This window comes from Paraburkholderia sp. BR13444, assembly GCF_040948755.1.
In the GTDB taxonomy this organism is placed as follows: domain Bacteria; phylum Pseudomonadota; class Gammaproteobacteria; order Burkholderiales; family Burkholderiaceae; genus Paraburkholderia; species Paraburkholderia youngii.
In genome coordinates this window covers 1-56,893 of the sequence record NZ_JBFPKM010000018.1, presented here as the reverse complement: position 1 = coordinate 56,893, position 56,893 = coordinate 1, and the positions used below count along the sequence as shown (strand labels likewise).

The window sequence follows — 56,893 nt, the reverse complement described above, 5'->3', positions numbered from 1 at the left end:
CGTTCATCGACATCGGCCTCGAACGCGCTGCGTTCCTTCACGTCGCCGACATCTGGCATCCGCGCATTGCCGGCGAAGCGCAACATCAAGCACCGCATCAGCCGATCGAAAAAATCGTCTTCGAAGGTCAGACGCTGATGGTGCAGGTCGTCAAGGACCCGATCGGCACGAAGGGCGCGCGGCTGTCCACGCAAGTGAGCATCGCCGGGCGCACGCTCGTTTATCTGCCGCAGGAACCGCACATCGGCATCTCGCAGAAGATCGAGAGCGAGGCCGAGCGCGAGGCCGTGCGCGCGCGACTGACCGCCGTGCTGCCCGCCGACGAGAAAGGCGGCTACATCGTGCGCACGATCGCCGAGGATGCGACGAGCGAAGAGCTCGCCGCCGATGTCGCGTATCTGCGCAAAACGTGGGCGACGATTCTGTCGCAGGCGCAGCGCATGCCGCCCACCAGCCTGCTCTACCAGGATCTGAATCTCGCGCAGCGCGTGCTGCGCGATTTCGTCAACGATGAAACGTCGCGCATCCAGGTCGATTCACGCGAGACGCATCAGATGCTCGCCGATTTCGCGGCCGAGTTCACGCCGGCGGTATCGTCGAAGCTGCATCACTACACCGGCGAGCGGCCGCTATTCGATCTGTACAACATCGAGGCCGAGATTCAGCGCGCGCTGTCGCGTCGCGTGGACCTGAAGTCGGGCGGCTACCTCGTGATCGACCAGACCGAGGCGATGACGACGATCGATGTGAACACAGGCGGTTACGTCGGCGCGCGCAACTTCGACGACACGATCTTCAAGACCAACCTCGAGGCCGCGCATACCATCGCGCGGCAATTGCGGCTGCGCAATCTGGGCGGCGTGATCATCATCGATTTCATCGATATGGAAAACGCCGAGCATCGCGACCAGGTGCTAGGGGAATTGAAGAAGGCGTTGTCGCGCGATCGCACGCGGGTGACCGTCAACGGCTTCTCGCAGCTCGGGCTCGTCGAGATGACACGCAAGCGTACGCGTGAGTCGCTCGCGCATGTGCTATGCGAACCGTGCCCGGTTTGCCAGGGCAAGGGGCAGGTGAAGACCGCGCGCACGGTGTGCTATGACGTGTTGCGCGAGATTCTGCGCGAGTCACGGCAGTTCAATCCGCGCGAGTTTCGCGTGGTCGCTTCGCAGCAGGTGATCGATCTGTTTCTCGAGGAAGAGTCGCAGCATCTGGCGATGCTGATCGATTTCATCGGCAAGCCGGTGTCGTTGCAGGTGGAGTCGAATTTGAGTCAGGAGCAGTACGATATTGTGCTGATGTAGGCATTGCCCCGGATCAGGCCGGATCATTCATACCGGTCCGGGCGCAGTGCCCGCATCAGCTTTTCGATGTTCTTGTCAGCACTCGATTCAGATTCTCGCCTTTAGCGAAAGTGATTCGCAAAGCACGGCCATTTCAGCACCACACGACGGCTCGAGAACAAATAACAGGCGAGCTCCAGCCCTCAGTTTCTGGACGTACTCATCACCCTTCTGCTCGCTGAGCGTGGCCCCCTTCGAGTCGTCGCGACTATCGATCCACTGGATCCACATCCGAATCTCCGCGAGCGAAAACGCGTACCGCGGCGAGATCAAAAGCCTGGACACGACATTCTGCCCGGCGAAATCAATCATGCGTTGCCCGATCACGCCAGAAAATCTTAGCTCTTCGACTTCACCGCCAACCCGGCGAAAGCGAAGTTCCAAGGCACGTGCGAGGGGATCATGGTCAATCCCAACTAGCTCCGCGTCGTGAAAGCTTGGAAAGTCCGTAACGTTCCGAATATCGGTGTATGTACCCGTGTCCATATAAGCTCCCATAAAACTCACGGCAACAGGGAAAAAGGTAGGCCTGGGCCTCGTACTCCGCGATCCCAATTGTGCGCGTGAGGGATGCCTTGACCATGGTCATGGTCAAAATCAAAATCGACACCCGCCTTCCCATCGTCCCCGTACAGACGCATCTGCCCGCTGCCCGCATTCGTGTACCACGTGCCCGGCTCGCCATTGTTTGGAGTCTTGGCGATCTCGAAGGAAACGCCCGCCGGCATATCCGGCTGATAGTCGAACGCCTGCGCATCGCCAAGCGGCGTTGATACCGGCGTAGCAATCGTTCCATCGGGCAACATGTCGCCCGGGCGGGCGAACCAGATCGCGAGGCCATCGTCAGCCGCCAGTCTCGGCAATTTCGGCCGCTGTAGCGAGCGCCCGACACTCTCAACGGGCACCGCCCGCCGGAATAGCTGCGACGGCGTGACGGTCGCATAGTACGGCCGGATTTCCTGTTCGCCAGGAGCGCCGTTCGCGCCCGAAGCTTGCCGCTTTGACACGACTGCGATCACATCGCCGCTTTCGACGGCGGACTGTAGCGCACGGATCAACTGCTCCGGCGCGGGACCGCTCGCGGACCCGCGGACACGTACGCTTCGCATGAAGCCGGTGAGCTGCGCTAGCTGGCGTGCGTCGCGCGTCAGCTCCCACGAGCGTGCCGAAAGAATGATCTGACGGCCGGCGCGCGCCTCGTCGCTCCTCGTGTTGCCACGATATTCGTGGCGCGTGTAAAGCTTGCAGTTTCGGTTGGCCCCAGCTTTGAAGTCAATCGCCATCGGTCTGCAACCCCATCAACATGCGTCAGCCCGCCAGATCGATTTGAAACGGGTATATGTAGCATAAGGCTGGAGACAGCGCGATAGAACCGAAACAATCGATGACACTCTTTAGTTTGCTGGTCGACCACGCGGAACCAATAAAGCATCGCCATGCGCGCGTCGAAGCGCGCTGGAGTCCAGACAGATTGTGGCATGAGCCGGCCCCACCCCAATGGAACAAGACCCCGGCGATTGAGTTTGGAAATGCCTGTTGTAACGAGTCGAACGTATAAACTCAGCGCAACTTCCAGAGGGAGACATCTAATGCAGCTTCTCGATCACGTATCGATCGGCGTTCCCGACATCGAGGCAGCCCGCCCTTTCTACGACGCCATCATGTCAGCTCTCGGCACGAGCAAAGTCTTCGACCGTCCCACCGCCTTAGGCTACGGCGAGCGTTGCACGATCGACGACACCTCATCGACCTATCTGGCCGTGTATCTCGATCCAAATGAAATAACAGAAAACAAACGTCACTGGTGCTTCAAAGCGCAGTCCCGCGACCACGTCGATGCATTCTTCAAAGCGGGACTCTCGACCGGCGGCAAATCCGACGGCCAACCTGGCTTGAGGCCCCACTATCACCCCGGCTACTACGCCGCATTTCTGATCGACCCGGCCGGCAATCGCATCGAGGCCGTATGCCATGCCGCGAAACCCTAAACCCGAACCTCTCGAGGCCTAAGCCGCCACCTCACACCCCGCCTGCTCCAGCACAGACTGCGCCCTCTGTTGCAGATCGCCGCCAGCCAACGACGCGTCCGGCGACCTGACCCACGCGGCGATCCTTAACGTCGCGCCGCCATCCGCCGGATAATCCGCAACCGACACCACCGGTGCAAGCGTCGAACCGCTCAGCACACGCGGCTCGTCGGCCACGAGCTTCTGCAGTTGCCCGATCGCCGCATCCACGTCCTTGCGCTGCGCGAGTTCCACGTCGACCTCGATGCGCTGCGTGCCGCCACAACTGTAGTTGATCACCGGATTGCTCCAGATCTGGCTATTCGGCACGAACACGATGTTGCCGTCGCCGCGTTCGATCCGCGTCGTGAAGAGCCCCACCTCGCGGACGATGCCAGCCGCGGCGCCGCTGCCTTCGATCACGTCGCCGACGCGAAACGGTCGGAGCAACAGCAGCATCATGCCGGCCGCGATGTTCTGCAACGTGCCTTGCAGCGCGAGGCCGATCGCGAGGCCAGCCGCGCCTAGCACGGCTAATACGCTCGCGGTCGCGATGCCGACTTCACCGAGCGCCGCGATGAAGGCGAGCACGCGCATGGCCCACGTGCCCATCGCGGCGAGCATCGGCGCGAGGGTCGGGTCCGCGTGCGTGCGCGCGAGCGCCTTCGCGAACATCGCGCCAACGCGGTTCGACAACCACCAGCCGACCCCGATGATCAGCACGGCAATCGCGATATGAACGACGTCGTGTGTCAGCGTGACGAGCAGTGACGGCTGAAGATGAAAGAAACGGTAGAGGGAGTCGTTCATCGTCGGCTTGATCCGCTTGATCGATACCGATGCAGAGCAAGCACGACCCGTTCCTGTCCCTCCGTCGCAAGATGCGGTACGCGACTTGCTATCCGGACGTCGCTCTCGACGGCATCAAGAAGATGCGCTGGAGCGTCTCAAAAATTGAGATGGACGATCTGCGCTTCAATGCTGCGCGCCGTGCTCGGCGCGATTCGCGACGTTACACGCCGCGCGGCAGCGCTGCCTCGATGAACACCGCGCACAACGCTTCCATGCCCTTCGCGTCCTCCGCGTCGAAGCGCGCGATGATCGGGCTGTCGACGTCCCATACGCCGATTAGCGTACCGTCGGGCGCGACGAGCGGCACGACGATTTCCGATTGCGACGCCGAATCACACGCGATGTGACCGGGAAACTCGCGCACGTCGCGCACGACATGGGTCTGACGGGTTTGCGCGGCCGTACCGCAGACGCCCTTGCCGAGTGCAATGCGCACGCACGCGGGCTTGCCCTGGAACGGGCCGACCACCAGTTCGCGGCCGTCGTGAAAGTAAAAGCCGGCCCAGTTCAGATCGCTCAACGAATGAAAGACCAACGACGAGAAGTTCGCGGCGTTGGCGATCCAGTCCGTTTCGCCGGCCAGGAGCGCGCGCGCCTGCGCAACCAGTTCTTCATATTGCGCGGCTTTCGGCAGATGCGAGTTGGAGGAGACTTCGAACATGACGGTGTCCGTGAGCAGAGCGGGATGGTGAACGGCAAAGTTTAAAGCAAGCGCAATCCCCGCGCGCGGATGCCGTCAATATTCATTGCGCATTGAATTAAACCAATCGGCTTTTTTCGCCTCCGTTTTTGCTACATTACCCACTTCATTCGATTTCTTTTTTAAGATATTCGAGAACACACGCGACGCGCCAAGTCCCGTAAATACCGAAGACATGACAGCCGTCGCAGAAAAAATGATGCTCAATGTGATGATTACCCCGCGCGATCGCAATGGCCGAAAGATCGGTCCTGCGAAGAGAAGCCGGGGACTAACGAGCCGCCGCCAACGAGAATCCGCGCCCTTCCGGCAGTCCGCACAATGACAGGCCACAAGATTTTTGCATACGTGGCTCTCACACTGACCGCCTCGGCGAGCGTGTGCGCGGCACAAACACCACACGCGACAATCAATGATTTCGTCGGCAATTGGGTCGTGACCGATGTAGTTGACTACGCCGATATTTCTGGTGGCATCCCCGAAGCAAAAAGGATTCTCGGCATGACGATGACGATTACGCCGCAATCCATGAGCTTCGACAGGGAAACCTGCCAGCCGAACACAGGTTTTACCGTCAAACGAATCGACACACTTTCGGCGTTGAAGAATCAGTTCGGGCTTCGCGTAAATGAAACCGGATTGCCCGCTACAACTGTTGTCGTAGATAGCGACAATTGTTTTGCGGTTTTCCGGATGGACGCTCGCAGGATTGTGTTTGGATGGGACGGCATCATCGTTCGCGCGCTACGAGATCAGTGAGAGCTCGCTGAGTACCGTCCCAGAGGCCTGGGCCTGCTACTGATCGATTCCAATAATCACGCTCGACGCCTTGAAAATCGCCGTCGCCGTCTTGCCGCTCGCGAGGCCAAGACGCTCCACGCTGTCGTTCGTGATGATCGCCGCGATCTGTGCGCCACCTGCACTGATCGTCACTTCCGAATTGACCGCGCCCTTCGTCACGGCCGCGACGGTCCCTTCGACGCAGTTGCGCGCCGACACCTGGTGCTTCGCGACATCGACCATCACGATCACTGACGATGCCTTCACGAGCGCAAACGCCTGCTTGCCAGCCGCGAGCCCGAGCGATTTCGCGCTGCCGTGCGTGATGATCGCGACGATCTCGAGACCGTCCGACGTGCGCAGCGTGACTTCGTCGTTGACGGCACCGTGCCTGACGTCAGTGATTTCACCGCTGAACTGATTGCGTGCGCTGGTTTTCATAGCGTGCTCCCTGTCGATTGAAGCGCGTGGCAACGCGCGGGTGGACGGACAAAGCGAGTGTAGCGGATGCCGCGCGCGCCACCGCCAAACATCCAATGCGCCGCAGGTATCGCCGACACCGTATCATCGTGGCCTTGCACGTCACACGCCGAATCCTTATGTCAGTCGCCGTTCTCTCCCGCCGTGCCTGCCGCACCGCCATGCTATGCGCCGCCGTCCCGATGCTCGTCGCGTGCGGCACGCCAACGCCGCCGCATGGTACGCACGCTTTCGTCGACAACGTCACGCTGTTTCCGCTCGCCCATTACGACCAGAACGTCGATAACTGGCTCGATCCGAACAGCCCCGACTACGATAGGCCGTTTCTCAGCGCCGCCGAGCAGCACGCACATTTCGACGCGCTGTTCGCGCGCTACTTCGGCACGGGCGAGAACGCGCCGTCGCCATGGAACCCCGCCTGGGTGAGCGCACGCGTGTATGGCGAACAGGGCGAGGACATTGCCGCACTGCAACAGCGCCGCATCGACAAGTTCGACAACACCGGCAAGCATGGCGGCGTCATCGGTTACGGCGAAAACTTCCGGCCGCACGACAAGGCGTGGATCGACGCGATCGCCCGCAACATCAACGTCGCTCAGTTCACGCAAGCGCCGGTGTATCAGCCCGAGCGGCGCGCGATCGCGACCGGCAACCTGATGGTGCGCGAACTGCCAACCACCGATCCGTCGTTCTACGACCGTCACCTGGCCGGCGAAGGCTATCCGTTCGACAACCTGCAGATTTCGGCGGTGCGGCCGGGTACGCCGCTCTATGTGCTCGGCGGCAGCGTCGACGGTGCATGGCATTACGTGCAGACGCCCGACGTGCAGGGCTGGGTGCGCAGCGACGGCGTGGCGTTCGCCGACGATCGTTTCATCGATCAATGGCGCACGGCGGCCGGCAAGTCGCTGGGCGCGGTGATCGCCGCGTCGGCGGCGGTCAACGACAGCCGCGACGTATTCCGCTTCAACGCGCCGGCCGGGACGATGCTGCCGCTGCTGACGGGTGGCTCGGCATCGCCAGCCGCGACCAGCACCAACGCAGGCGCGCTCCAGCTACTCGTTCCCGCGCGCGACGTCGACGGCCGCGCGCTGATCCGCACCGCGTCGCTCAACACCACGCAGATCACGCCGATGCCGCTCACCGCGACACTGCGCCATCTCGCGATGCTGTTGAAGGCGCTGATCGGCCGGCCGTACGGCTGGGGAAACAGCGGCCTCTACAACGATTGTTCGTCGGAACTGCAAAGCATCTTCGCGGCGTTCGGCGTGTGGCTGCCGCGCCATTCGTCGACGCAGATGAGCGCCGGCCGCATGATCGATCTGTCGGACTCGACGCCCGCCGAGCGGCTCGACTATCTGGCGCGGCATGGCGTGCCGCTGCGCACGCTGATCTACATCGGCGGCCACGTGATGCTGTACCTCGGCAACACGACGCGCAACGGCGCCACGGTCCCGGTCGTCTATCAGGACGTGTGGGGCCTGCGTCCGGCAGACAACAGCCGGCGCGCGGTGATCGGTGGCTCGGTAATCCTGCCGCTCGACGAGCGCATCGCCGAGGACGCGACGCTGCAGTCGCTCGCCGCGACGCGGACGTTCCAGATCAGCATCCTCGGCGCACCGGCCGGCAGTGTGGCGCCGTCGTCCGCGCCGCCTGCGGACGAGGACAATCCGGCGGGGTGAATGACAACGGCGACTTACCCTCGCCCGGGCCCGAAAATATTTTTCCCGGAGTGTCGATCCAACGGTCACGAACTCGTCGTAACGTTGAAGACCCAGCTCACGCAGCCGGTCTTTCCACTGAGGAACCGTTACTTCAAGGAGTCACCGTCATGTCCAGCGCCGCAGTCAAACCGATCCCGGAAGGGATGCACTCACTCACGCCGTACCTGATCTGCAAGAACGCCGCCGAAGCGATCGCGTTCTACACAAAAGCCTTCAACGCCGTCGAACAGGTCCGTCTGCCGGGCCCCGACGGCAAGGTGATGCACGCGACCCTGAAAATCGGCGACTCGATGCTGATGCTGACCGACGAATGGCCCGAGCACCAAAGCTTCGGCCCGAACACGCTGAAGGGCACGCCGGTCACGATTCACCACTACGTACCGGACGTCGACGCAAGTTTCAAACAGGCGGTCGACGCAGGTGCGACCGTCACGATGCCCGTCACCGATATGTTCTGGGGCGACCGCTATGGCCAGGTCAAAGACCCGTTCGGCCACAGCTGGTCGCTCGCGACGCACAAGCGCGACCTTAGCACCGAGGAAATCCAGAAGGCGATGGCCGCGATGGATTGTTCGTCCCAAGAGAAGAAGTGAGCTGAAGGTGGGCGTCGGGCGAACGCACGCCCGGCCCCACCGACACCCGTCCCGAAGGAGCAACGCCATGCAGAAAATCGCGCCGTGCCTGTGGTTCGACGGCAATGCGGAAGAAGCCGCGGAGTTCTACACGTCGGTGTTTCCGGCTTCGCGCATCGCCACCACGCTGCACTCCACGGACGCCGGCCCCGGACCGGCGGGCGAGGTCGTCGCCGTCACCTTCGAAATCGAAGGCCAGGAGTTCATGGTGCTGAACGGTGGCCCGCAATATAAATTCACGCCGGCCATCTCGCTGATGGTTCACTGCGACTCGCAGGAAGAAGTCGACCGCTACTGGTCGAAGCTGCTCGACGGCGGCGAGCCGGTGGCCTGCGGCTGGCTGCGGGACCGCTTCGGCGTGTCGTGGCAGATCACGCCGAACGTGCTGCTGCAGATGTTGCGCGATCCGGATCGCGCGAAGGCAAGCCGCGTGATGGCGCAGATGATGAAGATGGTCAAGCTCGATATCGCGCCGCTGGAACAGGCGTATCGCGGCGAGTAGGACCGCCTCGGCAGCGAGCGCCCCGCCTTCCCTCGCTTGCGCGATCTTTTGATAGGATCGGACTGACCCCAAACACGACGAGACAACCACGGTGCGCGTCAACCATCAGGCGTTCTTCTGCTCGCTGTTCATCGCGCGTCTCGCCGATCAGATCCTGCTCTTTCTGGTGCCGCTCGTCGTCTATCAAACGACGCGCCAGGTCTCGTGGTCGGGCCTCGCGTTCTTCATCGAGACGCTGCCGCGCTACCTCGTGTTCCCATTCTTCGGCGCGCTCTGCGACCGCTTCCCGCCGCTGCGTCTGATGCGGCTGAGCCAGGCAGTGCGCGCACTCGCGTGCTTCGGTGGCATCGCCGCGTATGCGCTGTTCGGCGGCATCGGCTGGCTGATCGCGCTGTCGGCCGCGTGCGGCGTGCTGACGAGCCAGGGGCTCGTCGCGCGCGAGGTGATGCTGCCGCAGATCTTCAGCACGCAGCAGATCCAGAAAGTGCTCGCTTATTCGCAACTGGCCGACCAGCTCGGTTTTGTGCTCGGGCCGATGCTCGCCGCGCTGCTGCTCGGTGTGTGGCGTTGGGAATGGGTGGTCGCCGCGACCGGCGTGCTGTTTCTGTGCGCCGACGCGGCGCTGTTGGTCTGGCAGCGACTGAGCGGTTTTCGCGCGCGCTCGCCCGGGTCCGCTCAATCGCTCGCGCGCGCCGCTCGCTGGAGCACGCCGCTGCGCATCGCGCTCAAGCACGTGTGGACGCTGCCGGGCCTGAAAAAGGTCATCATGCTCGCGGCCGCGGAGAACCTCGTCATCGGTGTCACGCTCGCGACATCGGCGGCGATGGTGACGGGCTTGCATGCGCAATCCAATCGCTACTACGCAGCTTTGCAAACGGCCGGCGCAGTCGCCACGGTGCTGGTGCTGCTGACTGTGGCGCGCGCCGGCTGGCCCGCGCGCGTGCTCGGTCTCGTCGCGTTCGTGACGATCTGCGCGGGCGGCGTGATCGCGGGCGCGAGCGCGTCGCCGTGGGGCTATGCGCTCGGCTTTCTGCTGATCGTCGGCTTCGACAAGATGTTCAACGTGTACATCCGCAGCGCGCGTTTGCAGATCATTCCGCCCGAGGATTACGGCAAGACGATCGGCGTCGCGATTTTGCTGAACAATCTGACGCAGCCGCTCGCCGGCCTGCTGGTCGGCGTGTTCTCCGCTCGTACGCAAACGGGCCCACTGATCGTCGCGCTGTCGCTGACGATGGGCGGCATCGGCGCCGCGGTATCGATCGGCTCGGCGCTGCTGCGCCGCAAGCGCGCGTGGGCGCTCGAAGACTGACCGCGCTTCGACGCACGACGACACGCGCAAAGTTACCCACAGTTTTTGTTGGCAAATCTGTGCATAACTTCCCGGGAAAAGCCGCAAGCCTTTGATACGGCTGTCGTTTTTTCGTCTGCATCGAAGGTGCGGCAGCGCACGGAGTTTTACCGGGGTTGATGCTCGAACGGAAGTCATGATGCATGACAGGTTGCAGCGCAACCGGGAACTCGCCCGCGCGCAGGACGGCGATGATCCGCGTGGCCCAGCGAATAGTTTCAGCCGGCTTCACACACCGGTCAGCCAAACCCGGCACACTGTAATTCATGACGAAAAGGCTACGTTCGCTTGCGGCGCAATTGGCCGTATTTCACGGCTAAACATTCATGAAAAAGTAAAGTCACACGCATGGCGCAGTTTTTTTGTATCGGTGACAATGTGTCTGCCTGATCTGAAATTACCGGGTATGCGTGCGCAACCCCGATGTGAACTCAGGTTCACATTCAACCTGAAATAGTCAATTCAATAGGCATGAATTGTTAAATGTGATTTGCAAAATTCAATTGATAAATCACATCTGTCAATTGCGTTCAGAATGCAGCACATTTAATCAAAATGCTTTGCGAGCCGAATACGGAAAGACAGGCCAATCATGAATTGCGGCGCGAAGCCGGCACCGCGCTACGCGAAGACGCGGGGGTTGTCGGCGTATCGGCGGGACGGCGACGCGCGCTGAAGGCGCTGTCGTGGCTCGCCATCGCCGCGCCCGCGGGCTGGCTCGCGAGCCGCCCGCCATGGCGCACATGGACCGCCGACTTCCGCACCGCGACCGGCGAACTGCACGACATACTGCTCGCGGATGGCTCCCAGATCACGCTGGGCAGCGCGAGCGCGATCGACGTCGCGTTCGAAGCGAACGTTCGGCGCGTTCATCTGCTTGAAGGGGAAATCATGGTGCGGCCCGTGAGCGATGTCCGCGGCACCGCTGGCACCCGAACGACTCATGCGCCTTTACTCGTGCAAACGGCCGAAGGCGTCGTCGAAGCGCGTGGCGCGCAGTTCAGTGTGCAGCAACGGGATGGTTTCACGCGCGTGGCTGCGTTTCGCGGCGACGCGTTGGCGACGCCGGCAGCGACCGCGGCGCTGATGCTGACGCAGGGCCAATGGTGCAGGTTCACGCGCGACGGCATCGCGGCGCCGCTCACGCTCGACCCGCGCGAGGCGATGTGGACGCGTGGCCTGCTCTACGCGAACGACATGCGTATCGCGGACCTCGTCGATGAACTCGCGCGCTATCACGCCGGCGTGTTGCGCTGTGCCGCCGACGTCGCCGATCTGCGCGTGTCGGGCATCTATCAGCTCACCGATAGCGACGCGACGCTCGCGTTGCTGCAGCGGATCTACCCGATCCGTCTGCGCTCGATCACGCCTTACTGGACCCTCGTCGAAGCGCTCGACAGCACGAGAATCTGACGCTCAAGCCGCCACGGCCTGCGGCAACGCGAACCCTTGCTCGCCCTGCTCGCCGCCGAGTGCATCGATCAGATCGCGCAGCATGCGGTCGAGTTCGGCCGTCATCAGCGCGACGTCGGAATCGAAGCGTTCGTCGTCGTTCTGCGCGGTCGGATCGCTCGCTTCCTTGAGCACGTCGAGCGGCGCGATGCGCTTGATCGTCAGCGACGGCGTCAGCACGAACGACACGCGATCGTTCCACGTCATCGCCAGCCGCATGCATTGCTTACCTGCCTCGATGTGGCGGCGCATGTCTTCGGCGTCCAGCGCATGTCCGACATAGCGGACCGTCGCGTTGCCCCCGGCGGGCGAACGCAGCTCGGTGTCCTGATCGAGCGTGAAACCCGCCGGCGCGTCGCCGTCGAGCAGCCAGCCGGTCATCGCCGCGACCGGCGACTGCGCGACGCGCACCGTCATCAGCGGCAACCGGTCGATCGACTTGACGAGCAGACCGCGCACATCGTCGGCGAGCGCCTGCGACGCCGCGTCGATCACGAGCCAGCCATTCGTGCAATCGATCCACACGCGCGTATCGCGGCGGATGCTGAATGCGCGCGGGCGCAACTCGTCGGTGACCTGCTCCTTCAGGTCGCGCATCTGCTTGCGGCCCGGCTTGAAGCCCTGCTGCTCCTCGAGCTCGGCCGCGCGCTCGCGCGTGATCTGGGTGACCACCGACGCGGGCAGCAGCTTCTTCTCGGCACGGAAGGTCAGCAGCATCTGACCGTTCATCGCGTAGACGAGCGAGTCGCCGTCGCGCGGCGGCGCCCACCCCTGGGCCTGCATCTCGACGCTCTGGCCGGGCGCGAACGCGTACGGCGCGAGCCACTTCTGCATCTGTTCAGGGGTGACGGACCACGGAGCGGGCAGACGGTGCAGCTGAAGGTTTTTGAACCACATGAGCGAAGTCGGATTTAGGCAAAGCGCAGCATTTTATCCGACGAGAACCAGCCGGGGCGTTCTGGCCGACGCGATCGTGGATACTCCCGATTTTCGGAAACAAAGCAAAAATCTTCCGACTACAGGCCCGCGCAGCCGCGCGTTTTGGCGGCAAATCACCTAGACTTTTGGACAGGACAGACCTAGACGGAGGCGGTCATGGCCGACCAAACCGCAAGTTGGCAAACGGTGCAATACGAGGGCTTCGAGATACACGTGTCACCTGTTCCGAAAGACCCGCCGGACCCGGCGCATGCCGCCGACGCGGCCACGCAAAAGAGTCGCTACACGTATCTAGGCTACGTCTGTCATCCGGGCGCCAATCCCCAGCTTCCCGGTCATGCGGTGCCGTTTCACGCGGATGGCGAGGAGAGCTTCGCGAGTGTCGACGACGCGCTCTACGAAGCGGTGCACGTGGGACGCAGCATCGTCGACGGCACGCATCCGGACTTGACGGTGCTGCCGCTCGTGACGGGCGGCGTTTGACACCCGAAGCGACACCCGCAGCGACACCCGCAGCGACACCCGCAGCGCGTCGAGCCGCCGTTTTCGGTTCGGCGCCAGTCAGCCCAACGCGCGCTTGATGCGCGACTTCAGCAGCGCCCGGCGCAGCCGACCGGTGCGCTCCGGCTCGCTGACCGCGAGCGCACCGTCGATGGCGGTGCCGCGGCGCAGGTAATAGCGGTCGAACGTCGCCTGGGTCATCCCCCACTTGTTGAGAAACTGGCGACGGCCGTCGTTCTTCACGATCTTGCCGGTGCTCTTCTGCTGGAAGTGATAGACGAGACTATCGCCGACGCCGACGAACACGCGGCAGCCCGCGTCCCACAGCTTCATCGAGAAATCGTTGTCGCTGCTCATGCCGGGGCTCAGCTCGCTGCTGTAGCCGCCCACCTTGAACCACCAGTCGCGATGCACGAGCGTCGGCGGCCACGTCGCGCCGCGCCAGTCGGCACGCACGAGACTGGGCGCGGCAGCGACCAGCTCGTCGGCGCGAAACACCTGGGCATCGCGGCCGAAGTCGCGTACGACCACGCATGGATTGCCCGAATCGACCGGCTCGATCATCGTGCCCGACAACATGAACAGCCTGTCGGCCGGCATCTGCGCGAGACGCTTGACGAGCGCTTCATCCCATCCCGGGCAGCAGTACATGTCGTCGTTCATGTAGACGATGTAGTCCTGCGTCGCGCGCGCCGCCGCGATATTGACCGCGTGGCAGATGCCGATATTGCCCGGCGACGCCGTATGCTCGATGCCCTCGTCGCGCACCCACGCGAGCGTGCCGTCCGAACCGTCGTTGACGTGCACGATGATCTGGTGCGGATACGTCGAATGACGGCGCAGGCTTTTGATCACGAGGCGCAGATAAGGCAGGTTGTTCCAGGTCGGGATGATGATTGAGAACATCGAGTCGGTCCGTTGAGCTGGGCGCGGGGCGCGGCATGCGCCGCGCGCAGGCCATGAATGTCGCGCGATTGTACCGCCCCCCGCCTGCGCGCACGACAGGCGCCGCGTGCCGCCGCCACGCCGAATACCGGGGGCCGACGGTACCTTACCGCGTGCGGCAGCAAGCATTCCGCAAGGTAGCGCATGGTTATAATCCGGATCGCTCTGCCGTCTTGAAAACCTCAAATGGTCCGGCGTCCCCTGCAATTTCACCACCGGAACGGTAGTGTGCTCATCGATAACGTAGACCTATGATTTTTGCTTCCAGTCTGGTCTGGCTCACGTCGGCCCTGCTGTTTCTCGCGCCCGCGGTCAATCTGATGTGGCGCGGCGGCACCGGCTACTGTTTTTTCGTACTCGTCGCGCTCGCGCTCGGCGCGGCCATCGTCAACCGGCGCATGCCGGGCTATTTCTCCGCGTTGCGCACCTATCGCTGGTTCACGATCGGCATGCTCGCGTTCGTCGTCGGGATCGGCGCGCAGCAGCTGGCGCTCGGCTACTGGCTGCCACGCGAACTCGACTCGGTCGCGCGCTTCGTGTTCGCGCTGCTGGTGTTCCTGCTGCTGCGCCAATTGCCGTCGCGCAATCTGCGCATGATCGGCTGGGGCTGTGCGGCCGGCGCGCTCGCGGTCGGCGCATGGGCGATCATCAATCAGCCGCCCGGCGGCTGGACCGATGCGAACCGTCTGAACAACTCGTACACTAACGCGATACCGTTCGGCGATACCGCGCTGCTGCTCGCGTTCCTGTCGGTATTCACGCTCGGCTGGGACAATCCGCGCGACTGGCGCGTGCTCGTGCCGCGCGTGCTCGCGCTGGTGTCGGGCGGCTATGCGTCGTTTCTGTCGGGCTCGCGCGGCGGCTGGCTCGCGGTGCCGGTGTTCGTCGTGCTGCTCGGCATGCAGTACCACTGGTTCACCCGGAAAAAGCGCCTGCTGGTCGCGACGCTCGTGATCGTGATCGGCGCGGGGGGGCTGTTGTCGACCGAACGGGTCCAGAAGCGCTTCGCCGAAGTGCCGAACGATGTATCGATGATGCACAAGGGCGAAGACTTCACGGCCACCGGTCTGCGCCTGCAACTGTGGAACGCATCGCGGATGATCGTCGAGCGGCATCCGCTGTGGGGCGTCGGCAAGGGCCATCTGGTCAACGAACTCGGCGCGATGGCCAAGCGCGGCGAGGTGAAGGCCGAGATCGTCAACGAACGCGCGCATAGCGACTTCTTCTCGACACTGGCCGAGATGGGCGCGGTCGGCGTGATCTGCCTGCTGCTGTTCTACTACGGCATGACGGTGTATTTCTGGCGACACCGGCATGCGAGCGACCCGGTGATTCGCGCCGCGTCGTATTCGGGTCTGGCGGTCGCGTCGAGCACGGTGATCTTCGGGCTCACTATCGACGTGCTGGTGCCGGTCATGGTGACGGTACTGCTCGCGCTGCTGGTAGCGACACTGCTGGCGATGATCGATGCACGCAAGCGCGAGTTGCGCAGCGAAGCGCCGGCCGCGCCGACGCCCGCCGCGCTCGTGCGCGAAACGCAGCCGCGCGATTGATTCCGATTCGACAAGAAGCGGCTGCCCGAGCGCGGAGCGCCGCCCTCATCCTCGCGTGAACACCTCGTAAAGCGCCGCGACGTGCGCGTCGACGCTCGGGTCGTACACGAGGCTGTCGCGCGGTGCAGTGATGCGCGCGGCGCCGCTCTTCACGCGCTCGACCGCCTGCCCGATCGCGCGCTCGAAACTGCCCTCGGACTGCCGCGAAAACTCGATCTTCGCGGCGCCGGTCACGGTCTCCGCCGAGCCGACGTTGTCGGCGATCACGAGCGGCGTGCCGCACATCACCGACTCGACACCGACGAGCCCGAACGGCTCGTACACCGACGCGACGACCGTGAAATCGGCGGCCGCGAACAGCTTTTCGATCTCTTTGCTGTAACCCGCGTAACGAATTGTGTCGCCAGTTTTGGGCACCGGGCGGCCCGCGACGACGAGACAGACCGGTAGCGTCGTGCCCGAGAAAAACGCTTCGAGCAACGGATAGCCCTTGCGCTCGTGGCTCGTCGACGAGAACACGAACATCACGCGATCGTCGGGCACGCCGAGCTGGCGGCGCACGGCCGCGCGCGCGGCGGCGTCGAGCGGCTTGAAGCGGGCGGTGTCGACGGGCGGATAGAGCACGTCGATGCGCGCTGCCGGCACGTGATAGAAACGCTGCAACTCGCGGCTCATCAATTGCGAATGCGCGACGATCGCGCGCGCCCGCGTGTAGACGCGCCGCTCGAGCTCGATTTGCCATTCGTCGCTGCGGCGCGCGGTGCGGCCCGCGGCTTCGAGCGAACCCGGATGCGTTCCGCCGCACAATGCGACGTCGGCATGCGTCGAGTGATTGATCGAGAACACGCACGCCGGACGATGCCGCTTCAAACGCTGCTTCAGACGCCAGTCGAACGCGAGGTTGCGCAGCTTGCGCGGCGCCCAGCGCACGTTGAGCGGCTGGGCATCGATCCACGCGGCCTCGGGAAGCGCCTCGTCGATCTCGCGCGCGAACAGCGTCGGGCGCAGACCGAGCCGATGCAGGCCGGCGATCACGTCGCGCGTGTAGCGCTCGGCGCCGCCGCTGTTCTTCAGCGCCTGGGCGGTCAGCGCGATGTCGGTGAGGGGCCGCTGGTTCGGGTCGAGGGTCGGCTCTGACAAGGATCGGTCTCGGTGAGGCGCACGCGCGGACGAGTCCTTGGGTGCGCAGTTTCGGGGCAGCGGCAATTGTAAAGGATGGATTTCGCCGGGTTCGGCTCGCGGGGGCTCGGGTTTGCCGTGCGCGTCGCGCGGCGCGGCCGTCAGCGGCTAGAATCTAGGCCAATCGCTTTCTCCCCGACTCCATGACCGATAGCCTGGCGCACCTCGCACCCCCTCCAACCGCCGACACCGCCCGCCCCCTCGTCTCGATGCTCGTGATCGCCTACAACCAGGCAGAGCAGATCGGCGACGCCGTGCGCAGCGCGCTCGCGCAAACCTACGAGCCGCTCGAAATCATCGTCTCCGACGACGCGTCCCGCGACGCGACCTACGCCGCGATCGAAGCGGCGCTCGCCGGCTACAGCGGGCCGCATCGCGTGATCGCGCGGCGCAATATGGTGAACCAGGGCATCAGCGCGCACCTGTCGCAACTCGCGCAGTTGGCGCAGGGCGAGTTGCTGTTCATCGCAGCCGGCGACGACATGTCGGCGCCCGAGCGCTGCGAGCGCGTCGTCGACTGCTGGCTCGCGCATGGGCGCCGCCCCGACCTGATCGCGACCGATCTCGCCGACATGGACGAAACGGGTCACGTGCACGAGCGCGTGAGCCCGACCGAGCTCGACCGCTATCGCAGCTTCGACGACTGGCTCGTCGAGCGTCCGTGGCTGATCGGCGCCGCGCATACGTGGTCGCGACGCCTGATCGAGCGCTTCGGGCCGATGCTGCCGGGCGCCGCGGCCGAGGATCAGATCATGGTGCTGCGCGCGATCCTGTCGGGCGGCGCGATCAGTCTGCGCGAGCCGCTGGTGCGCTACCGGCGCGGCGGACTCTCGCGCAAGCGTCGCTACCAGTCGGTCGACGAGCTGATCGCGCGGATGCGGCAGAGCAATCGCTACGGACTCGCGGAACTTGCGCAGCTGCAGCGCGACGCTCAGATCGCCGGCGTCGGCGAACGCATGCGCGCGGCGATGGCGCCGAAGCTCGCGCGCGAGCAGTTCATCCATGCGATGTTCGAAGCGCGCAGCCTGGGCGAACGCATCGGCCTCGTGACGCGCAGCGCCGGCGTGAAGCTCGGGCTGCGGATTCGGATGTTTCTGTATGCGAGTTGCCCGGTGGTCTATGCACCGGGCATCTGGCTCAAGCGGGTCGTGCGGAGCAGAAAGGCCTGAAGACGTCGGTGAGTTCTGACCGCGCTTGGCGACTCGACGCGACGCGGCTCACGAAACTCGGCGCGACGCGCCCCGCCGCTGCCGCAAGCGTCGCGCGAGACTCGGCCTTCGCAGTTCGACGCCGAAGCTCAGCACACTCGCGCGCAAGCGCCGCAGCATCTTCACCGAGCGCACGAAGGTCTCGCCGGTGTGACTGATCATCACGAACTCGAACGCGCCGCGCCAACTCGCGACACCACGCGAAAACGCGTACATGTCGTGACGCGCATCGACGGGCAGCTCGCCGCCGAAGCGGCGCGTGAACACCCGCACCTGATCCGCGATGGCTTCGATCTGCCGCCGCCGGCTCGCGCCGCGCCGCCGTGCCGCCTCGGCGCCGCATTCATCACGCACCGCGCGCTCGTTGGTCGCGCTCGCGCCGACCGCGTTGCCGTCATGCTGCCGATACTTCAGATGCGGCGCCGCGACGTGGCGAATCTCGCCGAACGACGCAACCACCATCGCGAGCCACCAGTCGTGCATCACGATGCCGGGCGGGAACGGCAGCGCGCGATCGAGCGCCGCGCGGTTGACGAGCATCGCGCAGCCGGGCACATGGTTGCTCAGCAAAAAATCGCGCAAGCGCGTCGCGCAGCGCGACTTCGCGGTGATATCGAACAGCGAGCGCGACAGACGGCACAGCGTCGAGTCGACGAGCTCGATGTCGCAGAACGCGAGCGCCGGCGTGGCGGCGCCGTCGCCCGCGCTTTCCGCGCGCCGCACCTCCCGCATCAGATCGGCGACTTTCTCGGGCGCCCAGACGTCGTCCTGGTCGGCAAGCGCGATGTAGTCGCCGCGGCAGCCGGCGAGCGCGCGCTCGAAATTGCCGACGATGCCCGCCCGCGTGCCATCGCCGACGAGCCGCACCGGCACGCGTCCCGTATATGACGCGAGCAGTTCGCGGGTGCCGTCGCAGGATGCGTCGTCGGATACCACGACTTCGAGATGCGGCCAGCTCTGCGCTTCGAGCGAAGCCAGCAGCTCGGGCAGATAAGTGCGGCCGTTGTACGTCGCGAGCGCGATGGAGACGAGCGGCTTGCTCGGATCGTCGTCAAACATAGGCAGTCGATTTCCGCCAGGCGGACCGTGATTGCCCGCCAGCATGCGATGAGCGCCGAAAAAGCGCAATAAATTGAGACTTAAACACAACACCGGCCCAGATAATGGGCCGGATAGGCGAATCAGCGGTCGGGGCCGCAATGTGCCGGATCAAACCGGGCTTTGCTGGAACTGGATCCGATGCAGATGCGCGTACAGGCCGTCGTGCTCGAGCAGCTCGCGATGGCTGCCACGCTCGACGATCCGGCCCGCTTCCATCACGAGGATGCGGTCGGCGCGCTCGATGGTCGACAGCCGGTGCGCGATCACGAGCGTCGTGCGGCCCTTCATCAGCGTTTCGAGCGCCGCCTGCACGTGGCGCTCGGACTCGGAATCGAGCGCCGACGTCGCTTCGTCGAGAATCAGAATCGGCGCGTCCTTGTAGATCGCGCGCGCGATCGCGAGACGCTGGCGCTGGCCGCCCGACAGCATCATGCCGTTGTCGCCGACGAGCGTCTCGATGCCCTGCGGCATCGCCTGCACGGTGTCCCACAGGTTCGCCGCACGCAACGCCGCCTTGACCTTCTCCGCATCGACCTCCTGACCGTACGCGACGTTGTGCGCGATCGTGTCGTTGAACAGCACGACGTCCTGGCTCACCATCGCGATCTGGCTGCGCAGCGCGTGCAGGTCGTACTCGGGCAGCGCGACGCCGTCGACCAGGATCGCGCCGCCGGTCGGATCGAAGAAGCGCGGCAGCAGGTTCACGAGTGTGGTCTTGCCGCTGCCCGACGGACCCGCAAGCGCGACCATCTCGCCCGGGGCGACCTTGAACGACACCTGGTCGAGCGTGTGACGGTTGTGCGTGGAGCTGGTGCCGTAGTTGAACGACACGTCGCGGAACTCGACCTCGCCGCGCGCGCGGGCAAGGGGCCTGCCGCCGCCCTTCGGCTCGGCGGGCTCGTCGATCAGACCGAAGATCAGCTCGGCCGCGGTCATACCACGCTGCAACGGCTGGTTCACGTCCATCAGATGCTTGAGCGGCGAGATGATCAGCAGCATCGACGTGACGAACGCGACGAAACCGCCGACCGTCGTTTGATCCGATGACGACTGCACCACCGCGATCGTGATCACGACCGCGAGCGCGATCGACGCGAGGAACTGCGTCAACGGCTGCGCGAGGCCGCCGGACACTGTCATGCGCATCGCGTAGCCGCGCAGGCGCCGGCTCATCGAGTTGAAGCGGTCCATCTCGTACTGCTCGCCGTTATGCACCTTGACGACCTTGTAGCCGCCCACCGTCTCCTCGACGATGTACGACAGCTCGTTGGTGAGCAGCTGATGCTCGCGGTTCAGGCGCCGCAACCGGCGATTAATCTTACCGACCAGCCAGCCGATGCCCGGCAGCAGCACCGCGACGATCAACGTCAGGCGCCAGTTCAGATAGAACAGATAGCCGAGCAGGAAGATCACCGTCAGCGAGTCGCGCACGAGCGTGACCATCACGCTCAGCAGCACGTTCAGAATCTGGTTGACCTCGAAGACGATCGCGTTGATGACCGTGCTCGCGGTTTCGCGCTGGAAGAACGCGACGCTCGTGTGGATCATGCGGTCGAACATCTTCAGACGCAGCTCGAGCAGGATCTTGTTCGACACGTACGCGAGCAGATAACCGGACGCATACTGCGACACGCCGCGAATCAGCGCGAGGCCGATCACCGCGATCGGCACGAGCCACTTGGTCTTGTCGACCGCGTGCGAGCCGAAGCCCTTGTCGAGCAGTGGCTTGAGCAGCGCGGGAATGGCGGCGTCGGTGCCGGCGCTCACTGCCATCGCGACAATCGCGCCGAGCACGACCCACAGCAGCGGCTTGATGAATGGCCACAGGCGCCGCAGGACGACGGCCGGCGACGACGCATCGCCTGAACCCATGGGTTTGCTTAACGTTGGCTTCGCGCTCAAGGAATCCTCTGGAAATGCGGAACGGCGAGCACGCGGCGCAGGGTTGGGTGGCCGCGTGGAATATCAAAAAAGAGCATTGTAATCGGTTGCAGATGACGGCCGGCGCTCGGCGCGCGACGGCATGCACGCAACACCTTGGCCGATACACGCTGTGGTGCAGGGCCGGATCGGATGTGTATACTCGCTGCTCGATTGCCGGGTCGCGGGGCCCCGCTCCGTCACTTCGTCCTCCACGCAACTCAGGTATGCAAGAAACCACTCTTGGCGTTGCCATCATCACCCGGAACGCGGCGGCGCGGCTCGCCGAATGCCTGCAGGCCGTGGCCTTCGCCGACCAGATCGTCGTGATCGACGGCGGCAGCACCGACGGCACCGCCGACATCGCCCGCGCGCACGGCGCGCGTGTCATCGAGCAAACGGACTGGCCGGGCTTCGGCCCGCAAAAGAACCGTGCGGTCGATGCACTGACCACCAGCTGGGTCCTGTCGCTCGACGCCGACGAAATCGTCACGCCGGAACTTGCCGCATCGATTCGCGCGGCGCTCGCCGCGCCCGCCGCCGACGTCTACGCGGTGGACCGTCTGTCGAGCTTCTGCGGCCAATGGGTTCATCACAGCGGCTGGTATCCGGACTGGATTCCGCGCCTTTTCAAACGCGGCACCGCGCGTTTCTCCGACGATCTCGTGCACGAGCGCCTCGTGTTCGATACGCCCGCGCAACGCCTGACCGGCAAGCTGATGCACTACTCGTACGAGGACTTCGAGGGCGTGCTGCGCAAGCTCGACGCGTATTCAACGGCGGGCGCGCGGCAGCGTTACGAGGCCGGGCAGAAAGGCAGCATTCGTCTTGCGATCGGGCGCGGCCTGTGGGCGTTCGTACGGACTTATCTGCTGCGGCGCGGTTTTCTGGATGGCCGCGCCGGGCTGATGATCGCGCTGTTCAATGCGGAGACGGTGTACTACCGGTTTCTGAAGCTGGCGCGGCTGGAAAAAACGGGCGGGCGATAAGCTGAGCTCAGATTAGCCGGTACACGCGGCACCGGCCGATCCACACTGCCTACCTCGCTCAATACACGATCTCGATCGAGCTTCCCGCAAACTCGCCGCGCAGCGCGGCGAGCAGTTCGTCGGTCGGCTTCACGCGCCACGCGTCGCCCAGACGCATTTCGCCTTGCGCATGCTCGCTGCGATAAACCACCTGCACCGCGAGTCCATTCGGAATCTGCACCGCCTGACGCTGACGACCGCCATCGCCGCCGAAGCCGCCACGCCCGCCGCCGTTGCCACCGCCGTTGCCTCGAGTGGCGGCCGCCGACGTGGCTGCCCCGGCCGGCTCTTCCTTGCCGGCGGTGTGCGCTTCGAGCACCCGGCGCAATGCCTGCGCGTTAGCGTTGCCGTTCATCTGCACCTTCAGCGAGTCCGCGTAGCGGCAGCGCGCGCGGCCGAGATCCATCACCGTTTCGACGGTGAAGCGGATGCCGCCCGTGAACGCGTCGTTACGCGCCTGGCCCTGCACGATCAGCAGCTCGTCTTCCTTGAACAGCTGCTTGTGTTCTTCGAAGACCTCGTTGAAGACCGTCACTTCGCACTGGCCGGTGCCGTCGTCGAGCAGCGCGATCAGCATCTTGCCGCGCTGGGTCATCTGCGTGCGCAGCGACACGATCACGCCCGCAACCAGCTTGTCGCGCCCTTCCTTCAGCTCGCCGATCTTCTGGCGCACGAACCGGCGCACTTCGTCCTTGTATGCATCGAACAGATGGCCCGACAGGTAGAAACCGAGCGCGGCCTTTTCTTCCTGCAGCTTGCGCTTTTCCGGCCACTCCGGTTCGTCGACGAGTTCGTGGCCTTGCGACGGGGCGTCGCCCATGTCGAACAGACCCGCCTGCAGCGCATTGGCCGCCGCCTGCTCGGCCGCTTCCATCGCGAGCGACACCGATGCGATCAGCTGCGCGCGGTTCGCGTGCAGCGTGTCGAACGCGCCGGCGCGAATCAGCGCTTCGATCGTGCGTCGATTGACGATGCGCCGATCGACGCGATTGCAGAAATCGAAGATGTCGATGAAGCGGCCGTCCTCGCGCGCGCGCAGGATTTCTTCGATCGCGTTCTGGCCGCTGCCCTTGATTGCGCCGAGACCATAACGGATCGTGCGCGAGCGCTTGCCGTCGGCTTCGGCGACCGGCTCGAAGCGATACGCCGACAGGTTCACGTCCGGCGGCAACACGACCATCTTGTTCGCGAGGCAGTCTTCGAACAGGATCTTGACCTTGTCCGTGTCGTCCATCGCGAGCGACATGTTGGCCGCCATGAATTCGGCCGGATGGTGCGCCTTCAGCCACGCGGTGTAGTAGGCGAGCAGCGCATACGCAGCCGCGTGCGACTTGTTGAAGCCGTAGCCCGCGAACTTCTCCATCAGGTCGAAGATTTCGTCGGACTTCTCGCGCGTGAGGCCGTTCCTGGCCGCGCCTTCCGCGAAAATCTCGCGGTGCTGGGCCATCTCCTCGGGCTTTTTCTTACCCATCGCGCGACGCAGCAGGTCGGCGCCGCCCAGCGAGTAGCCGCCGATGATCTGCGCCATCTGCATCACCTGCTCCTGGTAGACCATGATGCCGTAGGTCTCTTTCAGAACAGGTTCGACGCGCGGGTCCGGATATTCCACCACCTCGCGGCCGTGCTTACGTGCGCAGAAGCTCGGGATCAGGTCCATCGGACCCGGGCGGTACAACGCGACGAGCGCGATGATGTCCTCGAAGCGATCGGGCTGCGCATCCTTCAGCATGCCCTGCATGCCGCGGCTTTCCAGCTGGAACACGGCGACCGTGTTCGCTTTCTTCAGGATCGAGAACGACGCGGGGTCGTCGAGCGGCACCTGGCTTAGCGACCAGTCCTGCTTCGACGGATCGAGGCGGCGGATGTAGCGCTCGGCCCAATCCAGAATGGTCAGCGTGGTCAGGCCCAGAAAGTCGAACTTCACGAGGCCGACCGCCTCGACGTCGTCCTTGTCGTACTGGCTGACGACGCCGCTGTCGTCGCCCTGCGTATAGAGCGGGCAGAAATCGGTCAGCTTGCCGGGCGCGATCAGCACGCCGCCCGCGTGCATACCGACGTTACGTGTCAAGCCCTCTACGCGCTGCGCGAGTTCGAGCAGCTGGTGCACTTCGTCTTCGTTGTCGAAGCGCTCCTGCAATAGCGGCTCTTCCTTCATCGCGTCGGCGATGGTCACGTGCTTGCCCGGCTTGAACGGGATCAGCTTCGCGACGCCGTCCGTGAACATGTAGCCGAGATCGAGCACGCGGCCGATGTCTCGCACCGCCGCCTTGGCCGCCATCGTGCCGAATGTCGCGATCTGCGACACCGCGTTCGCGCCGTACTTTTCCTTCACGTACTGGATCACGCGATCGCGGCCGTGCTGGCAGAAGTCGATATCGAAGTCGGGCATCGACACCCGCTCCGGATTCAGGAAACGTTCGAACAGCAGGTTGTAGCGCAGCGGATCGAGATCGGTCACGCCGAGCGCATAGGCGACCAGCGAACCCGCGCCCGAACCGCGGCCAGGACCGACCGGCACGCCGTTGTTCTTCGCCCAGTTGATGAAGTCCGCAACGATCAGGAAGTAGCCCGGAAAGCCCATCTTGATGATCGTGCCGCACTCGAATTCGAGGCGCTGGTGGTAGGTCGGGCGTTGCGCGTCGCGCTCGGCCTCGTCTGGATACAGCTGTTCGAGCCGCTTTTCGAGGCCTTCTTTCGACAGCTGCACCAGGTAGTCGTCGAGCGACATGCCGTCGGGCGTCGGAAAGAGCGGCAGCTTCGGCTTGCCGAGTTCGAGCTTCAGATTGCAGCGCTTGGCGATCTGCACCGTGTTCGCGAGCGCCGACGGAATGTCCGCGAACAGCGTGGCCATTTCCTGTTGCGTGCGGAAATACTGCTCGGACGTGAAGCGCTTCTGGCGACGCGGATTCGCGAGAATATCGCCTTCGGAAATACACACGCGCGCTTCGTGCGCGGTGAAGTCGTCCGGCGTCATGAACTGCATCGGGTGCGTCGCGACGACCGGCAGTTTCAGCGATGCCGCGAGCGCGACCGCCTGCAGCACGTACTGCTCGCCGCCAGGCTGACCGTAGCGCTGCAGCTCGATATAAAAGCCGCCCGGAAACACCTTCGCCCAATGCCGTGCATTGCGCTTCGCCGCCTCTTCATTGCCCGCCGCCAACGCAAGACCGATGTCGCCCTGCTGCGCGCCCGACAGCGCGAGCAGTCCTTCGCCCAAACCGGTTTCGAGCCAGCCGGCTTCGATTTCCGCGCGGCCGCGATACTGGTTCGTGAGCGAGGCCTTGCTGAGCAATTCGCAAAGGTTGAGGTAACCGCGGCGGTCCTTGACCAGCAGCAGCAGGCGGGAAGGCTTGTCGCGGTCGTCTGGATTGGTGATCCAGACGTCGCAGCCGGCAATGGGTTTGACTCCTTTGCCACGCGCTTCCTTGTAGAAACGGACGAGGCCGAACGCGTTGCCGAGGTCGGTGAGCGCAAGCGCGCCCTGACCGTCTTTGGCCGCCGCCGCGACGATGTCGTCGAGACGCACGATGCCGTCGGCAATCGAGAATTCGGAGTGAACGCGGAGATGGACGAAGCGGGGATCTGACATGGGCGACATTGTAACCCCACCCTTCCGCAGATTTCAGGTCTGAACGGCGCGTTGCCCATCCGGCCAGGACGAGGTCGGCGACAGGGCTGCTTGCGCTAGCGCAAACCGTTAGCCATTCGGCCAGGCCGGGAAAAATCCGCGGTTGAGGGATAATAGAGGTTTCGCCTGTTTCGGCCTGGCCATTGAACTGGCAAATGCGCGGCAAATGCGCGGCAAACGCGCGCGAAACCGCGCGCCAAACCCCGGGTCTTATCGGGGGCGCAACAGCGTCGGCACGGCCCGCCGCCCTTTGCCACGCCGGCCATCTTTACCGCAGAACACACATGAGTATCGTCAATCTCGCCGCGTATCAATTCGCGACCATCGAAGACACCGCCGCCTGGCGCCCATTCGTCACCGAACGCTGCCATGCGCTCGGCCTGCGCGGCACTATCCTGCTCGCGCCGGAAGGCATCAACCTGTTCATCGCCGGCACGCGCGAGAACACCGACGCGTTCATCGACTACATCCGCCACGACGCGCTGTTCGAAGGCAAGTTCGCGAATCTGCAGTTCAAGGAAAGCCTGTCGGACAAGCAGCCGTTCACGCGCATGCTGGTCAAGCTCAAGCGCGAAATCATCACGATGAAAAAGCCGGCGATCCGCCCCGAGCTCGGCCGCGCACCGTTCGTCGACGCGCCCACGCTGAAGACCTGGCTCGACCGCGGTCACGACGACGAAGGCCGTCCGGTCGTGATGCTCGACACGCGCAACGCGTTCGAAGTCGACGTCGGCACGTTCGACAACGCGCTCGACTATCGCATCACGAAGTTCAGCGAATTCCCCGAGGTGATCGAGAACAACCGCGCCGATCTCGAAGGCAAGACGGTGGTGTCGTTCTGCACGGGCGGCATCCGCTGCGAGAAGGCCGCGATCCATATGAAAGACGTCGGCATCGAGAACGTGTACCAGCTCGAAGGCGGCATCCTCAAATACTTCGAGGAAGTGGGCGGCGCGCATTATCACGGCGACTGCTTCGTGTTCGACTATCGCACCGCGCTGAATCCGCAACTCGAACCGACCGCGACCGCGCAATGCTTCGGCTGCCGCGCAGTGGTCACGCCCGAGCAACAGCAATCGCCGATGTACGTCGCGGGCAAGACCTGCCCGGCGTGCCATCCGGACAGCAAGGCCGCGTGCGCCGCGTAATGACAGCCGGGGTGCCTCGCGGCGCGGGCGCCTCGCCTGACCTCCCCACACCATGACCTATCGCGGACGCTTCGCACCGTCGCCAACCGGCCCGCTGCATTTCGGCTCGCTGGTCAGCGCGCTCGCGAGCTGGCTCGACGCGCGCGCGCAGCGCGGCGCGTGGCTCGTGCGCGTCGAAGATATCGACGGACCGCGCACGGTGCCCGGTGCCGCCGAGGACATCCTCGCGACCCTCGAACGCTTCGGCATGCGCGCCGACGAAACGCCGGTCTGGCAAAGCCAGCGCATCGCGCACTATCAGCAGGCGCTGGAGCGGTTGAAATCGACCGGTCTCGTCTATCCGTGCGGCTGCACGCGCAAGGAAATCGCCGATTCGCTATTGCACGCGCACGCGCGCAACACCACGCTCGCCTACCCCGGCACCTGCCGCACCGGTCTGCACGGCAAGCCCGCGCGCGCGTGGCGCCTGCGTGTGCCCGACGGCGACTCGGCCGTGATCACGTTCAACGACCGCTGGCAGGGTCCGCAGACGCAAAACCTCGCGACCGAGGTCGGCGATTTCGTGCTGCGCCGCGCGGACGATCAATGGGCGTATCAGCTGGCGGTCGTGGTGGACGATGCGGACGCGGGCATTACGCACATCGTGCGCGGCGCGGATCTGATGGATTCGACGGCGCGGCAGATTTATCTGCAACGTTGTCTAGGCGTGGCGACGCCCGAATATCTGCATGTGCCGGTCGTGACGAACGAGCACGGCGAGAAGCTGAGCAAACAGAACGGCGCGACCGCGCTCGATAGCGACAAGCCGCTCGAAGCATTAGGCGCGGCGGCACGGCATCTGGGACTGGAGCTGGGAAGCGAGCCGCCTGCGACGCTCGAGCAGTTCTACAGCGCCGCGACAACGGCCTGGGCAAAACGGATGAACATTCGCGCATCCAGATGATGCGCATGCGGGGAGCTTGCTGCGCTTTCCGGAACATCGAATCGCGCGGCCCCACCGCCTTTACCCTCGGGGCGTTGCACCCCGAGCTCCGAACCCGACAGCCCGTCTTACGACGACGAAGGCGTCTTCCTCGGCATTCCGAAGCCACCGAGCAACGCGGCCAGTTGCCGCTTCGGCGCTGCCTTTTGCGGCGCGGCCGTCTCCTCGACCTTGTGCACCGATGCCGGCGACGGCTCGTACGGCTTCAGGAAGAAATCGTCGATCGGTTGCGCGCGATGATGATGCGGACGGTCATACGAACCCGACGCCCCGCCCGTGCGACGGCGGCTGCGCTCGTCGCGCGATTCACTGCGCTCACGGCGCAGCGAACGATCATCGTGATGATGGCGCACGGGCGCCTCGACGGTCAGGCGCTGCAACTCGAGCGGACGCTTGATCAGCTTCTCGATGTCGGCCAGTTGCTTGCGCTCGTTCGGGCTGCACAGCGACAGCGCGTCGCCCGATGCGCCCGCGCGGCCCGTCCGGCCGATCCGGTGTACGTAGTCTTCGGCGTTGAACGGCAGGTCGAAGTTGATCACCGCCGGCAGTTCTGCGATATCGAGACCGCGCGCGGCGACGTCCGTCGCCACCAGCGCCTCGACCTCGCCGCGCTTGAACGCGTCGAGCGCCTGCATGCGCTCGCTTTGCGAGCGGTCGCCGTGAATCGCGGTCGCGACCACGCCGTCGCGTTCGAGGCTGCGCGCGAGCCGGCTCGCGCCGATCTTGCTGTTGCAGAACACGATCACCTGCTTCAGGCCGCGCTCGCGGATCAGTTGCACGACCGCGCCGGTCTTGTCGCCCTCGGCGACCTCGTAGACGACCTGCGTGACATTGGTAGCCGTCGAATTGCTGCGAGCGACTTCGATGGTCTGCGGGTTGCGCAGATAGGTCGCGGCGAGCTTCTTGATTTCGCCCGAGAACGTCGCGGAGAAGAGCAGCGTTTGGCGCTCTTTCGGCAGCAGGTTCAGGATGCGCTGCAGGTCGGGCAGAAAGCCCATGTCGAGCATGCGGTCGGCTTCGTCGAGCACGAGCATCTGCACCTGGCCCAGGTTGGCGGTTTTCTGCTGCACGTGATCGAGCAGACGGCCCGGCGTCGCGATCAGGATTTCGACGCCGCGGCGCAGCTGCTCCGACTGCGGATTCATATCGACGCCGCCGAACACGACCGCGCTGCGCAGCGCCGTGTGCTTCGCGTAGGCCTGCACGTTCGCGGCCACCTGGTCGGCGAGTTCGCGGGTCGGCGTGAGGATCAGCGCGCGCACCGGATGGCGAGCCGGCGACGCGCTCGTATTGGCTTGCGGCAGCAGACGCTGGATGATCGGCAGCGAGAAGCTCGCGGTCTTGCCGGTACCGGTCTGCGCGGCGCCCATCACGTCACGGCCAGCCAGCACGACCGGGATCGCCTTCGCCTGGATCGGCGTGGGCGACGTGTAGCCCGATTCCTTGATGGCCTTCAGGATGTCGGGCGCGAGGCCGAATTGGTCAAAAGTCTCGGTGCTGGGCGTGACGGCTGTGTCGGACATGGTGGCTTTCGCTAAAAAGGCGCGTGGCGCGGATGCGCGCGGCAGCGGTCGGGGCCGCGGAGGGCATCAGGATGAAGGCGGAGCCACGTCGTTCCGCGCGAGACCCGTGTGAGTTCGGTTAATGCGGCCGGCTCCGGTTGGCGGAAACACCCGCCGAAAGCCCAGTATTGTAGCACTTCAGCAAAAACGCTCACGACGGCCGGCTGGCCGGCCGCTCGCGGCCGTTGCTTCGGTCGCAGCGTAGTGCGCACAGACGACAGTGGCATGACAGCCGGGCGCCTGGGCGGGCGGCGCGCGGCGTTCGTCAGCCGTCCCGCGCGCGCCCTGCCCGCGTCAGAGCGCCCACTCACCACGTCTCGCGCATCACCATCAGCCGCAGCTCGGTCATATCCTCGATCGCGTAGCGCACGCCCTCGCGCCCCAGCCCCGAATCCTTGACGCCGCCATACGGCATGTTGTCGACGCGAAACGACGGCACGTCGTTGATCACGACGCCGCCCACTTCGAGCGCATCCCAGGCGCGATGCGCATGCGCGAGCGAATCGGTGAACACGCCGGCCTGCAGGCCGAAGTCGCTGTCGTTGACCTGCGCGAGCGCCGCCTCGAAATCGTTGAAGCGCTCGAGGATCGCGACCGGCCCGAACGCCTCCTTGCGATACAGATCGGTGTCGCGCTTCACGCCTTCGAGCAGCGTCGCCTCGAACATCGCGCCGTCGACCTTGCCCCCCGCGACGATCTGCGCGCCCGCCTGTACCGCCCCCTCCATCCAGCCGGCGAGCCGCTTCGCCTCCGATTCGGAGATCATCGGCCCGACGAAGGTCTTCTCGTTCTTCGGATCGCCCATCACCAGCGACTTCGTCTTCGCGATCAGCTTCTCGCGCAGCGCGTCGTAGACGCTCGCGTGCGCAAGAATCCGCTGCACGCCGATGCAGCTCTGCCCCGACTGATAGAACGCGCCGAACGCGAGCCGCTCGACCACGTAGTCGAGCTTGCCGCCCTGATCGCCGTCGACGATCGCCGCCGCGTTGCCGCCCAGTTCCAGAATCACCTTCTTCTTGCCGGCTTTGCGTTTCAGCTCCCAGCCGACCGCCGGCGACCCGGTGAACGACAGCAGCTTGAAGCGCTCGTCGGTCGTAAACAGGTCGGCGCCGTCGCGGTGCGCGGGCAAAATCGAAAACGCGCCCTTCGGCAGATCGGTTTCCGCAAGAATTTCGCCCATGATCAGCGCGCCGACCGGCGTGCGGCTCGCCGGCTTCAGCACGAACGGCACGCCCGCCGCGATCGCCGGCGCGACCTTGTGCGCAGTGAGGTTCAACGGAAAATTGAACGGCGAGATGAACGAGCACGGCCCGATCGGCACGCGCTTCACGTACGCGTGGTAACCGTTCGCGCGCGGCGAAATCTGCAGATTGATGATCTCGCCGTCGATTCGCACGCTCTCCTCGGCGGCGACTTTGAACGTATCGATCAGGCGCGTGACCTCGCCCTTCGAATCGTTGATCGGCTTGCCCGCCTCGATGCACAGCGCGAGCGCAAGCTCGTCGTAGCGCTCGCGAAAGCGCTTCACGCAGTGTTCGAGCACCGCCTGGCGCTTGAACGGCGGGTAGGCGCGCAGTGCGGGCATCGCCTCGACCGCGAGCCCGATCGCCTTGTCGATCGCGGCCGCGTCGGCCATCGCGACGCGGGTGGCGACTTCGCCACTGAATTTGTCGGTGACTTCGAGATCGGTGTTGGCGGCCACCGGCTCATTCGCGAGGTAGTACGGATAGGTTTTCTGCAACATGTCGCGTTCTCCTTGAATCGAATCAAAGCGTCGATGCACAGAGGCTCAAAGCCGCGCGGACAGCCGCTTGATCTCGCGATTGAGCACGCGCTCGTTGTCCGAATAGTCGATCGGCACGTCGATCACGTGCACGCCGGGCGTCACGAAGCACTCGCGCAACAGCGGCGCGAATTGTTCGGCGGCCTCGACCCGATGCCCCTGAGCTCCATAGCTCTGCGCATAGGCGACGAAATCCGGGTTCGCAAGCGTCATGCCGTAGTCCGGGAAGTTCATGTTCTCCTGCTTCCAGCGGATCATGCCGAACGCGTCGTCGCGCAGGATCAGGATCACCAGGTCGAGCTTCAGGCGCACCGCCGTTTCGAGCTCCTGCGAGTTCATCATGAAGCCGCCATCGCCGCACACGGCGATCACTTTGCGCTCCGGATGCACGATCTTGCTCGCGATCGCCGACGGCAGCCCCGCGCCCATCGACGCCAGCGCGTTGTCGAGCAACAGCGAATTCGGCTCGTGCGCGCGGTAGTAGCGCGCGAACCAGATCTTGTACATGCCGTTATCCAGACACACGATGCCGTCGACCGGCGTGGTCTCGTACACGTCGTTGACGATCCGCACCGGGTACATCGGGAAGCGGTCGTCGTGCTGACCCTTCACCAGATGCGCCTCGAAGTGCTCCTTGATCTCCTTGAAGCGCGTGAAGTCCCAATGCTCCTGGCGCGTCTTCAGGCTCTCCTTGAGCTGCCACACCGCATTCGCGATGTCGCCGACCACTTCGATCTGCGGGAAATACACCGGATCGACTTCGGCGCCGAGGAAGTTCACGTGGATCACGGTCTTCTCGCCCGCCTCGCCGCTGCGCATGAAAAACGGCGGCTTTTCGATCACGTCGTGACCGACGTTGATGATGCAATCCGCGTGCTCGATCGCGCGGTGCACGAAGTCGCCGTCGGAGAGCGTCGCGTTGCCGAGCCACATCGGATGCGATTCGTCGATCACGCCCTTGCCCATCTGCGTCGTGAAAAACGGAATGCCGATCTGATCGACGAACTCGCGCAGCGTCTTCGTCGTGGTCTTGCGGTTGCCGCCTGCGCCGATCATCAGGAGCGGATGCTTCGCGGCGGTGATCGCCTCGACCGCGCGCGCGACCGCCTTCTCCTCGGCGACCGGACGGCGGCTGTAGCTCTTCGGAATCGGCTTGCCGTCGCCCTCCTCGTGCGCGACGTCCTCGGGCAATTCGAGGTGCGCGGCGCCCGGGCGCTCCTCCTCGGCGCGGCGCACCGCCTCGCGCACCGCCGCCGGAATATTGCCGATCGACACGATCTGCCGCGTGTACTTGGTGAGCGGCTCCATCATCCGCACCACGTCGACGATCTGGAAGTGCCCCTGCTTGCTCGACTTGATCGGCTTCTGGCCGGTGACCATCAGCATCGGCATGCCGCCCAGTTGCGCGTAGGCGGCCGCAGTCACGAAGTTGGTCGCGCCGGGGCCGAGCGTCGCCAGACATACTCCCGTGCGGCCGGTGAGCCGCCCGTAGGTGGCAGCCATGAAGCCGGCCGCCTGCTCGTGGCGCGTGAGGATCAGACGGATTTTCGAGCGACGCAGCGACTCGAGCAGATCGAGATTTTCTTCACCGGGGATGCCGAACACGTACTCGACACCTTCGGCTTCCAGCGATTTGACGAACAGGTCCGATGCTTTCATTGAGGGTCTCGCTTGATGACTCGGGGGACGGACAATCGAAGACGACAACGACGGCTGCGCGCGAAACACCGCATCGCGCGCGCGGCATGGCAAACGGCATGGCGAACACCATGCTGGACAGCTTACTACTCGAATGGAAACGATGCGCGCGAGCGGCAGGAAGCCGGGCGCGAGAGGAAGCAGGCGGCGCCAGAGGATGAAGCCGCCGCATGACGTGCAGGTGTGCGCCGATCAATGAATCAGCGAGTCACCGTTACGCAGTCGGAGAGAATCGGCGGCGCGTTCTCGCCGCTCGTCAGGTCATAAAGATTGGCGCGCGGTCCCTTGGTCCACCACGTATAGCTGCCGGCCTGGTACTTCACGCCGGACGCCGAGACCGTGTTGACGAACAGCATCGAGGTGCCTTTCACCGGCAGCACGGCGAAGCTCTGGCCGTTCTGCGCGTTCCAGTAGGTAACCTGCAGGATCTTGCCGGTCGCGCACGTGTATTTGCGCGTCTGGTGGTTCTTGCCCTCGATGTGCTTGAACTGCAACGGCGCGGCCGAGGCGCCGCCGGAAGATGCCGCCAGCGAGGCCACCATCGATGCTGCCGTGAGGAATGCAACACGCCATGTCTTCATCGAACACCTCGATTGTTGCGGGGGGTCAGGCAGGGAAGGCATACCGGCCGCCACGCCGGTCACAGACGGGTCACAGGCGGGTTACAGGAAGCTCGTGGGCAATTCACGGACAGTTCGACGACGTTTCAAGGATCGATTACCTCGGCACACGCATCGGTCGGCGCGGCGGCGACGTGCCCGACGACCGGCACGATCTTCAGTCCCGCCGAAGCGACCCGGCACGGCGCCGCCGCGAGCCCGCAGCCGCTGATGCCGGCACACAGCGCGAACGCCACGCCGAGTGCACCGACCCGGCGAAGCGCGCCACGCCACGGATTGCTGCGCGATTCAAGCGCCATACGATCCCCTACTCCGATCTCTTTGCTGCGATAAACCAGCAACGATAAGCCAGCAACGATTGCGGCCCACGCCGCGCGTCGCCGCCTGCCCCTGCCCGTTACTTCGCCGACACCGGCCGAACCGCCGCCGCGGCCTGCTTCGCACGCGAGCGCGCTTCGTCGATGTTCTCGCCGGTCGCGAGCGCGACGCCCATGCGGCGTTTGACGAAGCTCTCCGGTTTGCCGAACAGGCGCAGGTCCGAGTTGGGCACCGCGAGTGCCGCCGCGACGCCTTCGAACGCGATGCCGGCCTCGTCGCGTCCACCGTAGATCACCGCCGACGCACCCGGCGCACGCAGCGACGTGTCGACCGGCAAGCCGAGGATCGCGCGCGCATGCAGTTCGAACTCCGAGAAGCGCTGCGAGCACAGCGTGACGAGCCCCGTGTCGTGCGGACGCGGGCTGACTTCCGAAAACCATACGTCGTCGCCGCGCGCGAAAAGTTCCACGCCAAAGAGGCCGCGGCCGCCGAGCGCCGCCGTGACCTTGTGCGCGATCTCGCGCGAACGCTCGAGCGCGAGCGGGCTCATCGGCTGCGGCTGCCACGATTCGACATAGTCGCCCGCGACCTGCACGTGGCCGATCGGGTCGCAGAAATACGTGCTGACCGCGCCGCTCGCCGGGTCGATCGCGCGCACGGTGAGCTGCGTGATTTCATATTCGAAGTCGATGAAACCCTCGACGATCACGCGCCCGAAATTCACGCGGCCGCCCGCCATCGCGTACTGCCACGCGGGTTCGACGTCGGCGTCGCGGCGCAATACGGACTGCCCCTTGCCCGACGACGACATCACCGGCTTCACGACGCACGGATAGCCAACCTTCGCGATGCCCGCGCGCAGCTCGTCGAGCGAATCGGCGAATGCGTACGGCGAGGTCGCGAGGCCGAGCTCCTCGGCGGCGAGGCGGCGGATGCCTTCGCGGTTCATCGTCAGCTGGGTGGCGCGGGCGGTCGGGATCACCTCGGCGAGCGCCTCGGTTTCGATCGCGGCGAGCTCGTCGGTGGCGATCGCCTCGATTTCGGGGACGATCAGATGCGGGCGCTCCTGCTCGACCAGCGCGCGCAGCGCGGCGCGGTCGGTCATGTCGATCACGTGCGCGCGATGCGCGACCTGATGGCCCGGCGCGTTCGGGTAACGGTCGACGGCGATCACTTCGACGCCCAGCCGTTGCAGCGCGATGATCACTTCCTTGCCGAGCTCGCCGGCGCCGAGCAGCATCACGCGCGTCGCGGATTCAGAAAGGGGGGTGCCGATCCGTTGGCCGATCTGCATGGGAACTCCAGATAAAAAGTCGGGATGAGGGTGGGATTGGATAGACCGCGATGTTAACATGCGGCCCCCTCGCCGCGCGGCGCTCAGGGTGCGTTCGGGGTGCGCTCTGAGTCCGCTCGCGAGGCCGTGGCGGTCGGGCGCAAGCGTGCCGCCGCGTCGACGTTCGCAGCCGCGACCGCGCCACCGCGCGCATCGCTCGCGCACGACAAGCTTAGTACGTTACCCTTACGCCTTCGCCAGTTTGAACAGGAACGACGCCATGCTCATCCGCTCCCGCCCGCGACGTCTTGCGCGCATCACTCCGTGCCTGCGCACGGCCGTCGCCGCGTTGAGCATCGCCGCGCTGCTCGGTGCCTGCGCGATCCCGAAGCATCCGGATTCGTCGGCGCCGCCGCCCGATCCATTCAATCCCGCCGCCGTGCAACTGCTCGACGACAGCAGCTGGGTGCTGAGCTCGTGGAAGAACGCCGACGGCACGGCGCGCGCGGTGCCGTCGAAGGACCAGGAGCCGCTCACGCTCACGTTGTCGACCGAAGGCGGCCGACGCCATGCGAGCGGCTTTTCCGGCTGCAACCGCTTCATGGGTTCGTACATGCTGAAGGACGGCAAGCTCAGCTTCGGCACCCTCGCCGGCACGCGCAAGGCGTGCGTGTCGCCGGGCGGCGACATCGAAAAGCCGTTCCTCGAAGCGCTCGAACGCATCGCTCGCACCGGCGTGCAGATGCGCGCGCCACAGCAGATGCAGCTGATCCTCGACAACGGCGACACGCTGATGTTCGATCGCAGCGACAAGTGATGCAAGTTTGCGCCGCGTTCGGGACTCGCGCCGGCCTTCGAAGCCGCGCGCTGCGCCGTTTAAACTCGACGGATTGCGCTTCTCGCGCGCTCCGTCATTCGTAGATGTCTGGTATGCACACGGTAGTTTTCGGCTGGTTCGGCGGGTCGGCCGTCTGGTTCATTCCTCTTTTGTGGCGCCTCGTGAAGTCGATGCTGCCCGGCGGCGCGGGTCTGCGCGGCCCCGGCACGATCCGGCTGTGGCTCGGCTTCGTCTGCGTGCTGATCGCGAGTTGCACGCTCGAGGGCTCGCTGATCGGCATTGCCGGCGTCAATGGTTTCGGTCATGCGCTGGCCGCTGGGCTTGGGCATCTGCTCGGCCATATCGGCACGCCGCTCGCGGCGCTCGCGCTGCTCCTGATCAGCCTGCCCTGGCTCATCGACTTCCGCTGGAGCGAGGTCGCCGCCTGGGCCGACGGCGCGTTCGGCCTCGGCTTGTCGCGCGGACTCGCGAAGCGAGACGAGGATGCGCGCCGCCACCGCACCGTCGACGACGGCGCGCCGTCGCACGTTTCGCCTGCCACCAACACGATGGCGCCGCGCAACAGCAAGGGTCGCTACGCGCGGCCGACGGTGTGGCGTCCGCCCGCGAGCGGGCGCGGCGTGGGCGCCGCCGCTGCGGGCGGTGCCGCGGCTGGCGTCGCGGGTAGCAAGGAGGCTGCCGCCCGTGGCGCCGGTGCAAACTGGCGCGCCGATGCGGCCGCTGGCACGGCGCGTGGGCCGGCCAGGCAGATCGAGCCGGTGTTGCGCACGGGGTCGAGCGCGCCGCTGCGTCCGGCAGCGTCGATGGCAACGCAGGCGCCGCCGGTGGACAAAGCTCCGGACAGGTCCACGGCACCATTCGTGCCGACCGAGCCGGTCGCGCCGGCGGGTTGGCTGCGCACGACGGAGCCGCGCGCGGCGACGGCGGCGGGATCGCCGGGTGCATCGGCTTCATCGGGCATGTCGGTTCATGATAGCGCTGCGCAGGCCGGTCGGCGCTCGGTCGGCGAACAGCGCGTGGCCGCGCCGTTCGGCTCCAGCGCCGCATTGGCGGCGACGGCCGCCAATGCGTCCGGCGTGTCGGCGCGAGCGGCACAGGCCATGACGGGCCGGTCCGCCACGTCGGGCGCCGGGATCGGCATGACGGCGGGATCGATGAATGCCGCGGGCCGCGGCAGCCGTCCGTCGCCGCTGCCGCGGCCAGCAGACGGCAGCGCGCCGCTCAATCGCGGCGCGACTCCGCGTCAGCCGTTCCCGGCGGCTCAGCGCGCCAACGGTGTCACATTGCCGTCGACCGTGCGCCGCCCTACACCGGACTTCACGCGAACGATGGCGAACGCGTCGACGGTCGCGCCGCCGGCGAGCGTCGAGGAAACGCTGCGCAGCATCGCGGAAAACACCGCGCGCTGGACCGACATGGCCGGCGTGAGCCTCGCGCGCAGCCGTGGCGGCGATGGCGCAAAGATTGGCGACGTGGAACATATGTTGACAACGTTCGACGTGCCGCCGGCGCTGCCGGACGTGCTGCCCGTCGAAAACGGCGAGACGGTGTCGCCGGCGCAGTCGCAGCAAGAAGCGTCACCTGTGGAGTTGCCGGCTGAGCATGAGGTGGTCGAGTCCGACACGTCGGTCGAGAGCGCCAACGAAGCGGTTGCGCAATGGCCGACCGAACCGCCGGTCATTCATCCGCCGCTCACGGCCGCGCCGCTGACGACGGCTGCGATCGAGCCGGTGGCCGGCGTGGCGGCTGCGGCTGCGGCTGTCGAATCCGCGATTGCAGAGCCCGCGTCTGTCGCAGAGACGCCGGCCGATCCCGTGTGCGCGGACGCTGTCACCGGCACGCCCGCAGTTGTCGAGCCGTCGGCATCCGCTGCGGCTGGGCCTGCCGCCGCGGAACCTGCTGCAAGCGCGCCGCAACACGAGGCGGCGACGGCGACGCCGTTCCAGCGCTTTGCAGCCAGCTTGCAGGACGACGCTACGCACGAAGACGTACCGGCGGTCGAAGACCGGACGACGACAAACCCCAGCGTCCCGTCATCGCAGGGGGAAGAATCCGCGCGAACCGTCGAACCTGCGACCGCCGACACCGCGACACCGAAGCAAGAGCCGGCCCCTGTCGCCGAAATCGTCATCGACAAAACGCTCGTGCCTTGGGAGAGCAAACTCGGCCCGACCGCGAACGAAGGCGCGCGGCCAGGTGAGCCAGCAACGCCGCCGACGCATGCGACGTCGCTCGCCCCTGCCCTGCCCGCTGCGACCGAGCCCGCGACCGACCCCACGAACGCCTCGCCGTCGTCGACTTCAACGAGCGCGGCGAACCTGGCTACACCGGCAACCGCCCCAGCCGTCGTCTCGAACGTGGTCCGTTTCCCTGGCGTTGCCGCGCCGGCGACCAGCATCGAGCCTTCGGTCGACGCAAACGCGACGTCTGTCACGAACACACCGGCAGCCGAACCGTCACTCACTCCGTCGCCTGCTTCCGCGCCCGCACCGCAACCGCTGACCCAACCCGCCAACGAGCCCGCCGCCCGCGCGCCGCTGCGCGGCCACGCGCCGGTCAACGGCTTCGAGTTCCATGCGCCGGCCGCATCGATGGTCGAACTGCCGACGCTCGATCTGCTCGCCCCCGCCGACGCCGACGTCGAACCGATCTCGGACGAAAAGCTCCGCGAAACCGGCCAGCTGATCGAGCAGCGCCTGCAGGAATTCAAGGTGCCGGTGACGGTAGTCGGCGCATCGGCGGGTCCGGTCATCACGCGCTTCGAAGTCGAACCGGCGCTCGGCGTGCGCGGCAGCCAGATCGTCGGTCTGATGAAGGACCTGTCGCGCGGTCTCGGTCTCACGTCGATCCGCGTGGTCGAAACGATTCCGGGCAAGACCTGCATGGGCCTCGAACTGCCGAACGCGAAGCGGCAGACGATCCGGCTCTCCGAAATCCTCGAAGCGAGCGTCTACCAGAACTCGCACTCGCAACTGACGCTCGCGATGGGCAAGGACATCACCGGCCATCCGGTCGTCGCCGATCTCGCGAAGGCGCCGCACATGCTGGTGGCCGGCACGACCGGTTCGGGCAAGTCGGTCGCGATCAACGCGATGATCTGCTCGCTGCTGTTCAAGGCGACGCCCGAGGAAGTACGTCTGATCATGATCGACCCGAAGATGCTCGAGCTTTCGGTCTACGAAGGGATTCCGCATCTGCTCGCGCCGGTCGTCACCGACATGAAGCTCGCGGCCAATGCGCTGAACTGGTGCGTCGGCGAAATGGAGAAGCGCTACCGGCTGATGTCGGCGGTCGGCGTGCGCAATCTCGCGGGCTTCAACCAGAAGATCCGCGACACCGAGGCGAAGGGCAAGAAGCTCGGCAATCCGTTCTCGCTCACGCCCGATGCACCCGAGCCGCTCGCGCCGCTACCGCTGATCGTCGTCGTCATCGACGAGCTCGCCGACCTGATGATGGTCGCCGGCAAGAAGATCGAGGAGCTGATTGCGCGGCTCGCGCAGAAGGCGCGCGCGGCCGGCATCCACCTGATCCTCGCGACGCAGCGGCCGTCCGTCGACGTGATCACCGGTCTCATCAAGGCGAACATTCCGACCCGCGTCGCGTTCCAGGTGTCGTCGAAGATCGACTCGCGCACGATTCTCGACCAGATGGGCGCCGAGTCGCTGCTCGGCCAGGGTGACATGCTGTTCCTGCCGCCGGGCACGGGCTACCCGCAGCGCGTGCACGGCGCGTTCGTCGCCGACGAGGAAGTGCATGCGATCGTCGAGTATCTGAAGCAGTTCGGCGAGCCGCAATACGAAGAAGGCATTCTCGACGGCCCGGCCACCGATGGCGGCGCGGCCCAGGACCTGTTCGGCGAAGCGCCGGATGCGGAAGCCGATCCGCTGTACGACGAAGCGGTCGCGTTCGTCGTGCGCACGCGGCGCGCGTCGATCTCGTCGGTGCAGAGGCAATTGCGCATCGGCTATAACCGCGCGGCGCGGCTCGTCGAACAGATGGAGACGGCCGGGCTCGTGTCGGCGATGAGCATCAACGGCAGCCGCGAGGTGCTGGCGCCGGGGCCGGCGGAATGAACGCGCGGTGAACCGCAATGAAAAAACGGACAGCCTCACGATGTGATCTGTCCGTTTTTCTTTGCCCGCGCGTGCCGTGCGTTACGACGGTGATACCAGCTTGAAATCCACCGGCGCGCCGAGCTCGAAATGCTGCCTCGGATTCGGATCGAGCAGCCCCGTCTGCTGATCGCGCTTGAACACGTAGACCGTGTCGCTCAATTGATTGCCGACGATCAGCCAGTTGCCGGTCGGATCGATGGTGAACTCGCGCGGCGCTTTGCCGAGGCTCGACTGCCGGCCGATCTGCTTCAGATGCCCATTGGCGGGATCGACCGAGAAAATCACGATCTCGTTCGCGTCGCCGCGATTGGACGCATACACGAAGCGTCCGTCCGGCGACATGTGGATCGCCGCCGCGGCCACTTGCCCCTTGAAGCCGGGCTCGCTCAATGGCAACGTCTGTACGAGCTTCAGTCTGCCGTCCTCGTAGTCGAACGTGCTGACGGTCGCCGCGAGTTCGCTCGCCAGATACGCGTGCCTGCCGTTGGCGCTGAAGATCAGATGGCGTGGACCCGTGCCGGCTTTCTGCTGCGCGTAGCCCCAGTCCGTCACGACGAACGGGCCCGCGCCGGCGCTGCTCTGCGGCGCGTAACGGTACGAGTACAGCTTGTCGGCGCCGAGATCCTGCGCGAACAGATAGTGGCCGTCAGGCGAGAACACGGTCGAATGCACGTGCGAGTTGTCCTGCCGGCCTTTCACCGGCCCGCCGCCCTCGTGATGCACGGTCTGCACCGACGCGCCCACCTGGCCGTTCGCCTGCAGCGGAAACACCGCGAAGCTGCCGCCCGGGTCGGGCGCGACCGAATAGTTCGCGCTCAGCAGATACTTGCCGTCCGGCGAGATGCTCAGATAGCACGGGTCATTGCCATCGGACGACACCTTGTTCAGAAACGTCAGTTGGCCGCGCGCGGCGTCGAAGCCGAACGCGCTGATGTTGCCGCGCTGCGTGGCCGGGCCATTGTCGCCGGGCAGTTCGTTGACCGAATAGACGAAGCGGCGGTCGCGGCTCACGACCAGAAACGACGGATTGACCGTCTGCGCGACCGACACCTGGGTCGCCGCGCCGGTCTTCGTGTCGAAGCGAAACACGTAGATGCCCTCGCTCTTGCCGCTGGTATAAGTGCCGACCAGCATCGTATAGACGCCGTCCGCGGGGACCGGGCCAGAATCTTGCGCGTACGCGTGCGAAGCAAGCATCGAAACCATGAGCACGAAACCTTTTATCATCGAACGGGCGACGCGGTCCGCGCCACGCGGACCGCAACCCTGTACGGCAACACTGGCAAGAACAGAAGTAAAAGCGGAAGCCGGAACTGGGCGCGCGGCAACACACCCGGCGGTACGGCGACGGTGAAGCATGAGACCTCCTCGACATCGGTTGTCTGTACGGGCTCGCGTATGAGCCGGGGTACGAGCGGTTATAACGGTGTCTGGTCTGCCGCGCCGCGAATCGAGCGTCGTTCCGCGTTGTCGTTGTCGAAGTCAGTATAAGAGCGTTAGGTCGGATCATGCAGTGAATCCACCGCTGACGTGCGGGCTGCGCCAGCGGCTTTGCTCCCGCAAGCCGGGGCGGTTTTTCAAGAGTTTTCACAATCGCGCATCACGCGTGTCAACCACGGAGTCTCCATGAACGTCACTCTCAGCCTGGGCCCGCTCGTTTCGCTGATCGCCGGCATCCTGATCCTGATCATGCCGCGCCTGTTGAACTACATCGTCGCGCTTTACCTGATCATCATCGGCATCATCGGAATCTTCGGCGTGGGCTCGTCGCATCTGTAAGCGACAGGCGACGCGATACCGGGCGCGGTATTTGCGCCCGGCGTCGGGATCAATTTGCGAACAAGGACGGTTCGCGCGGTGCCAGCGGCACTCGCACGCATGAAAGCGCGGACTGCGTCACGCGGTGAGATAGGCGGAAAGCGGGCATCGCGCCACGCGAACAATCGACGTGACGTGGCGCGAAGATGCGGATACGCGAGCAGCCCGCGCTACGAACGCTCGGTGCGGCCGCTCAACCGTTTGCCAGTTGTTCGAGGCGCAAGCGCCCCTGCAACGACAGCGCGCCGACCGCATAATGATCGGCATTCTGCTGATAGCGCCGGAAGCAGTCCCGCTCGACCAGGAAGGACGCGGCAGCCAGCATGCCGTTGCGGCTCAATCCGAGCCGGCCATGATCGAGTGGCAGCATGGAGTCGCCGGCAAGCTGGCTGGCGGCCGAGAGAATCGTGATGCAATCGGATTTCGAAGGGTTCAGCATGGCTTTCGTCCTCGGAAACGGCGTCTGCATGCGCCATGAGCAAGGCCGATTCGCAGTCCGGCAGGTCACCGGACATCGGCATGAAATCTGATTTTATGCATGGATTTGACAATTTTCCAACCCGCGTTTTGCCGCACTATGCGGTGAACCAAACACTGCCGATCGTGGTCCGGTAATTAACACCCACTCGAAGCGCGGCTGCTGTCGCCGTCCGTAATAACGACTCGTTTTTCGACACGCTTTCCATGCCTGCACACCTCGAAGACTACGCACTCGTCGGCGACGGCCATACCGCCGCGCTCATCTCCCGCGAGGGTTCCGTCGACTGGCTCTGCTGGCCGCGCTTCGACTCGGGCGCCTGCTTCGCCGCGCTGCTCGGCACGCCCGACAACGGTCGCTGGCAGATCGCCCCCGCCACCCAGGGCGAGCACGGCGCGCCGACCATCACGCGGCGCTATCGCGGTGAAACGCTGATCCTCGAAACCGACTTCGAAACGCCCGACGGCGCCGTCACGCTGATCGATTTCATGCCGCCAGGCAACGGCTGGTCGGAGCTGATCCGCATCGTCGTCGGCAAGCGCGGCACCGTGCGCATGAAGATGGAACTCGTGCTGCGCTTCGACTACGGCTTCTCGATCCCATGGGTCGACAAGCTCAAACACGACAGCGGCATCAAGGCGATCGTCGGCCCCGACAACGCGGTGTTGCGCACGCCGGTCGAACTGCACGGCGAAGATATGAAGACCGTCGCGGAATTCACGGTGACCGCGGGCGAGCGCGTGCCGTTCTCGCTTGCGTATGCGGCGTCGCATCTGCGCATTCCGCCCGCTCGCGACCCGCACACGTCACTCGCGCGCACCGAGAACCATTGGCTCGAATGGGCGGCGCGCGGGACTGTCGAAGGACGCTGGGCCGAGCCGATCCGCCGTTCGCTTATCACACTGCGCGCGCTCGCCTACGAGCCGACCGGCGGCATCGTCGCGGCGCCTACCACGTCGCTGCCGGAGAAGCTCGGCGGCACGCGCAACTGGGACTACCGATACTGCTGGCTGCGCGACGCGACCATCACGCTGCTCGCGATGATGCGCGGCGGCTACTACGACGAAGCGCGCGCCTGGCGCAGCTGGCTCGGCCGCGTGATGGCGGGCGCGCCGGACCAGTTGCAGATCATGTACGGCATCGGCGGCGAGCGACGCCTGCCCGAATTCGAAATCGACTGGCTGCCCGGCTACGAGGGCGCGAAACCGGTGCGCATCGGCAACAACGCGGTCGGGCAGCTTCAGCTCGACGTCTACGGCGAAGTGATGAATGCGCTGCATCTCGCGCGCGTGGGCGGCCTGCAGGCGGACGTCACCGCGTGGAGCGTGCAGCGCGCGATGCTCGCGCATCTGACCACGATCTGGCGCGAACCCGACGAAGGCATCTGGGAGACGCGCGGCGGCCGCCAGCATTTCACGTTCTCGAAGGTGATGGCGTGGGTCGCGTTCGACCGCGCGATCCGCTCGGCCGAAATGTTCAAGCTCGACGGCCCGCTCGACGAATGGCGCGCGACGCGCGACACGATCCACGCCGAGGTCTGCGAGAAGGCGTGGAATCCGAAGCTGAACGCGTTCTCGCAGTACTACGGCAGCGACCAGCTCGACGCGAGCGTGCTGCTGATGCCGCTGGTCGCCTTCCTGCCGCCGCAGGACCCGCGCATCAAGGGCACGGTCGAGGCGATCGAGCGGGACCTGATGCACGGCGGCTTCGTGATGCGCTACCGCACGACCGAATACGATGACGGCCTGCCGCCGGGAGAAGGCACCTTTCTTGCGTGTTCGTTCTGGATGGTGGATAACCTCGCGCTGCAGGGGCGCGTGCAGGAAGCGATCGAGATGTACGAGCGGCTGCTCGCGCTGTGCAACGACGTCGGCCTGCTGTCCGAGGAGTACGATCCGGTCGAAAAACGTCTGGTCGGCAATTTTCCACAGGCGTTCTCGCACGTGGCGCTCGTGCACACCGGACTGAACCTGATGAAGCATGAGCAGGAAATGGCGCAGGCGACCGGCCATCCGGCGCATAACGGCATGCGCTCCACAGAGCTTGAGGTTCAGGCAAGCCCTTATAGCGGCGGAGCAGCATCGCCACTAGCATGACGCCGTGACAGTTTGCGTACACTGAATGCGAAAATTGTTGCATTGCACAAGATTGCTTTGTTCGATATTATCGATCCGACTGTCGGCCAACAACAATGTGCCCACAACCACAATGGCCCGCCGCAACGCTTCACGCGTGTTTGCGAAGCCCAATGCGAACCGCTTAAAACGGAGCAAACATGCTCTATCAACTGCACGAATTCAGCCGGGCGATATTGAGCCCCCTCACCGCCTGGGCCCAGGCCGCATCGAAATCATTTGCGAATCCGGCCAGTCCGTTAGCCTATGTGCCGGGCGCCACACGCCTGTCCGCCGGCTACGAACTGCTTTACCGGCTCGGCAAGGATTACGAAAAGCCCGAGTTCAACATTCATCAGATTGTTAAAGACGGACATAACATTCCGATCGTCGAGCAGACGATCATCGAAAAGCCGTTCTGCCGTCTGATGCGCTTCAAGCGCTTCGCGGACGACAGCGAAGCTGTTAGCCAACTGAAAGACGAGCCGGTCGTACTGGTCTGCGCACCGTTGTCAGGACACCACGCCACGCTGCTGCGCGACACCGTGCGCACGTTGCTGCAAGACCACAAGGTCTACATCACCGACTGGATCGACGCGCGCATGGTGCCGCTCGAGGCCGGCTGGTTCGGTCTGAACGACTACATCGCGTATATCCAGGAATTCATTCGCCATATCGGCGCGAAGAATCTGCACGTGATCTCGGTGTGCCAGCCGACCGTGCCGGTGCTCGCCGCCATTTCGCTGATGGCGAGCCGCGGCGAGGACACGCCGCGCACGATGACGATGATGGGCGGCCCAATCGACGCGCGAAAGAGCCCGACCTCGGTCAATTCGCTCGCCACGCAGCACTCATACGAGTGGTTCGAGAACAACGTGATCTTCACGGTACCGCCGAACTATCCGGGCACGGGCCGCAAGGTCTATCCGGGCTTCCTGCAGCACACGGGCTTCGTCGCGATGAATCCGGAGCGTCACGCGGCATCGCACTGGGATTTCTACCAGAGCCTACTGCGCGGCGACGAGGACGACGCCGAAGCGCACCGCCGCTTCTACGACGAGTACAACGCGGTGCTCGACATGGATGCCGACTATTACCTCGACACGATCCGCGTCGTGTTCCAGGAATTCCGTCTTGCCGAGGGCACGTGGGTCGTCAATGGCGAACCGGTGCGCCCCCAGGACATCACGACGACCGCGCTATTTACGATCGAAGGCGAGCTCGACGATATTTCCGGCGACGGCCAGACCTACGCCGCGCACGACCTGTGCAGCGGCATTGCGGCAAAGAACAAGCGTCACTTCACCGCGGAAAAATGCGGCCACTACGGCATTTTCTCGGGCCGCCGCTGGCGCACGATCATTTATCCGCAATTGCGCGACTTCATTCTCGAGCACAACAAGACTGCAAAAACGGCGAAAGAAAAAGTCGAAGCCTGAGCATTAAACTTGCAATAGCATATAAAAAGCCAACGGTCTCCTTCGAGGCCGTTGGCTTTTTTATCGCGCTTCATTCGTGATACTGATGTTCTGCTGCGGCGGCGATCACCGCGGCACGGGCCGTTACTTTCTCAACAGATACGCGAGCAGCAGTTCGGTATTCATCTGAATCACCTCGCTGCGTTCGGCGGCGCTGCTGAAATCGCGCCCGAGCGTCGCTTCGAGCGTGAAGCGGTTCGAGACGATGTAGTAGCCCATGCCCGAAAGCGTCACGTAAAAACGCAGTGGGTCGATGTTGGTGCGAAACAGTCCCGCGCGTTGCCCGCGTTCGAGGATGCCGCCAAGCGTGGCGACGATCGGCGAGATCATTTCGCGTATGCGCGTCGACTTCTGCATATAGCGTGCTTCATGCAGATTCTCGTTGTTGATGAGTCGCAATAACTCGGGATGATCGCGGTAGTAGTCCCACACGAAATGGGCGAGACGTGTAACCGCCTCGACGGGCGCGACTCCGTTGAGTTCGAGCGTGCGTTCCGCTTCGTTGAGTGCGCTGAACGCGTGCTCGAGTACCGCGGTGAATAGCTGCTCCTTGCTACCGAAGTAGTAATAGAGCATGCGTTCATTAGTTTCGGCGCGGCGAGCGATCTGATCGACTCGTGCGCCGAACAGTCCTCCATTTGCAAACTCTTCCGCCGCCGCAAGCAAGATGCGGCGCCTCGTGCCTTCAGGATCTCTTTTGATTTTCGGCTGATTCATGGTGGCGTCGTCTTCGTGAGCCGCGTTATCCGGATCGCGCCGCCGGCCTCTCCTCGAGCCTTTTTGTTGGCGGCGTTTAGCGGGCGCGTCGTGGTTGGGAAACACACCCTTTTCTGCGGTCTTTCGAATGAAGCGCTTCGATTATGGCACATGGATTGCGAATGGCAATCCGGGAAATCGGCGATAATGTGCTATTTAGTTCAGGTCGTGCGATCGCACGGCAAACCCCGCGCCGTAACCGTGACAGACGTCAAAACACTCGCGGATCGCATCGAAGATCTGCTGCCCCAAACGCAATGCACGAAGTGCGGTTATCCCGCATGCCGTCCGTATGCCGAAGCCATCGCCAGCGGCGAGGCGAACTATAACCAGTGCCCGCCGGGCGGTGCCGAGGGCATCGCGCGCCTCGCCGCGCTACTCGGCAAACCGGTGATTCCGCTCAATTCCGCCAATGGCGTCGAACGTCCGCGCCCCTTGGCGGTTATCGACGAACAAGTGTGCATCGGCTGCACGCTGTGCATGCAGGCATGTCCGGTCGACGCGATAGTTGGCGCACCGAAACAGATGCACACCGTGATCGCCGAGCTCTGCACCGGCTGCGACCTGTGCGTGCCGCCCTGCCCGGTCGACTGCATCGCGATGCTGCCCGTGACCGGCGAGGCCACCGGCTGGGATGCATGGAGCCAGAGCGAGGCAGACGCGGCGCGGGCGCGTCATAACCGCCACGAGGGCCGTCTCGCGCGCGAGCGCGACGCCGCCGAAGCGCGTGCTGCGGCGCGGCGAGCCGCGAGTGCGAGCGCGCCGGCGGCTGCGTCGGGCGCGGTTCCCGCGAGCGGCGCGACAACGCCGTCCGAGGCCCCGGCTACCCCGAGTGCGGACGACGCCGAAGCGAAGAAACGCGCGATCATCCAGGCCGCGCTCGAACGCGCGCGCAAGAAGAAAGAGGAGATGGCCGCGAAAGGCCAGGGACCGCTGAACACCGAGAATGTCAGCGCCGACGTGCAGGCACAGATCGATGCAGCCGAAGCGCGCCGCCGCCGTCTCGGTCTTGCCAGCGGCGGGGGTACACACGGCTCGGAGCCGTCGTCCAACGAGTCCGACGAGTCGAAGCCGCCGTCCAGCTCGCCGCCGACCGCGCGCTGACCTCGCCCGCGCAACCCTCCCCACCCACACGGACCCGCTCCGCATGAACGCGAACAAACGCCGCGCGATCTACGAAACGCTTCAGAGCCTGAATCCGCACCCGACCACTGAACTCGAGTACACGACGCCGTTCGAACTGCTGATCGCGGTGCTGCTGTCAGCGCAAGCGACCGACGTGTCGGTCAACAAGGCGATGCGCAGGATGTTCCCCGTGGCGAACACACCGCAGAAGGTGTTCGACCTCGGCGAGGAAGGTGTCGCGAGCTATATCAAGACGATCGGCCTGTATCGCACGAAGGCGAAGAATGTGATCGCGACCTGTCGCATTCTGCTCGACCAGTACGGCGGCGAGGTGCCCGAGGATCGCGAGGCGCTCGAAGGGCTGCCGGGTGTCGGCCGCAAAACGGCCAACGTGATTCTGAACACCGCGTTCGGCCATCCGACCATCGCGGTCGACACGCACATTTTCCGCGTCGCCAACCGCACCGGCCTCGCGCCCGGCAAGGACGTGCGCGCGGTCGAAGCAGCGCTCGAAAAATTCACGCCCGCCGAATTCAGGAAGGACGCGCACCACTGGCTGATCCTGCATGGACGCTATGTGTGCAAGGCGCGCCGCCCCGAATGCTGGCATTGCGTGATCGAGCCGCTGTGCGAGTTCCGGCCGAAGACCCCGCCGCCCGATCTTTAAGGGCAGCCCAACTCGAAACCCCAGACCGCGCGGCGCGCCTGCAGCCCGAACGGCCGCCGCGTAAAATGATGCTTTACACGCAGTGCGCCCTGCGTACACACGCCGTCGCGCCCCGCGCACGCCCCACTCCCACGCACCGGTTCCACGATGTTCAATCCCAGCCGCGACGAAGTTCGCCTCTTTTTCACCGACACCTGGCGCAAACAGCGCCAAGGCGAGATTCTGACGCCGCTCGAGGCAATCGCCGCCGACTGGATCGTCGAGCATCCGGAATATCACGCCGACCTCACCGACGCCCCCGCTGCCCAGGCGCAGGACTATTCGCCGGAGCGCGGCCAGACCAATCCGTTCCTGCACCTGTCGATGCATCTGGCGATCTCCGAACAGCTGTCGATCGATCAGCCGCCCGGCATTCGCGCCGCGCACGATCGGCTCGCCGCACGCCTCGGCTCGACGCACGAGGCGCAGCACGCGATCATGGACTGCCTCGGCGAAACCATCTGGGAAGCGCAGCGCACCGGCACGCCCCCGGACACGGACGCGTATTTGCAGCGCATCGAACGGCGCGCGACGCGCGACTGAAGCGACCGCAAACCCCGACTCGATGCCCTCAAAGCAAAACACCCCGCCAAGGCGGGGTGTTTTGCTTTTGAAGCCGCGACGCGAGACCCGCGTCCTACGCTCACTTCTTCTGCACGAGGTCGCCTTCAAGCGATTCGACGTAAGCGGCGATGTCCTTCATGTCGCCTAGCGACAGGCTCTGCACCTGTGCCTGCATGATCGCGTTGTTGCGGCCGAGGTGCGGATTGCCGGTGCCCATCTGGTACTGACGCAGCGCCCAGTACACATAGTCGGAGTGCTGACCGGCCAGCTTCGGATACTCCGGGCTCACCGGCTTGTTCAGGCCGGGACCGTGGCAGGCCGCGCAGTTGTGACTGTCGGCGAGCACCTTGCCGTTGCCCGCGTCAGCCGCGTGAGCGACGTTCGCCACGGCCAGACCGATTACCGCCGCCGCGCCGACCGCCTTGAATATCGTGTGGAGTGCCTGTTGGGGCTTGATCATGAAATCTCCTATCCCGCGAATTGGATGTACTGGTGACCGACGCCGATCACTTGTCGGGATTGTTTTTCGAAGCGGCAGTTTGCGCTGCGTAGTAGGCGGCGATGTCGGCAATGTCCTGATCCGACAGCGACGTTGCGATTGCATGCATCGTGTCGAAATGGCGGTCGCCCTTCTTGTAGGCGCGCAGCGCGATCTCGAGGTAGGCCTGATTTTGCCCGCCGAGCTTCGGCACGCGGAAAACCTCTGGATAAGCCGTGCGGTATTCAGGGATGCCGTGGCAGCCGATACACATCGCGACCTTGTCCTGGCCCGCCTTGGCGTTGCCTACGACATCCGCTGCCTGCGCACTGACCGCGTACCCCGCGAGCACCGACAGCGCTGCGATCACGACGTGTTTGCCGACGAATTTATTCATAGATGTAACCTGGCTTGAGGGGAAACGGGTGCCCACAAAGGCAGCGGTCCGGCCGTTCTTCTTATGAGGTGGCCACGCAGGCCAAAAAAATCGGGCCCATTGTACCGCGACGCCGCGCCGAACGTCCACAACACGCGGGAGCCGCGCAACGCCCGTCTGGACGGGCCGCGCGCCATGCTCGCGGCGGCTTCGCGATGACGCCACAGCGGCGCCGGCGCGTCTACCCCGGCACGGCTGACAACATACGTGAGCCGGTTTCGGGCCAACAGGCCTTCTGACTTATACTGGGTTTTTTCCCGAACAAGAGCATCTCGCCATGCGTTTCGAAGGCTCATCGCAGTACGTCGCCACCGACGACCTCAAGCTCGCGGTCAACGCCGCGATGACGCTCAAGCGTCCGCTCCTGATCAAGGGCGAACCCGGCACCGGCAAGACCATGCTCGCCGAGGAAGTCGCCGCCGCGCTCGGCATGCCGCTCTTGCAATGGCACATCAAGTCGACCACCAAGGCCCAGCAGGGCTTGTACGAATACGACGCGGTGTCGCGACTGCGCGATTCGCAGCTCGGCGACGAACGCGTGAAGGACATCCGCAACTACATCGTCAAGGGCGTGCTGTGGCAGGCGTTCGAATCGGACGAGCAGAACGTGCTGCTGATCGACGAGATCGACAAGGCCGACATCGAATTCCCGAACGACCTGCTGCGCGAACTCGACCGCATGGAGTTCTACGTGTACGAGACGCGCGAGCTGGTGCGCGCGAAGCATCGCCCGCTCGTGATCATCACGTCGAACAACGAGAAGGAATTGCCCGACGCGTTCCTGCGCCGCTGCTTCTTCCACTACATCAAGTTTCCGGACGCGACGACGATGCAGCAGATCGTCGACGTGCACTACCCCGGCATCAAGAAGGACCTGCTCGCCGCCGCGCTGCAGAGCTTCTTCGAGCTGCGCAACGTCGCCGGGCTGAAGAAGAAGCCGTCCACCTCCGAACTGCTCGACTGGCTCAAGCTGCTGCTCGCCGAAGACATTCCGCCCGAAGCGCTGCGCTCGGCCGACCACAAGCAGATCGTGCCGCCGCTGCACGGCGCGCTGCTGAAGAACGAACAGGACGTGGGCCTGTTCGAGCGGCTGCTGTTCATGAACCGCAACAACCGTTGAGCGGGCACCGCGCCGCAGGACATCCAGCATGCTGATCGACTTCTTCTACTCGCTGCGCGCCGCCAAACTGCCGGTCTCGGTGAAGGAATACCTGACGCTGCTCGAAGCGCTGAAGGCCAACGTGATCGCGCCGTCGCTCGACGAGTTCTACTACCTGTCGCGCATCACGCTCGTGAAGGACGAGCAGTACTTCGACAAGTTCGACCAGGCGTTCGGCGCCTTTTTCAACGGGGTCGCGGCAAACTCGGAGCTCGCGTTCGAGATTCCGCTCGACTGGCTGAAGAAGAAGCTGCAACGCGATCTGTCACCCGAGGAAAAGGCGCAGATCGAGGCGATGGGCGGCATCGACAAGCTGATGGAGCGCCTGAAGGAACTGTTCGACGAGCAGAAGGAGCGCCACGAGGGCGGCAACAAATGGATCGGCACGGGCGGCACCTCGCCGTTCGGCAACGGCGGCTACAACCCCGAGGGTGTGCGCATCGGCGGCGACGCGGCCGGCAATCGCACCGCCGTCAAGGTCTGGGAAGCGCGCGCGTACCGCGACTACGACGACCAGGTCGAGATCGGCACGCGCAACATCAAGGTCGCGCTGCGGCGCTTGCGCCGCTTCGCCCGCGAGGGCGCCGCGGAAGAGCTCGACCTGCCCGACACCATCCGCAGCACCGCCGCGAACGCCGGCTGGCTCGATCTGAAGATGGTGCCCGAGCGGCACAACAACGTGAAGGTGCTGATGCTGCTCGATGTCGGCGGCTCGATGGACGATCACGTGAAGCGCACCGAGGAGCTGTTCTCGGCCGCGAAGGCCGAGTTCAAGCACCTCGAGTTCTATTACTTCCACAACTGCGTGTACGACTTCCTGTGGAAGAACAACCGCCGCCGCCACGCCGAGCGCACGCCGACGTGGGACGTGCTGCACAAGTTCACGCCGGACTACAAGCTGATCTTCGTCGGCGACGCGACGATGAGCCCGTACGAAGTGTTGCAGCCGGGCGGCTCGGTCGAGTACAACAACGCCGAGGCCGGCGCCGTATGGCTGCGCCGGCTCGCCGATCATTTCCCGCACTTCGCGTGGCTGAACCCGGAACCGGAAGCGCTGTGGCCATATCGGCAGTCGGTCAGCGCGATCCGCGAAGTGCTGGGCCACCGCATGTATCCGCTGACGCTCGCGGGCCTGGAGACGGCCATGCGGGTGCTAAGCAAGTAACGCCCGTCGTTCCGCAACCCACGTCCCGACGCTTCAACTTCCACAACAACAAAGCCTTCGCATGAGTTCGTCCCCGTCGCCCCAGTTGTCCCCCGCCGCCGCGCCGCAGAGGCGCTTCAATCCGCTCGCCGATACGTCGCTGTCGACGATCGTCGCGGGCTTCGTCGCGGCGATGACCGGCTACACGAGCTCGCTCGTGCTGATGTTCCAGGCGGGCCAGGCCGCGCATCTGAGCGACGCGCAGATTTCCTCGTGGATCTGGGCGCTGTCGATCGGCATGGGCCTCTGCACGATCGGCCTGTCGCTGCGCTTTCGCGCGCCGATCGTGATCGCGTGGTCGACGCCGGGCGCGGCGCTGCTGGTGGCGTCGCTGCCGCATGTCGAGTATGCGCAGGCCATCGGCGCGTTCATCTTCTGCGCGGCGCTGCTGACGCTGGTCGGCGTCACCGGCTGGTTCGACGCGCTGATGAAGCGGATTCCGTCCGGCCTCGCAGCGGCGCTCCTCGCGGGCATCCTGTTCGAGATCGGCATCGAGATTTTCCGTGCCGCGCAGTACCAGACCGCGCTCGTGCTGACGATGTTCTTCACCTACCTGATCGTCAAACGGTTCGTGCCGCGTTACGCGATTCCAACCACGCTGGTGGTCGGTACAGCCGCGGCCGGCGGCCTCGGGCTGCTCGATTTCAGCCACTTTCACGTCGCGCTCGCGCATCCGGTGCTGACGATGCCGTCGTTTTCGGTGGCGACGTGCGTGAGCATCGGCATTCCGCTGTTCGTGGTCGCGATGGCCTCGCAGAACGTGCCGGGCATCGCGGTGCTGCGCGCCGACGGCTATACGACCCCGTCCGCGCCGCTGATCGCGACGACCGGCGTCGCGTCGCTGCTGCTCGCGCCGTTCGGCTCGCACGGCATCAATCTTGCGGCGATCACGGCGGCGATCTGCACCGGCCCCGAAGCGCACGAAAACCCCGCGCGGCGCTATACGGCGGCCGTATGGGGCGGTATTTTCTATCTGCTCGCGGGGGTGTTCGGCGCGACGATCGCCGCGCTGTTTGCGGCGTTTCCGAAGGAACTGGTCGTCTCCGTCGCGGCGCTCGCGCTGTTCGGCTCAATCATGAGCGGGCTCGCCAATGCGATGCAGGACACGCGGCAGCGCGAGGCGGCGCTCGTTACGTTCATGGTGACCGCCTCAGGGCTCACGCTGCTGTCGATCGGCTCGGCGTTCTGGGGGCTCGTCGCCGGCGTGATCACGCAAGTCGTGCTGAACGCGCGCCGCGTGTGAACGGATCGCCACGCCCGGCTGTCCGTACCCGGTGTTCATGCCGTCGTCGGCGATCCGCCATAGAATAGATGTATCCGGCAGCGTTTCCCGGCGCCATCGCGGGACGCGCTGCGGCTTGACCCGCGGCCGCCGGCGCCGGCTGATTGCTGTGTTTCGTCCAGCCGGCGCGGCGGCGTCCTCATTTCTCCTGAACCACGGCGCACACGCGCCCTGAAGGCCCGAACATGACAACCGCACTCGACCAACTCAAGCAATACACCACCGTGGTGGCCGACACTGGCGACTTCCAGCAGCTCGCGCAGTACAAGCCGCGCGATGCGACCACCAATCCGTCGCTGATTCTGAAGGCCGTGCAGAAAGACGACTACCGGCCGCTGCTCGAAAAGACCGTGAAGGCGCATGCGTCGAAGCCGGTCGGTGCGATCATCGACCAGTTGCTGATCGCGTTCGGCACCGAAATCCTGAAGATCATCCCCGGGCGGGTGTCGACCGAAGTCGACGCACGCCTGTCGTTCGACATCGAAGGCTCGATCAAGAAAGCCCATGAGCTGATCGCGCTGTACAAGGAGCACGGCGTCGAACGCGACCGCGTGCTGATCAAGCTCGCGTCGACGTGGGAAGGCGTGCGCGCGGCCGAGGTGCTGCAGAAGGAAGGCATCAGCTGCAACATGACGCTGCTGTTCTCGCTCCCGCAGGCGGCGGCCTGTGCAGAAGCTGGCGCGCAGCTGATCTCGCCGTTCGTCGGCCGCATCTACGACTGGTACAAGAAGAGCGCCGGCAGCGCGTGGGACGAAGCGAAAGACGGCGGCGCCAACGACCCGGGCGTCAAGTCGGTGCGCCGCATCTATGCGTACTACAAAAAGTTCGGCTACAAGACCGAGGTGATGGGCGCGAGCTTCCGCACGACCTCGCAGATCCTGGAACTGGCCGGTTGCGATCTGCTGACGATCAGCCCCGACCTGCTGCAAAAGCTGCACGAGAGCACCGACAAGATCGAGCGCAAGCTGTCGCCGGAGGCGTCGCAGGACGCGGACATCGAGCGCGTGCCGGTCGACGAAAAGTCGTTCCGCTTCCTCGTCAACGACGACGCGATGGCGACCGAGAAGCTCGCCGAAGGCATCCGCACGTTCGCCGCGGACGCAATCAAGCTGGAAAAGCTGATCGACACGCTGCGCTGAGGTGCCGCGGGCGGCTGACTTGGCTGGCTGCGTGACGCTCACGTTCACGCTCGCCGCGCCGCGCCCGCTCCGCTCGAAAGCCATCCATGACAAGCGGCGCCGAATCTGACGGTTCGGCGCCGCTCCTCGTTTACGCTGCGACTACAATCGACTGCACGCCCCTCCCCGCCTGAGCTGGCGAGGAACGAGGGCGCCCGCCCAACGCCTGACCAGGGAGACGATCATGTATGTTCAGCCCTACGTGTTCTTCAACGGCCGTTGCCAGGAAGCGCTCGACTACTACACCGACAAACTCGGCGCCCAGGTAACCTTCAAGATGCTGTTCAAGGACGCGCCACCCGACGCGCAAAACCCGCCACGCCCCGAACTCGCCGACAAGATCATGCACGCGAACGTGCAGCTGGGCTCGAGCACGTGGATGGCTTCCGACGGCAACTGCGATCCGGCGGCCGGCCCGTTCAATGGCTTCAGCCTGTCGCTGACCGTCGAAGACAGCGCGTCGGCGGAAAAATGCTTCAACGCGCTCGCCGATGGCGGCCAGGTCGTGATGCCGTTCCAGCCAACGTTCTGGAGCAAGGGCTTCGGAATGGTGGTGGATCGCTTCGGCATGATGTGGATGGTCACGCTGCCGCCGCAGGTTTGAGGCTTAGCGGCCGAGCCTTTGGGTTCGGCCATTCGACCACCTACCCGCCACGAGTCGCCCGCACGTGCCGCTCGATGTTCCAGTTCGGCTCGGTCTCCAGCAATAGCGCGCGCAGCCGGTCCACCTGCTCCGCGAGCCGCTGACCGAGCCAGTACGGCCCTTGCCAGTCGGGCGGCAACGCGGTGGCCACGTCGCCATGCCCCTTCGCGAGCGGCGCCGCGGCCGGAATGCCGAAGCGCGACGGACGGCCGAAACGCAGCCCGCGCGCGGTGGACAACAGGATCGCGCGCACGGCGCGCACCTCGGCGCCGCATTGCGCTGCATAGGCGCTGCGCGCGGCGGCGGTGGCGTTCATCAGCGGCCCGGTGGCCAGCAGTTCGAGCGAGCTGAGCACCGAGCGATGCAGCCGCTGGATCTCCTCGAGCCGCGTCTGCGGCACGTCGATTTCCTTGGCGACCGACGGCATCAGCGAACGCAGTTGCACCAGCCGCTTGTTGATCCGCAGGAAGCGCTGGACCTGCTCTTCTTCGGTGATCGTCTCGCCGTCGAGCAGGCGCGCGTAGATGCCCGCGCATTCGCGCAGATTGGCGGCGAGCCCGTAGCGCCACGAATACGTCGCGTGCAGTGGAAACGCGAACGAAAACGCCAGCGCGATCACGATGCCGATCAGCACGTTCAACGTGCGCCACAGGCCGACGTCGATCAGGTTGTCGCCGTGGCCCGCGACGATGCACATTGTGATCGCAGTCAGAAGCCCGATATAGCCGGACGAGCCGATCGCGAACCACGCGCAGATCGACGCGATGATCGCCTCCAGCACATAGGTGAGCGGCAGCGAGCCGATGACGTTCTGCTGCACGATCAGCAACAGGCCGATCGACGCGCCGAGCAGCGTGCCGGCCGCGCGTTCGGCCGCTTTCTTGCGGATATTGCCGTGATGCTGCAAGCCGCCGATCACGACCAGCAGCGTCACGGACGACCAGATGCCGTGCGGGATATCGATGCCGGTCGTCGCCAGAATCGACACCAGCATCGCGAGGCCGACGCGCAGGCTATGCAGCACCTTCGCGTGGCGGTAGCGGTAATACGGCGACGTGACCGCGCGCACCATGCGGCTCAGCGCGGCGCGGCGGGGGATCACGGTGGGAGTATCGGCAGCAGCCATGGCGGCGCGCGGCGAACGCGTGAAAGGACGGTTTCGCTATCCTGCCCTGGAGTGCCCCGCAAACGGCATAGGGGACGGCCATAAGGCCGTGCCCCTGCCACACCACCCGGCATGCGGGTCCGCACCGGGCGGTTCGGGAAGTTGAGGTTATGAGAGTCGGGGTGCACCCAGCCGCTCGAAGTATGCG

51 protein-coding genes (1 of these 51 cut by a window edge) are annotated in these 56,893 nt (G+C 64.9%); 28 read left to right on the top strand and 23 right to left on the bottom strand.

From position 1 onward, the window contains the following. On the top strand, positions 1 to 1,304 hold the 3' portion of the coding sequence (rng, locus tag AB3X95_RS33110) for a ribonuclease G (RefSeq protein WP_013088887.1). The gene continues 166 nt to the left of window position 1, outside the view; the window shows 1,304 of its 1,470 coding nt (coding positions 167-1,470); its start codon lies beyond the left edge, outside the window; its stop codon occupies positions 1,302 to 1,304. Positions 1,305 to 1,391: 87 nt separating this feature from the next. Here the strand turns inward: rng and AB3X95_RS33105 are convergent, their stop codons facing one another. Together AB3X95_RS33105 and AB3X95_RS33100 are read right to left on the bottom strand one after the other, a co-directional pair. Continuing rightward, positions 1,392 to 1,829 carry a hypothetical protein gene (locus AB3X95_RS33105; protein WP_368623498.1) on the bottom strand — a complete coding sequence of 146 codons (438 nt, stop codon included), beginning with the start codon at positions 1,827 to 1,829 and terminating at the stop codon, positions 1,392 to 1,394. 17 nt (positions 1,830 to 1,846) lie between these two features. Next, positions 1,847 to 2,362 (bottom strand): hypothetical protein, encoded by a 516-nt coding sequence (locus AB3X95_RS33100; protein WP_368623497.1) that lies wholly within the window; start codon positions 2,360 to 2,362, stop codon positions 1,847 to 1,849. A 570-nt stretch (positions 2,363 to 2,932) separates the two neighbouring features. On the opposite strand from AB3X95_RS33100, the gene AB3X95_RS33095 reads away from it, so the two are divergent. Next, positions 2,933 to 3,331, top strand: a complete 399-nt coding sequence (locus tag AB3X95_RS33095; protein ID WP_368623496.1) for a VOC family protein — start codon at positions 2,933 to 2,935, stop codon at positions 3,329 to 3,331. Positions 3,332 to 3,349: 18 nt separating this feature from the next. Here the strand turns inward: AB3X95_RS33095 and AB3X95_RS33090 are convergent, their stop codons facing one another. Together AB3X95_RS33090 and AB3X95_RS33085 are read right to left on the bottom strand one after the other, a co-directional pair. Then, entirely contained in the window at positions 3,350 to 4,159 is an 810-nt protein-coding gene (locus AB3X95_RS33090; protein ID WP_368623495.1) for a mechanosensitive ion channel family protein, read from the bottom strand. Between the two features lie 202 nt (positions 4,160 to 4,361). Continuing rightward, positions 4,362 to 4,862 (bottom strand): GAF domain-containing protein, encoded by a 501-nt coding sequence (locus tag AB3X95_RS33085; protein WP_368623494.1) that lies wholly within the window; start codon positions 4,860 to 4,862, stop codon positions 4,362 to 4,364. Positions 4,863 to 5,222: 360 nt separating this feature from the next. Here AB3X95_RS33085 and AB3X95_RS33080 point away from each other — a divergent pair, with 360 nt between their 5' ends. After that, positions 5,223 to 5,660 (top strand): hypothetical protein, encoded by a 438-nt coding sequence (locus tag AB3X95_RS33080; RefSeq protein ID WP_176121274.1) that lies wholly within the window; start codon positions 5,223 to 5,225, stop codon positions 5,658 to 5,660. Positions 5,661 to 5,696: 36 nt separating this feature from the next. On the opposite strand, the gene AB3X95_RS33075 is transcribed toward AB3X95_RS33080, so the two are convergent. Beyond that, positions 5,697 to 6,122, bottom strand: a complete 426-nt coding sequence (locus AB3X95_RS33075; protein WP_368623493.1) for a molybdopterin-binding protein — start codon at positions 6,120 to 6,122, stop codon at positions 5,697 to 5,699. Between the two features lie 158 nt (positions 6,123 to 6,280). Between AB3X95_RS33075 and AB3X95_RS33070 the strand changes: the two genes are divergently transcribed. From AB3X95_RS33070 to AB3X95_RS33050, 5 genes are all read left to right on the top strand, one after another. After that, the gene (locus tag AB3X95_RS33070) at positions 6,281 to 7,843 is read left to right on the top strand and encodes an SH3 domain-containing protein (protein WP_368623492.1); all 1,563 of its coding nucleotides are present in this window, start codon (positions 6,281 to 6,283) and stop codon (positions 7,841 to 7,843) included. Between the two features lie 149 nt (positions 7,844 to 7,992). Then, positions 7,993 to 8,478, top strand: a complete 486-nt coding sequence (locus tag AB3X95_RS33065; protein ID WP_176366914.1) for a VOC family protein — start codon at positions 7,993 to 7,995, stop codon at positions 8,476 to 8,478. Between the two features lie 67 nt (positions 8,479 to 8,545). Beyond that, positions 8,546 to 9,019 (top strand): VOC family protein, encoded by a 474-nt coding sequence (locus AB3X95_RS33060; protein ID WP_176109171.1) that lies wholly within the window; start codon positions 8,546 to 8,548, stop codon positions 9,017 to 9,019. A gap of 91 nt (positions 9,020 to 9,110) precedes the next feature. Then, a complete protein-coding gene (locus tag AB3X95_RS33055) occupies positions 9,111 to 10,331 on the top strand; it encodes an MFS transporter (RefSeq protein ID WP_176366915.1) in 1,221 nt (406 codons plus the stop codon). Positions 10,332 to 10,925: 594 nt separating this feature from the next. Next, positions 10,926 to 11,783 carry a FecR family protein gene (locus tag AB3X95_RS33050; RefSeq protein ID WP_176366916.1) on the top strand — a complete coding sequence of 286 codons (858 nt, stop codon included), beginning with the start codon at positions 10,926 to 10,928 and terminating at the stop codon, positions 11,781 to 11,783. Between the two features lie 3 nt (positions 11,784 to 11,786). Here AB3X95_RS33050 and AB3X95_RS33045 read toward each other — a convergent pair whose 3' ends face one another. Next, the gene (locus tag AB3X95_RS33045; protein WP_368623491.1) at positions 11,787 to 12,719 is read right to left on the bottom strand and encodes a recombination-associated protein RdgC; all 933 of its coding nucleotides are present in this window, start codon (positions 12,717 to 12,719) and stop codon (positions 11,787 to 11,789) included. Between the two features lie 198 nt (positions 12,720 to 12,917). Here AB3X95_RS33045 and AB3X95_RS33040 point away from each other — a divergent pair, with 198 nt between their 5' ends. Continuing rightward, a complete protein-coding gene (locus AB3X95_RS33040) occupies positions 12,918 to 13,244 on the top strand; it encodes a hypothetical protein (RefSeq protein WP_176109174.1) in 327 nt (108 codons plus the stop codon). Between the two features lie 78 nt (positions 13,245 to 13,322). Here AB3X95_RS33040 and AB3X95_RS33035 read toward each other — a convergent pair whose 3' ends face one another. Continuing rightward, entirely contained in the window at positions 13,323 to 14,168 is an 846-nt protein-coding gene (locus AB3X95_RS33035; protein WP_176109175.1) for a glycosyltransferase family 2 protein, read from the bottom strand. A 290-nt stretch (positions 14,169 to 14,458) separates the two neighbouring features. Between AB3X95_RS33035 and AB3X95_RS33030 the strand changes: the two genes are divergently transcribed. Continuing rightward, on the top strand, positions 14,459 to 15,760 hold the full coding sequence (locus AB3X95_RS33030; protein ID WP_368623490.1) for an O-antigen ligase family protein: 1,302 nt from the start codon (positions 14,459 to 14,461) through the stop codon (positions 15,758 to 15,760). A 45-nt stretch (positions 15,761 to 15,805) separates the two neighbouring features. Here AB3X95_RS33030 and AB3X95_RS33025 read toward each other — a convergent pair whose 3' ends face one another. Continuing rightward, positions 15,806 to 16,900 carry a glycosyltransferase family 4 protein gene (locus tag AB3X95_RS33025; protein WP_176366921.1) on the bottom strand — a complete coding sequence of 365 codons (1,095 nt, stop codon included), beginning with the start codon at positions 16,898 to 16,900 and terminating at the stop codon, positions 15,806 to 15,808. Between the two features lie 182 nt (positions 16,901 to 17,082). Here AB3X95_RS33025 and AB3X95_RS33020 point away from each other — a divergent pair, with 182 nt between their 5' ends. Then, the gene (locus AB3X95_RS33020) at positions 17,083 to 18,108 is read left to right on the top strand and encodes a glycosyltransferase family 2 protein (protein WP_176121266.1); all 1,026 of its coding nucleotides are present in this window, start codon (positions 17,083 to 17,085) and stop codon (positions 18,106 to 18,108) included. Positions 18,109 to 18,156: 48 nt separating this feature from the next. Here AB3X95_RS33020 and AB3X95_RS33015 read toward each other — a convergent pair whose 3' ends face one another. Continuing rightward, positions 18,157 to 19,206 (bottom strand): glycosyltransferase family 2 protein, encoded by a 1,050-nt coding sequence (locus tag AB3X95_RS33015; RefSeq protein WP_368623489.1) that lies wholly within the window; start codon positions 19,204 to 19,206, stop codon positions 18,157 to 18,159. Positions 19,207 to 19,356: 150 nt separating this feature from the next. Further along, complete coding sequence (msbA, locus tag AB3X95_RS33010) at positions 19,357 to 21,150, bottom strand: lipid A export permease/ATP-binding protein MsbA (protein WP_176109180.1); 1,794 nt, start codon at positions 21,148 to 21,150, stop codon at positions 19,357 to 19,359. A 245-nt stretch (positions 21,151 to 21,395) separates the two neighbouring features. Between msbA and AB3X95_RS33005 the strand changes: the two genes are divergently transcribed. Next, complete coding sequence (locus AB3X95_RS33005; RefSeq protein WP_176109181.1) at positions 21,396 to 22,157, top strand: glycosyltransferase family 2 protein; 762 nt, start codon at positions 21,396 to 21,398, stop codon at positions 22,155 to 22,157. A 58-nt stretch (positions 22,158 to 22,215) separates the two neighbouring features. Here AB3X95_RS33005 and dnaE read toward each other — a convergent pair whose 3' ends face one another. Beyond that, a complete protein-coding gene (gene dnaE, locus AB3X95_RS33000) occupies positions 22,216 to 25,794 on the bottom strand; it encodes a DNA polymerase III subunit alpha (protein ID WP_368623488.1) in 3,579 nt (1,192 codons plus the stop codon). A 314-nt stretch (positions 25,795 to 26,108) separates the two neighbouring features. Between dnaE and AB3X95_RS32995 the strand changes: the two genes are divergently transcribed. Continuing rightward, entirely contained in the window at positions 26,109 to 26,972 is an 864-nt protein-coding gene (locus AB3X95_RS32995) for a sulfurtransferase (protein ID WP_368623487.1), read from the top strand. Between the two features lie 52 nt (positions 26,973 to 27,024). Beyond that, positions 27,025 to 27,915: a tRNA glutamyl-Q(34) synthetase GluQRS gene (gene gluQRS, locus AB3X95_RS32990; RefSeq protein WP_368623486.1), complete on the top strand. Its 891-nt coding sequence runs from the start codon at positions 27,025 to 27,027 to the stop codon at positions 27,913 to 27,915. A gap of 107 nt (positions 27,916 to 28,022) precedes the next feature. On the opposite strand, the gene AB3X95_RS32985 is transcribed toward gluQRS, so the two are convergent. The 6 genes from AB3X95_RS32985 to purT form a co-directional block, all read right to left on the bottom strand. Beyond that, positions 28,023 to 29,477 carry a DEAD/DEAH box helicase gene (locus tag AB3X95_RS32985; protein WP_368623485.1) on the bottom strand — a complete coding sequence of 485 codons (1,455 nt, stop codon included), beginning with the start codon at positions 29,475 to 29,477 and terminating at the stop codon, positions 28,023 to 28,025. Positions 29,478 to 29,823: 346 nt separating this feature from the next. Beyond that, positions 29,824 to 31,260, bottom strand: coding sequence for an aldehyde dehydrogenase family protein (locus AB3X95_RS32980; RefSeq protein WP_368623484.1), 1,437 nt, complete (start codon positions 31,258 to 31,260; stop codon positions 29,824 to 29,826). A 45-nt stretch (positions 31,261 to 31,305) separates the two neighbouring features. Next, positions 31,306 to 32,958, bottom strand: a complete 1,653-nt coding sequence (locus AB3X95_RS32975) for an acetolactate synthase large subunit (protein WP_368623483.1) — start codon at positions 32,956 to 32,958, stop codon at positions 31,306 to 31,308. Positions 32,959 to 33,197: 239 nt separating this feature from the next. Further along, entirely contained in the window at positions 33,198 to 33,578 is a 381-nt protein-coding gene (locus tag AB3X95_RS32970) for an MliC family protein (RefSeq protein WP_368623482.1), read from the bottom strand. A 125-nt stretch (positions 33,579 to 33,703) separates the two neighbouring features. Then, on the bottom strand, positions 33,704 to 33,916 hold the full coding sequence (locus tag AB3X95_RS32965) for a DUF6726 family protein (RefSeq protein WP_176366934.1): 213 nt from the start codon (positions 33,914 to 33,916) through the stop codon (positions 33,704 to 33,706). Between the two features lie 98 nt (positions 33,917 to 34,014). After that, complete coding sequence (gene purT, locus AB3X95_RS32960) at positions 34,015 to 35,229, bottom strand: formate-dependent phosphoribosylglycinamide formyltransferase (protein ID WP_368623481.1); 1,215 nt, start codon at positions 35,227 to 35,229, stop codon at positions 34,015 to 34,017. Positions 35,230 to 35,488: 259 nt separating this feature from the next. On the opposite strand from purT, the gene AB3X95_RS32955 reads away from it, so the two are divergent. Together AB3X95_RS32955 and AB3X95_RS32950 are read left to right on the top strand one after the other, a co-directional pair. Further along, positions 35,489 to 36,025, top strand: a complete 537-nt coding sequence (locus tag AB3X95_RS32955) for an META domain-containing protein (protein WP_176380773.1) — start codon at positions 35,489 to 35,491, stop codon at positions 36,023 to 36,025. Between the two features lie 113 nt (positions 36,026 to 36,138). After that, on the top strand, positions 36,139 to 40,119 hold the full coding sequence (locus AB3X95_RS32950; protein ID WP_368623480.1) for a DNA translocase FtsK: 3,981 nt from the start codon (positions 36,139 to 36,141) through the stop codon (positions 40,117 to 40,119). An 81-nt stretch (positions 40,120 to 40,200) separates the two neighbouring features. Here the strand turns inward: AB3X95_RS32950 and AB3X95_RS32945 are convergent, their stop codons facing one another. Next, complete coding sequence (locus AB3X95_RS32945) at positions 40,201 to 41,520, bottom strand: lactonase family protein (protein ID WP_368623479.1); 1,320 nt, start codon at positions 41,518 to 41,520, stop codon at positions 40,201 to 40,203. A gap of 267 nt (positions 41,521 to 41,787) precedes the next feature. Here AB3X95_RS32945 and AB3X95_RS32940 point away from each other — a divergent pair, with 267 nt between their 5' ends. Beyond that, on the top strand, positions 41,788 to 41,940 hold the full coding sequence (locus AB3X95_RS32940; protein ID WP_013088853.1) for a DUF3096 domain-containing protein: 153 nt from the start codon (positions 41,788 to 41,790) through the stop codon (positions 41,938 to 41,940). A 232-nt stretch (positions 41,941 to 42,172) separates the two neighbouring features. On the opposite strand, the gene AB3X95_RS32935 is transcribed toward AB3X95_RS32940, so the two are convergent. Then, a complete protein-coding gene (locus tag AB3X95_RS32935) occupies positions 42,173 to 42,418 on the bottom strand; it encodes a hypothetical protein (protein ID WP_176121351.1) in 246 nt (81 codons plus the stop codon). A gap of 35 nt (positions 42,419 to 42,453) precedes the next feature. Here AB3X95_RS32935 and AB3X95_RS32930 point away from each other — a divergent pair, with 35 nt between their 5' ends. From AB3X95_RS32930 to AB3X95_RS32920, 3 genes are all read left to right on the top strand, one after another. Next, on the top strand, positions 42,454 to 42,594 hold the full coding sequence (locus tag AB3X95_RS32930) for a hypothetical protein (protein WP_176109195.1): 141 nt from the start codon (positions 42,454 to 42,456) through the stop codon (positions 42,592 to 42,594). A gap of 69 nt (positions 42,595 to 42,663) precedes the next feature. After that, on the top strand, positions 42,664 to 44,553 hold the full coding sequence (locus AB3X95_RS32925) for a glycoside hydrolase family 15 protein (protein ID WP_184227668.1): 1,890 nt from the start codon (positions 42,664 to 42,666) through the stop codon (positions 44,551 to 44,553). 179 nt (positions 44,554 to 44,732) lie between these two features. Further along, positions 44,733 to 46,010, top strand: a complete 1,278-nt coding sequence (locus tag AB3X95_RS32920; protein ID WP_184227669.1) for a polyhydroxyalkanoate depolymerase — start codon at positions 44,733 to 44,735, stop codon at positions 46,008 to 46,010. A gap of 123 nt (positions 46,011 to 46,133) precedes the next feature. Here the strand turns inward: AB3X95_RS32920 and AB3X95_RS32915 are convergent, their stop codons facing one another. Further along, a complete protein-coding gene (locus AB3X95_RS32915; protein WP_176109198.1) occupies positions 46,134 to 46,766 on the bottom strand; it encodes a TetR family transcriptional regulator in 633 nt (210 codons plus the stop codon). Positions 46,767 to 47,006: 240 nt separating this feature from the next. On the opposite strand from AB3X95_RS32915, the gene rsxB reads away from it, so the two are divergent. From rsxB to AB3X95_RS32900, 3 genes are all read left to right on the top strand, one after another. Beyond that, entirely contained in the window at positions 47,007 to 47,909 is a 903-nt protein-coding gene (gene rsxB, locus AB3X95_RS32910; RefSeq protein WP_184227670.1) for an electron transport complex subunit RsxB, read from the top strand. Between the two features lie 43 nt (positions 47,910 to 47,952). Further along, positions 47,953 to 48,597, top strand: a complete 645-nt coding sequence (gene nth / locus AB3X95_RS32905) for an endonuclease III (RefSeq protein WP_176109200.1) — start codon at positions 47,953 to 47,955, stop codon at positions 48,595 to 48,597. Positions 48,598 to 48,744: 147 nt separating this feature from the next. Beyond that, positions 48,745 to 49,179 (top strand): DUF1841 family protein, encoded by a 435-nt coding sequence (locus tag AB3X95_RS32900; RefSeq protein WP_184227671.1) that lies wholly within the window; start codon positions 48,745 to 48,747, stop codon positions 49,177 to 49,179. A gap of 100 nt (positions 49,180 to 49,279) precedes the next feature. Here AB3X95_RS32900 and AB3X95_RS32895 read toward each other — a convergent pair whose 3' ends face one another. Both AB3X95_RS32895 and AB3X95_RS32890 read right to left on the bottom strand, forming a co-directional pair. Then, entirely contained in the window at positions 49,280 to 49,660 is a 381-nt protein-coding gene (locus AB3X95_RS32895) for a cytochrome c (RefSeq protein WP_368623478.1), read from the bottom strand. A 46-nt stretch (positions 49,661 to 49,706) separates the two neighbouring features. Then, the gene (locus AB3X95_RS32890; protein ID WP_013088844.1) at positions 49,707 to 50,075 is read right to left on the bottom strand and encodes a c-type cytochrome; all 369 of its coding nucleotides are present in this window, start codon (positions 50,073 to 50,075) and stop codon (positions 49,707 to 49,709) included. Positions 50,076 to 50,391: 316 nt separating this feature from the next. Here AB3X95_RS32890 and AB3X95_RS32885 point away from each other — a divergent pair, with 316 nt between their 5' ends. From AB3X95_RS32885 to AB3X95_RS32865, 5 genes are all read left to right on the top strand, one after another. After that, positions 50,392 to 51,234, top strand: coding sequence for an AAA family ATPase (locus AB3X95_RS32885; protein ID WP_368623477.1), 843 nt, complete (start codon positions 50,392 to 50,394; stop codon positions 51,232 to 51,234). 28 nt (positions 51,235 to 51,262) lie between these two features. After that, a complete protein-coding gene (locus AB3X95_RS32880; RefSeq protein WP_368623476.1) occupies positions 51,263 to 52,438 on the top strand; it encodes a VWA domain-containing protein in 1,176 nt (391 codons plus the stop codon). A 61-nt stretch (positions 52,439 to 52,499) separates the two neighbouring features. After that, positions 52,500 to 53,720: a benzoate/H(+) symporter BenE family transporter gene (locus tag AB3X95_RS32875; protein ID WP_368623475.1), complete on the top strand. Its 1,221-nt coding sequence runs from the start codon at positions 52,500 to 52,502 to the stop codon at positions 53,718 to 53,720. A gap of 224 nt (positions 53,721 to 53,944) precedes the next feature. Then, positions 53,945 to 54,898, top strand: a complete 954-nt coding sequence (tal, locus tag AB3X95_RS32870) for a transaldolase (protein WP_176121245.1) — start codon at positions 53,945 to 53,947, stop codon at positions 54,896 to 54,898. 223 nt (positions 54,899 to 55,121) lie between these two features. Further along, complete coding sequence (locus AB3X95_RS32865) at positions 55,122 to 55,541, top strand: VOC family protein (protein ID WP_176109207.1); 420 nt, start codon at positions 55,122 to 55,124, stop codon at positions 55,539 to 55,541. A 40-nt stretch (positions 55,542 to 55,581) separates the two neighbouring features. On the opposite strand, the gene AB3X95_RS32860 is transcribed toward AB3X95_RS32865, so the two are convergent. Next, complete coding sequence (locus tag AB3X95_RS32860; protein WP_368623474.1) at positions 55,582 to 56,706, bottom strand: FUSC family protein; 1,125 nt, start codon at positions 56,704 to 56,706, stop codon at positions 55,582 to 55,584. Positions 56,707 to 56,893: the final 187 nt, after the last annotated feature.

Excerpts from the sequence above, each read along its gene's own strand:
- tal (WP_176121245.1), top strand. The coding sequence starts at position 53,945 with ATGACAACCGCACTCGACCAACTCAAGCAATACACCACCGTGGTGGCC.
- AB3X95_RS32980 (WP_368623484.1), bottom strand. The coding sequence starts at position 31,260 with ATGTTGCAGAAAACCTATCCGTACTACCTCGCGAATGAGCCGGTGGCC.
- AB3X95_RS32930 (WP_176109195.1), top strand. The coding sequence starts at position 42,454 with ATGAGCAAGGCCGATTCGCAGTCCGGCAGGTCACCGGACATCGGCATG.
- AB3X95_RS32895 (WP_368623478.1), bottom strand. The coding sequence starts at position 49,660 with ATGATCAAGCCCCAACAGGCACTCCACACGATATTCAAGGCGGTCGGC.
- AB3X95_RS32945 (WP_368623479.1), bottom strand. The coding sequence starts at position 41,520 with ATGCTTCACCGTCGCCGTACCGCCGGGTGTGTTGCCGCGCGCCCAGTT.
- AB3X95_RS33005 (WP_176109181.1), top strand. The coding sequence starts at position 21,396 with ATGCAAGAAACCACTCTTGGCGTTGCCATCATCACCCGGAACGCGGCG.
- AB3X95_RS33040 (WP_176109174.1), top strand. The coding sequence starts at position 12,918 with ATGGCCGACCAAACCGCAAGTTGGCAAACGGTGCAATACGAGGGCTTC.
- AB3X95_RS33045 (WP_368623491.1), bottom strand. The coding sequence starts at position 12,719 with ATGTGGTTCAAAAACCTTCAGCTGCACCGTCTGCCCGCTCCGTGGTCC.
- AB3X95_RS32935 (WP_176121351.1), bottom strand. The coding sequence starts at position 42,418 with ATGCTGAACCCTTCGAAATCCGATTGCATCACGATTCTCTCGGCCGCC.
- AB3X95_RS33075 (WP_368623493.1), bottom strand. The coding sequence starts at position 6,122 with ATGAAAACCAGCGCACGCAATCAGTTCAGCGGTGAAATCACTGACGTC.
- AB3X95_RS33080 (WP_176121274.1), top strand. The coding sequence starts at position 5,223 with ATGACAGGCCACAAGATTTTTGCATACGTGGCTCTCACACTGACCGCC.
- AB3X95_RS33060 (WP_176109171.1), top strand. The coding sequence starts at position 8,546 with ATGCAGAAAATCGCGCCGTGCCTGTGGTTCGACGGCAATGCGGAAGAA.
- AB3X95_RS32985 (WP_368623485.1), bottom strand. The coding sequence starts at position 29,477 with ATGTCCGACACAGCCGTCACGCCCAGCACCGAGACTTTTGACCAATTC.
- AB3X95_RS33085 (WP_368623494.1), bottom strand. The coding sequence starts at position 4,862 with ATGTTCGAAGTCTCCTCCAACTCGCATCTGCCGAAAGCCGCGCAATAT.
- AB3X95_RS32890 (WP_013088844.1), bottom strand. The coding sequence starts at position 50,075 with ATGAATAAATTCGTCGGCAAACACGTCGTGATCGCAGCGCTGTCGGTG.
- AB3X95_RS32965 (WP_176366934.1), bottom strand. The coding sequence starts at position 33,916 with ATGGCGCTTGAATCGCGCAGCAATCCGTGGCGTGGCGCGCTTCGCCGG.
- AB3X95_RS32915 (WP_176109198.1), bottom strand. The coding sequence starts at position 46,766 with ATGAATCAGCCGAAAATCAAAAGAGATCCTGAAGGCACGAGGCGCCGC.
- AB3X95_RS32995 (WP_368623487.1), top strand. The coding sequence starts at position 26,109 with ATGAGTATCGTCAATCTCGCCGCGTATCAATTCGCGACCATCGAAGAC.
- AB3X95_RS32900 (WP_184227671.1), top strand. The coding sequence starts at position 48,745 with ATGTTCAATCCCAGCCGCGACGAAGTTCGCCTCTTTTTCACCGACACC.
- AB3X95_RS33035 (WP_176109175.1), bottom strand. The coding sequence starts at position 14,168 with ATGTTCTCAATCATCATCCCGACCTGGAACAACCTGCCTTATCTGCGC.
- AB3X95_RS33095 (WP_368623496.1), top strand. The coding sequence starts at position 2,933 with ATGCAGCTTCTCGATCACGTATCGATCGGCGTTCCCGACATCGAGGCA.
- AB3X95_RS33030 (WP_368623490.1), top strand. The coding sequence starts at position 14,459 with ATGATTTTTGCTTCCAGTCTGGTCTGGCTCACGTCGGCCCTGCTGTTT.
- AB3X95_RS33105 (WP_368623498.1), bottom strand. The coding sequence starts at position 1,829 with ATGGACACGGGTACATACACCGATATTCGGAACGTTACGGACTTTCCA.
- nth (WP_176109200.1), top strand. The coding sequence starts at position 47,953 with ATGAACGCGAACAAACGCCGCGCGATCTACGAAACGCTTCAGAGCCTG.
- AB3X95_RS32865 (WP_176109207.1), top strand. The coding sequence starts at position 55,122 with ATGTATGTTCAGCCCTACGTGTTCTTCAACGGCCGTTGCCAGGAAGCG.
- AB3X95_RS32920 (WP_184227669.1), top strand. The coding sequence starts at position 44,733 with ATGCTCTATCAACTGCACGAATTCAGCCGGGCGATATTGAGCCCCCTC.
- AB3X95_RS32950 (WP_368623480.1), top strand. The coding sequence starts at position 36,139 with ATGCACACGGTAGTTTTCGGCTGGTTCGGCGGGTCGGCCGTCTGGTTC.
- AB3X95_RS32970 (WP_368623482.1), bottom strand. The coding sequence starts at position 33,578 with ATGAAGACATGGCGTGTTGCATTCCTCACGGCAGCATCGATGGTGGCC.
- AB3X95_RS32975 (WP_368623483.1), bottom strand. The coding sequence starts at position 32,958 with ATGAAAGCATCGGACCTGTTCGTCAAATCGCTGGAAGCCGAAGGTGTC.
- AB3X95_RS33015 (WP_368623489.1), bottom strand. The coding sequence starts at position 19,206 with ATGTTTGACGACGATCCGAGCAAGCCGCTCGTCTCCATCGCGCTCGCG.
- purT (WP_368623481.1), bottom strand. The coding sequence starts at position 35,229 with ATGCAGATCGGCCAACGGATCGGCACCCCCCTTTCTGAATCCGCGACG.
- AB3X95_RS32925 (WP_184227668.1), top strand. The coding sequence starts at position 42,664 with ATGCCTGCACACCTCGAAGACTACGCACTCGTCGGCGACGGCCATACC.
- AB3X95_RS33070 (WP_368623492.1), top strand. The coding sequence starts at position 6,281 with ATGTCAGTCGCCGTTCTCTCCCGCCGTGCCTGCCGCACCGCCATGCTA.
- AB3X95_RS32885 (WP_368623477.1), top strand. The coding sequence starts at position 50,392 with ATGCGTTTCGAAGGCTCATCGCAGTACGTCGCCACCGACGACCTCAAG.
- AB3X95_RS33065 (WP_176366914.1), top strand. The coding sequence starts at position 7,993 with ATGTCCAGCGCCGCAGTCAAACCGATCCCGGAAGGGATGCACTCACTC.
- AB3X95_RS32875 (WP_368623475.1), top strand. The coding sequence starts at position 52,500 with ATGAGTTCGTCCCCGTCGCCCCAGTTGTCCCCCGCCGCCGCGCCGCAG.
- dnaE (WP_368623488.1), bottom strand. The coding sequence starts at position 25,794 with ATGTCGCCCATGTCAGATCCCCGCTTCGTCCATCTCCGCGTTCACTCC.
- AB3X95_RS32880 (WP_368623476.1), top strand. The coding sequence starts at position 51,263 with ATGCTGATCGACTTCTTCTACTCGCTGCGCGCCGCCAAACTGCCGGTC.
- gluQRS (WP_368623486.1), top strand. The coding sequence starts at position 27,025 with ATGACCTATCGCGGACGCTTCGCACCGTCGCCAACCGGCCCGCTGCAT.
- AB3X95_RS33090 (WP_368623495.1), bottom strand. The coding sequence starts at position 4,159 with ATGAACGACTCCCTCTACCGTTTCTTTCATCTTCAGCCGTCACTGCTC.
- AB3X95_RS32940 (WP_013088853.1), top strand. The coding sequence starts at position 41,788 with ATGAACGTCACTCTCAGCCTGGGCCCGCTCGTTTCGCTGATCGCCGGC.
- AB3X95_RS33020 (WP_176121266.1), top strand. The coding sequence starts at position 17,083 with ATGACCGATAGCCTGGCGCACCTCGCACCCCCTCCAACCGCCGACACC.
- AB3X95_RS32860 (WP_368623474.1), bottom strand. The coding sequence starts at position 56,706 with ATGGCTGCTGCCGATACTCCCACCGTGATCCCCCGCCGCGCCGCGCTG.
- AB3X95_RS32955 (WP_176380773.1), top strand. The coding sequence starts at position 35,489 with ATGCTCATCCGCTCCCGCCCGCGACGTCTTGCGCGCATCACTCCGTGC.
- AB3X95_RS33050 (WP_176366916.1), top strand. The coding sequence starts at position 10,926 with ATGCTTTGCGAGCCGAATACGGAAAGACAGGCCAATCATGAATTGCGG.